Source organism: Rugamonas rivuli, assembly GCF_009380165.1.
GTDB lineage: Bacteria > Pseudomonadota > Gammaproteobacteria > Burkholderiales > Burkholderiaceae_D > Rugamonas > Rugamonas rivuli.
In genome coordinates this window covers 961,929-1,017,469 of record NZ_WHUF01000003.1, presented here as the reverse complement: position 1 = coordinate 1,017,469, position 55,541 = coordinate 961,929, and the positions used below count along the sequence as shown (strand labels likewise).

The window sequence follows — 55,541 nt, the reverse complement described above, 5'->3', positions numbered from 1 at the left end:
ACCGTTCTGGCTGCCCTTGGCCTCGACGTCGAGGGTGGACTGCCTGCCGTCGGTGGCCGCTTTATTGCTGGTGACGGTGGCGCCGATATTGCCGACCAGCGCGGTCTTCATGGCCTCTATCGCCGCCGGACCCTGCGCCGCCTCCGCGACCTGGGCGCTGCCGACCGCGAAGATGACGCCGTTCACTTCGGCCGCCGTCATTGTCATATTAACCGACACGGTATCGAGCTGGATGCTGCGGGTCTGGCTGGCCGGCTTGCCGGGGAAGAGCACGGCGTACGGGGCGTCGTTGCTGCGGTAGTCGCGCCAATCGTATTGCGGGCTGCAGGCCGACAGCGCGGCGGCCAGCAGCAGCGCCAGGGAGATTTTCTTCATCAGGACTTGGCTTTCTTCTTGCGTTGTTCTTCCTGCTGCTTCCATTCATCGATATGGGCTTGCTGGCGCAGCACGCGGGAGTTCGGATCGATAGTGTATAGCGCTTGCGGCGGCAGCGTCAGTTCGCCCCGGCCGTCGGTCATCGCCAGCTTCTCGATGCGGTTGTTGACCCGTACTTCGATCGGCATCGGGAAGGCGCCGCCATCCTTCAGCTTCCAGCTCAGCTTGAGCTGGTTGCCGTGGCGTTCCTCGACCAGCTCCGGCAGCGCCGCGTGGTACAGGTAGGCGTCGAAGAACCAGCCCAGGTCGCGGCCGCCGGCCTCGTTGGCGATGGCGATGAATTCCCTGGTGCTGCTGTAGCGCGGTTCGAAGTTGCCCGGCTTCGGCGTGTCGGTGCCGTAGACCATGCGGCGCGTGGCGCGGAAGAAAGCGTCGTCGCCGATCAGGTTGCGCAGCGTGTGCAGGATCAGCGAGCCCTTGGTGTAGATGTCGTTGCCGGGGCCGCCGCGCGCGTCCTGGTAGACATCTTCGATGCGCTTCGATTTGCCGCTGACGACAGGCACCTTGTTCAACAGCGACTTGCGCTGGGTGAACAGCTCGGCCTGGAACTCGCGCTCGCCGCGCAGTTGCTCCAGGTACAGCGGCTGCATATAGCTGCCGAAGCCCTCGTGCAACCACATGTCGTCCCAGTCGGCGTTGGTCATCTGGTTGCCGAACCATTCGTGCGACAGCTCGTGGTGCAGCAGCCAGTCGTAGCCGAGCGGCGACTTGGCATAGCCGTTGCCGTAGGCGTTGATGGTCTGGTGCTCCATGCCCAGGTGCGGGGTTTCAACCACGCCCATTTTCTCGTCGCCGAACGGGTAGGGGCCGATGCGGGCCTCGAAGAAATCCAGCATCGGCGCGAACTCGGCGAACAGGCCGTTGGCCTGTTTGTCGTGGCCCTTCAGGTACCACATGCGCAGCGGGATCTTGTTGCCGTAGCGGCTGTCGTAGTCGCCGGACAGCATTTCGTAGGGGCCGATGTTCAGGGCCACGCCGTAGGTGCTGGGGTTCTTCGCGCGCCAGTTGTAGGTGCGCCAGCCATCCTTTTCTTCCATGCCGAGGGCGACGCCGTTGCCGGCCACCACCAGCGGCGACGGCACGCTGATGTGCAGGTCGATCAGTTTCGGCTTGCCTTGCGGATGGTCGATGCAGGGCCAGAACAGGTCGCAGCCTTCGCCTTCGACGGTGGTGGTAATCCACGGCTGGCCGTCCGCCGTTTTGCTCCACATGAAGGCGCCGTCCCACGGCGCGTGCGAGGCCACGTGCGGCACGCCGTGGTAGCGGATGCGCACGGTGGTGCGGGCGCCCGCTTGTAGCGGCGTCGGCAAGGTCAGGTAGAGGCGGCCGTCCGGGTTGCTGATCGCCGACGGCGCCAGCTGCACGCCGTCCACGCTGGCGAAATCGACGGGCAGGTTGCGGTCCAGTTCGACGGCGATGCGGGTCAGCGGGGCGCTGGCAAGGAAGGTCAGCGCGGCGTCGCCGCTGATGCTGTGGCTGGCGGGATCGACGCGCAGCGCCAGGTCGGCTTTTTCAAACGTGACCGCCAGTTGTTCCGGCGCGCGTGGGCTGCCGGAGTTGGCGGTGAAGTCGGTCAGCGGAACTTGAGTGGCGGCGCAGCCTGCCAGCAGTGCGCTGGCGGCGAGGTAGAGGGGCAAGCGTGTCATCGATTTCCCGTGGTTGTAAGGGCATCGATCAATATAGCAGCAAGGCTAGCGAAGAGGTGACGCTTAGTGCCGGGATCGGCAGAATTTAGAACGGGCGGCGGCGGACGCTTGCCTGCATCCGCCGCCGCTGGCCCGCGCGATCAAGCCTTGCGGATCAGGCCCAGTTGCTGCAGCGCCGTGACGCCGTCGTCCAGGCCCAGTTCTTCGACGATCTTGCCGTCCTTGAGGCGCAGCACCGTGGTGCCGGTGAAGCGCATTTTCCTGCCGGTTTCAGCCGGCAGTGCGCCGATCAGGAAGTCGTCGAAGGCGGGACCGGTGTGGGTGCCGCCGCCGATCCAGCGGCCGACGACGTAGTCGCCTTCCGCGATCAGATCGGCGGCGCCGGCGAACGACAGGTCGGGGAAGGCGGCGCGGAAGTCGCCCATGAAGGCTTTGATGTCTTCGCGGCCCCGGCGCGGTTCGTGCAGCGAATATTGCAGCAGCATGTCGGGCGATGCCAGGTCGTCGACGACGGCCGGGTTGTAGTTGTCGCCCCAGAATTCGGTGAACCAGCGACCGACGATGGCTTTATTGGTTTCGGCTGTAGACATGATGGATTCCTTAAATGATCGGGTTGGGATGTGGAGTGCTTTCAAGTTCTCCAAGGCCAACGATATCGAAGCGCCATGGAGCGCGAACTCCGTTTCTTGCGCCCGACTGCATCGGCGCGGCATCGGCTTCGCATGAAGGATCGTGGATGCTGCCGAAACATCGCTATGGGTACTGGCCTTGGATGCGGACTCGTGGTTATCATGTGCACCGTCGCAGCCTTCTGCTGCTTTAAAAATTAACGGAACCGCCTTGAAATGTTCTCACTGTGGATCGTCCAATACGATCCGTGCACACTTGATTCCCAGAGTACTGGCTAAAGAAGTCCAGGTTGGCCATGCCCATGCCGTGACCAAGGCTGATGGCGCGATTTCTCAGATCAGCCAGTCCGGCATATTTGACCCGGACATTTTATGCGGTCCTTGCGATGAAAAACTCGGATTGCTGGAGGAAAAGGCCGCACAGCTGTTCACCGCTGTTCGCAACCAGGCACAGGGTCTTCGCGAGGGGGCGATAGTCAAACTCCCACGGCAGGACGATGATTTGTTGCGGTTCTACGCGGCGTTGTTGTGGAAGTATTCGATTACACGCCCGGAATTCGGACGTGTCGAGCTCGGTAAATTTCAGGAGCCGTTGCGGGCTGTCAGTTTCGGCTCCGACGCCATTCCCGAGTTTTTGGATGTTGCACTGTTTCGCCTGCGGCTCGACATCAACGACACTGGCGTATTCGCCTATCGCGCGCCGTCCCCGGACCGTAAACTCGGAATTAATTTATATCGTATTCTGGTCGGCGGCGTGCTTGCTCTTGTCAAGGTCGATCGGCGGCCATGGGGGGATAGGCTCACCAGCGAGTTGGGGGTGCGAGGGCGGGGCGAAGTCCGAGCGGCGGTTGCGGCGGCTAAAGAATTCGAGGAATTCAAGATGGCGCAGAAGCTCGCCCACACCAAGCCTAAAGTCTCCAGCTTCCTCGACAAGCAAGACAACGTGGCTTTGAATACATAGCTGTCTTGGTGTTAGCGCCCCATCAGCGCTTGCGCAGCGCCTGCCGGTACTGAATGGCTTCGCTGACGTGCGCCAGGAGGATGCGCTCGCTGCCTGCCAGGTCGGCGATGGTGCGGGCTACGCGCAGGATGCGGTGGTAGGCGCGGCCGGACCATTGGAAGTGTTGCATGCTCTGTTTCAGCTGCGCCTTGCCGGGGCGGTCGGGCTTGCAATACTGGTCGATCTCGCGCGTGCTCAGGTATTGGTTGCGCTTGCCCTGGCGTTGCAGCTGGATGTCGGTGGCGGCCTGCACGCGGGCGGCGATGGTGCGCGACGATTCGCCGTCGGCATCCGCCGCCAGGATCTCAGGATCGACCGCCGCCACTTCCATCTGGATGTCGATGCGGTCCAGCAGCGGACCGGAGACGCGGCCCTGGTAGCGCTGAATCAAGTCAGGCGAACAGTGGCAGAGGCCGCTGGTGTGGCCCAGGTAGCCGCAAGGGCAGGGGTTCATCGCTGCTATCAATTGGAAATGCGCGGGAAAGTCGGCCTGCCTGGCGGCGCGTGAAATGGTGATGCGCCCCGATTCCATCGGCTCGCGCAGCACGTCCAGCACGCTGCGCGCGAACTCGGGCAGCTCATCCAAAAAAAGCACGCCCCTATGCGCCAGCGAAATCTCTCCCGGCCTCGGCACGCTGCCGCCACCCACCAGCGCCACGCCCGATGAAGTGTGGTGCGGCGAGCGGAAGGGGCGGCGCTTCCAGTGCTCGATGCGGAAGTTGCCCGTCAGCGATTGCACGGCGGCGGCCTCCAATGCTTCCTCGTCGGTCATCTCCGGCAGCAGGCCGGCGAAGCGCGCCGCCAGCATGGTCTTGCCGGCGCCCGGCGGACCGACCAGCAAAATCGAGTGGTTGCCTGCGGCCGCCACCTCCAGTGCCCGCTTGACGAAGACCTGTCCCTTGACGTCGGCAAAGTCGGGATACTCCAGCTGCGCCACCAGCGGCGCCGATTCATGGCGCGACAGCATGGACTCGACCGACTTGGCGGCGAAGTGGCCGCACACCTGCAATAGCGATTGCGCCGGATAGATGGCGGCGTTGCCGACCAGCGCCGCCTCGTCGGCGTTGGCCAGCGGCAGGATGAAGGCCAGCGTGCCGCCGTCGCGGCGCGTGGCCAGCGACATCGCCAGCGCACCGCGTATCGGCCGCAACTCGCCGGACAGCGACAGCTCGCCGGCAAACTCGTATTGATGCAAGCGGGAGGAGGGGATTTGTTTGGACGCAGCCAGGATGCCGAGCGCGATCGGCAAGTCGAACCTGCCCGATTCTTTCGGCAAGTCGGCGGGGGCGAGATTGACGGTGATGCGCTGTGCGGGGAATTCGAAACCGCCGTTCTGGATGGCGGCGCGGACGCGGTCCTTGGCTTCCTTGACCTCGGTGTCGGCGAGCCCGACGATGGTGAAGGCCGGCAGCCCGTTGGCCAGATGCACTTCGACGCTGACTTCCTGCGCCTCCATGCCCGCCAGGGCGCGGCTTTTGAGTACGGCTAGGCTCATGGGATAGCAGACGACCAGTGAATACCAGCCGCCAGCGTAGCCCACGCCCGCCGCCGTGCTTTGCGCTAGCCCAAACGGGCGGGCGCCGGCACGGGTTTATTGACCTGCTTTGGCTTCCAGTTCAGCCAGACGCGCTTCCAGCGCTTCCAGCTTGGCGCGGGTCTTGGCCAGCACTTGCGCCTGCACATCGAATTCCTCGCGCGTCACCAGGTCCAGCTTGGCAAAACCCTGCGTCATCATGGACTTCACGTTCTTCTCGATGTCCTTTGCTGGTGAGTTTTCGATGGCCTGATTGATCTTGCTTTGCAAGTCGTTGAAAAAAGTGTTCATATCCATAATATTCCTTGATCTAACCAGCGATGCACTGCACCATTGCAGTGCACCCCGGCGTTAATGTGGTGCGAAATTCTGAAACATCACCGCCGCACCCATCCCATTCTCACACTCTTTCAAATGCGGTCCCGTTGCCGATGTTGATACGGCAGCTATCACCTCGGCAACATTAGCTGGCACGCATTCTGCTAAAGAAGCCATGAACGCTTTCATTGCTTCGCTTCACACAGGATTTTAAACCGCAACTGCTAAATAAGTTCAACTACACAAGGAAAACAACTATGAAAAGCTTGAGCAAGAACTTCACCCTGGTCGCAGCGTTGACTTTAGCATTCGCCTCCATCAGCGCCGGCATGGCGCACGCCGAGGAAGCGACACCCGCTGCCGAGGCGAAACCCGACAATGAAGTCAGCTTCAACGCGGCCATTGTCAGCGACTACCGTTACCGCGGCATATCGCAAACCCGTCTGAAACCTGCACTGCAGGGCGGCGCGGACTATACCAATAATCCGACCGGCTTGTATGCCGGTACCTGGCTGTCCACCATCAAGTGGACCAAGGACGCGGGCGGCGATGGCGATGTCGAATGGGATCTGTACGCCGGCAAACGCGGCGAGATCGTCAAGGACGTGTCCTATGACGTCGGCGGCCTCTACTACTTCTATCCTTCGAACGGCCTGCACCCGAGCGCCAATACCTTCGAATTGTACGGCCAGGTTTCCTACGGCCCTGTCTCGCTGAAATACTCGCAGTCGACGACCAATCTGTTCGGCTTTGCCGACAGCAAGAACAGCGGCTATGTCGATGCCTCGGGCAACTTCGAGCTGACCGACGGCTATGTGCTGAACGTGCACGCAGGCCACCAGAACGTAAAACATAACGGCGCTTCCAGCTACACCGATTACAAGCTGGGCGTTACCAAAGATTTCGGCGTAGTGACGGTGGCATTGGCGGCGGTCTATGCCGACACGAAAGCCTACGTCGGACCTGATGGAAAGAACCTGGCTAAAACAGGTGCTGTCCTGACCATTTCCAAAACCTTCTAAGCGAGGCCAGTATGAAAATGATTACCGCCATTATCAAGCCGTTCAAGCTCGATGAGGTCCGCGAGGCCCTCTCGGCGATCAACGTGCAAGGCATCACCGTGACCGAGGTGAAAGGCTTCGGCCGTCAGAAAGGTCACACCGAACTGTACCGCGGCGCGGAATACGTCGTGGACTTCCTGCCGAAGACCAAGATCGAAGCGGCGGTGGACGATTCCATCGTCGAGCAGGCGATCGAAGCGATCGAAGGCGCTGCCCGCACCGGCAAGATCGGTGACGGCAAGATCTTCGTGTACAACCTGGAACAAGTCATCCGCATCCGTACCGGCGAAACCGGCAACGAAGCTCTTTAAGGGGAAGATTGATGAAAAAAACTATAACAACGTTGCTGGCTGGGGTATCCATCCTGTTCGCACTCGCCGCGCCGGTGGTTGCCCAGGAGGCCAAGCCGGCAGCCTCGGCGCCGGTTGCTTCGGCGCCCGCACCCGCTGCATCCGCTCCGGCCGCTTCCGCGCCTGACGCCGCACCCGCCGCTCCGGCGGCCGCGCCAGCCGCTGCTCCGGCCGCCGCCGCGCCGGCAGAAGCTGCTCCAGCCGCCGCACCCGCTCCCGTGCCCAACAAAGGCGACACCGCCTGGATGATGGTGTCGACCATCCTGGTCATCATGATGTCGATTCCCGGCCTGGCGCTGTTCTACGGCGGCCTGGTCCGTTCCAAGAACATGCTGTCCATCCTGCTGCAAGTGTTCACCATCTTCGCGCTGATCATCGTGCTGTGGTGCGTGTACGGTTACTCGCTGGCCTTCACCGAAGGCAACGCCTTCATCGGTGGCGGCGACCGCACCTTCCTGCGCGGCATCTGGGATCCGGTCAAAGCCACCTTCTCGACCGCCGCCACCTTCAGCAAGGGCGTGGTGATTCCCGAGTTCGTGTACGTGGTGTTCCAGGCGACCTTCGCCGCCATCACCTGCGGCCTGATCGTCGGCTCCTTCGCCGAGCGCGCGAAGTTCACCGCCGTGCTGGCCTTCGTCGTGCTGTGGTTCACCTTCGCCTACCTGCCTATCGCCCACATGGTCTGGTTCTGGACCGGTCCGGACGCGATCAAGGATGCCGCCACCCTGGCAGCTGAAACCGCCAAAGCCGGCTGGCTGTGGCAAAAAGGCGCGCTGGACTTCGCCGGCGGCACCGTGGTGCACATCAACGCCGCAGTTGCCGGCCTGGTAGGCGCCTACATGATGGGCAAACGCGTCGGCTACGGCCGCGAATCCATGGCGCCGCACTCGCTGACCATGACCATGATCGGCGCTTCGCTGCTGTGGGTGGGCTGGTTCGGTTTCAATGCCGGTTCGGCACTGGAAGCGGGCGACGTCGCCGCACTGGCCTTCGTCAATACGCTGCTGGCTACCGCTTGCGCCACCATGTCCTGGTTGCTGGGCGAGTGGATTGTCAAAGGCAAGCCTTCGATGCTGGGCGCCGCTTCGGGTGCTGTTGCCGGCCTGGTGGCCATCACCCCGGCCTGCGGTTATGTCGGTCCGATGGGCGCGCTGGTCATCGGCCTGCTGGCTGGCGTTATCTGCCTGTGGGGCGTGAACGGCCTGAAACGCCTGTTGGGCGCTGACGACTCGCTGGACGTGTTCGGCGTGCACGGCGTCGGCGGTATCCTGGGCGCGCTGCTGACCGGTGTGTTCGCTTCGCCATCGCTGGGAGGCCAGGGCATCTTCGACTACGTGACCAACAAAATGTCGGCCGATCCTTACTCGATCGTCACCCAGGTAACGACCCAGGCTACCGCCGTCGGCACCACCGTGCTCTGGTCGGCCGTCGTGTCGCTGGTCGCCTACAAGCTGGTCGACATCGTCATCGGTCTGCGCGTGCCGGAAGAAGAAGAGCGCGAAGGCCTGGACATCACCAGCCATGGCGAGTCCGCTTACCACGCTTGATGCTTTATTGGTAACGTAATGCCGCCCGTTGCTACGGGCAAAGAAAGAAGCGCCTCCAAAAGAGGCGCTTTTTTCATTTCCTGCCTTTAAAATACAGTTTTCGCCCTGATTTGGGCTATCTGCACGGTAATAGCTAAGGAAGTAACCATGGTTCCCCATCTCGTCACGGCCCTGACCGGACCGCTGCTCGACCTCGAAGAAAAAATTCTGGCCGCAACGCCGGCCATTGAGCGCTGGTTCCGCCTGGAGTGGCAAGAGCACACGCCGCCGTTCTATTGTTCCGTCGACATGCGCAACGCCGGCTACAAGCTGGCGCCGGTCGATACCAATCTGTTCCCGGGCGGCTTCAACCACCTGGCGACGGAAATGCTGCCGCTGTCGGTGCAGGCGGCCATGGCGGCCATCGACAAATACTGCCCGGACGCACGCAACCTGCTGCTGATCCCGGAAGTGCAACAGCGCCATCCGACCTACTGGCAGAACGTCGCCCGGCTGATGCAGATCTTCCGCCAGACCGGCCTGCATGTACGCCTGGGCTCGCTGTCGCCGGAAATCACCCAGCCGACGCCGCTGGCGCTGCCTGACGGCAATATGCTGGTGGTCGAGCCGCTGGTGCGTTCGGCCAACGGCCGCCGCGTGGGCCTAAAGGATTTCGATCCGTGCACGATTCTGCTGAACAACGACCTGTCGGCCGGCATTCCTGACATTTTGCAGAACATCCACGAGCAAAGCCTGCTGCCGCCGCTGCATGCCGGCTGGGCCGTGCGCCGCAAGGGCAATCACATGAACGCCTACGACGAGGTGGTCAAGAAGTTCGGCAAGCTGATCGGCGTCGATCCGTGGATGCTCAACCCTTTCCACGCCAAGTGCGACGCCGTCAACTTCCGCACCGGCGAGGGCTATGATTGCCTGGCCGCCAATATCGACGCGCTGCTGTCCAAGATCAAGAAGAAATACAAGGAATACGGCATCAAGGACCAGAAGCCGTTCGTGATCGTCAAGCCGGACGCCGGGACCTACGGCACCAGCATCCTGACCATCAAGGATTCCAGCGAAATCAAGGACTTGAGCCAGGCCCAGCGCGACAAGATGATCGTCGTCAAGGATGGCAAGGAAGTGACCGACTTCATCATCCAGGAGGGCGTGCCGACCTTCGAGAGCATCAAGGATGCGGTGGCCGAACCGGTGGTCTACATGATAGACCGCTACGTGGTGGGCGGCTTCTACCGCGTGCACGCGGAAAAGGGCATCGACCAGAACCTCAACGCGCCCGGTTCGCAATACGTGCCGCTGGCCTTCGCCCAGCAGCACGCGGTGCCGGATTTGAAGGCCAAGCCGGGAACGGCGGCGCCGAACCGTTTCTACGTCTACGGCGTGGTGGCGCGGCTGGCCCTGCTGGCGGCGTCGCTGGAAATGGAACGCACCGATCCCAATCCGGAAGTCTACTAAGCCTCACGGGAGCGGCCTGGTCCGCTCACCGGTGCCGCCGGCGAATCTCGGCTAAAATCAGGCATTACCCAGAATGGATGCGCCCATGAAAATAGCTTTCCTCGCCGATCCCTTGTCCAGCTTCAAGACCTACAAGGATTCGACCTACGCCATGATGGTGGAAGCGGCCAAGCGCGGCCACACCGTCTACGCCTTCGAGCAAAAAGACATGGCGCTGGACAGCGGCGTGGTCTACGCCAACGCGGCCGAAATCACCATCACCGGCGACAGCCACGACTGGTACCGCGCGGCGCCGGCGCAGGAAACCAATCTGGGCGAGTTCGACGCCATCATCCAGCGCAAGGATCCGCCGTTCGACATGGAGTACATCTACGGCACCTACCTGCTGGAGCTGGCCGAAAAGCAGGGCGCCAAGGTGTTCAACAAACCGTCCGCGATCCGCGACCACAACGAAAAGCTGTCGATCGCCCAGTTCAGCCAGTTCACCTCGCCGACGCTGGTGACGGCCGACGAAGCGCGCATCCGCGCCTTCCAGAAGCACCATGGCGACATCATCCTCAAGCCGCTGGACGGCATGGGCGGCGCCGGCGTGTTCCGCGTGACGGCCGACGGCATGAACCTGGGCTCCATCATCGAAACGCTGACCTACAACGGCGCCCGCACCATCATGGTGCAGCGCTACATTCCCGAGATCGTCAAGGGCGACAAGCGCATCCTGGTGATCGCCGGCAAGCCGGTGCCGTACTCGCTGGCGCGCATCCCGCAGAATGGCGAAGTGCGCGGCAATCTGGCGGCCGGCGGCGTCGGCGTGGCGCAGCCGCTGACCGAGCGCGACTATGAAATCGCCAATACCCTGGGCCCGATACTGGCCGCCCGCGGCCTGTTGCTGGTAGGATTAGATGTTATTGGCGATTGCTTAACAGAAGTCAACGTCACCAGTCCTACCTGCTTCCAGGAAATCACCCAGCAAACGGGCTTCCAGGTGGCGGCGATGTTCATCGACGCCGTCGAAGCAGCCGTGCAGGCACAATAACGCATCATTAACACGCGCCGGACGCCAAAAAACGTCCGCGCTCACTGGCGGTTTAAGAATATGGTTGGCATACTGCTTATGACGCACGCACCACTGGGACAGGCCTTCATTGCCGCCTGCGCCCATGTGTTCCGTGGTCCCACCGAGCGGCTGGAGGCGATCGACGTGATCGCCGACCAGGACCTCGGCGAAGTCCAGGCTCTGGCGGCGGCGGCGATCCAGCGTCTCGACGAAGGCGACGGTGTGCTGGTCATCACCGACGTCAAAGGCGGCACGCCCGCCAATTGCTGTAACCGTCTGGCGGACGCCGGCCGGGTGGAGGTTATCGCGGGCATCAGTTTGCCGATGCTGCTGCGCGCCATCACCTATCGCCGCGATACGCTGGACGTGGTGGTCGAAATGGCCCTGGCCGGCGCGCAGAGTGGGGCAGTGCGCGTCGATAACCGCATCCGGGTCGGGCAACCCTGACTCCGGACTTTATTTTTTGCAGTGCGCATTTCTGATTGAGACAAAAGAAAAATGATTCAACAAGAACTTGAGATTATCAACAAGCTTGGTTTGCATGCGCGTGCCTCCGCCAAATTCACCCAACTGGCAGCAAAATTTCAAAGCGACGTCTGGCTGACCCGCAACGCGCGCCGCATCAACGCCAAGTCCATCATGGGCGTGATGATGCTGGCCGCCGGCAAGGGCGCCAAAGTCACGCTGGAAGCCGACGGCGCCGATGAAGGCGATTGCATCGCCGCGCTGACGGCACTGGTCAACGACAAGTTCGGCGAAGGCGAGTAATGCCTGCGGAACGCAGCCGCCCACGTACCCCCACAGGTCCGCCTATGGCTTCCTTCACCTTGCATGGCATCCCGGTTTCGCGCGGCATCGCCATCGGCCGCGCCCACAAGCTGGCGCCGGCGGCGCTGGACGTCAAGCACTACCTGGTGGCGGAGGAGCATCTGGAAGCCGAAGTATCGCGCCTGCAGCAGGCGCTGGCCCAGGTGCACAAGGAACTGCAAACGCTGTGGAACGAACTGCCGAAGGATGCGCCGACCGAACTGGGCGCCTTCATCGACGTCCACGCACTGATCCTGTCCGACCCGATGATCTCGGAAGCGCCGCTGGACATCATCCGCGCCCGCCACTACAACGCCGAGTGGGCGCTGCTGACCCAGATCGACGAGCTGTCGGCGCAGTTCGACGAAATCGAAGACCCCTATCTGCGCGAGCGCAAGGCCGACATCCAGCAGGTCGCCGAGCGCGTGCTGAAGGTCTTGATGGGCACCGCCCAGATCCTGCCGGCCACCGCCGGCGAGGACGGCTTCCAGGCGCAGATGATCATCGTCGCCCACGACATCTCGCCGGCCGACATGCTGCAATTCCGCGACCGTTCCTTCATCGGCTTCGTCACCGACGTCGGCGGCCAGAACTCGCACACGGCCATCGTCGCCCGCAGCCTGGACATCCCTGCGGCGGTCGGCATGTCCGGCGCCTCGACCCTGATCGAGCAGGACGACTGGCTGATCATCGACGGCGACGCCGGCGTGGTGATCGCCAACCCGAGCGCGCTGGTGCTGGAGCAGTACCGCGAACGCCAGGGCGCCGCCGCCCGCGCGCGCAAGAAGCTCAATAAACTCAAGAAGACGCCGGCCATCACCAAGGACGGCGTCGAGATCCAGCTGATGGCCAACATCGAACTGCCGGACGATTGCCCGGCCGCGATGGAGGCGGGCGCCAACGGCGTCGGCCTGTTCCGCTCCGAGTTCCTGTTCATGGGCCGTAACAGCAAGATCCCGTCCGAGGACGAGCAGTTCGAACAATACAAGAAGGCCGTGGTGGCGATGAAGGGCCGCCCGGTGACGATACGCACGCTCGACATCGGCGCCGACAAGCCGCTCGACCAGAGCGAGCACACGGCGCTCAATCCGGCGCTGGGCCTGCGGGCGATCCGCTACTGCCTGGCCGAGCCGCAGATCTTCCTGACGCAGCTGCGCGCCATCCTGCGCGCCTCGGTGTTCGGCAAGGTGCGCATCCTGATCCCGATGCTGGCGCATGCCTTCGAGATCGACCAGTCGCTGGCCATGATCGCCCAGGCCAAGGCCGAGCTGCGCGAGCAGAACGTCAAGTTCGACGACGATGTCGACGTCGGCGCCATGATCGAAATCCCGGCCGCCGCGCTGGCGCTGCCGATGTTCGTCAAGCGCATGGACTTCCTGTCCATCGGCACCAATGACCTGATCCAGTACACGCTGGCGATCGACCGGGTTGATTATGAGGTCGCACACCTTTACAATCCGCTGCATCCGGCTGTGCTGCAATTGATCTCGATGACGATTGCGGCCGGGCATAAAGCCGGGATCGACGTGGCCGTGTGCGGCGAAATGGCGGGCGACGTCAAGCTCACCCGCCTGCTGCTCGGCATGGGGTTGCGCGAATTCTCGATGCACCCGGCACAGCTGCTGTCGGTCAAGCAGGAAATCCTGAACAGCGACCTTGCGCGCATCATGCCGCAAACCCGCAAGATCATGCGCTCGATGGAACCCAACGTAATTGCAGACGCGGTCGAACAATTGCAGTTGATGTAGCAAGTGGCGGAACCCATCCTCGCGGTTCCGCCTTGATAGATGGCCCGCGGGGCCGACCCCTATAAAAACCAAACCACAATGCCATCCTTAGGATACGTTACTCCGCAAACCATGCATTTCGCGCAGCCGCTGCCGCTGCAAAGCGGCGCGTCGCTGCGCGACTACATGTTGATGTATGAAACCTACGGCACCCTCAATGCCGACAAATCGAACGCGGTGCTGGTCTGCCACGCGCTCAACGCTTCGCACCATGTGGCCGGCGAATACGAAGGCCAGCCGAAAAGCCAGGGCTGGTGGGACAATATGGTCGGCCCGGGCAAGTCGCTGGACACCGACAAGTTCTTCGTCATCGGCATCAACAATCTCGGCTCCTGTTTCGGCTCGACGGGGCCTATGCACGTCAACCCCGCCAGCGGCAAGCCTTATGGCGCGGCCTTCCCGGTGGTCACGGTGGAGGACTGGGTCAATGCCCAGGCGCGCCTGGCCGATGAACTGGGCATCACGCAGTTCGCCGCCGTCATGGGCGGCTCGCTGGGCGGCATGCAGGCGCTGGCCTGGTCCATCATGTACCCGGACCGCCTGCGCCACTGCGTGGTGATCGCCTCGACCGCCAAGCTGTCGGCGCAGAACATCGCCTTCAACGACGTGGCCCGCCAGGCCATCCTGTCGGACCCCGACTACCACGGCGGCGATTTCTACGAACACGGCGTGGTGCCGAAAAACGGCTTGCGCGTGGCGCGCATGGTCGGCCACATTACCTATCTGTCCGACGACGACATGGCCGAGAAGTTCGGCCGCAAGCTCAGGGACGCGGCAGAGGAGGGCGATTACAAATTCGGCTTCGGCGTCGATTTCGAAATCGAATCCTACCTGCGCTACCAGGGCGACAAGTTCAGCGAATACTTCGACGCCAACACCTACCTGCTGATCACCAAGGCGCTCGACTACTTCGACCCGGCGCGCGCGCACGGCGGCGACCTGGCCAAGACCCTCAGCCACACCAAGGCCAAGTTCTTCCTGGCCTCGTTCACCACCGACTGGCGCTTCTCGCCGGAGCGCAGCCAGGAGATCGTGCAGGCGCTGATCAGCAACCGCCGCCAGGTGACGTACGCGGAGATCGATGCGCCGCACGGCCACGACGCCTTCCTGCTGGAGGATCAGCGCTACATGAACCTGGTGCGCGCCTACTACGAGCAGGTGTGGAACGACATTAACAAGGAAGCGGCAGCATGAACTTCAACGATTTAAGCAGCGCCCGGCCGGACCTGGCCTTCATCGCCCACTGGGTGCCCGAGAACGCGCACGTGCTCGATGTCGGCTGCGGCGACGGCGTCATGATGGACTATCTGCAAAGCGACAAGCAGTGCAGCGGCTACGGCATCGAGATCGCCGACGACAAGGTGCTCGACTCCACCAAGCGCGGCGTGCGCGTGATCCAGCAGGACATGGAGAACGGCCTGGCCCTGTTCGGCGACAACAGCTTCGACACGGTGCTGTGCCTGTCGTCGCTGCAGATGATGAAGCATGTGGAGCCGCTGTTGCGCGACATCGTCCGTGTCGGCAAGGAGGCGATTGTATCGTTCCCCAACTTCGCCTACTGGCCGCACCGTGTGGCCTTGCTGAAGGGCCGCATGCCGGTGTCGGAATCGCTGCCGTACGAATGGTACGACACGCCCAACGTGCGCTGCGCCACCATCAACGACTTCCGCGACCTGGCGGTGGAATGTGGCCTGGAAGTGATCGACTGCGTGGCGCTGGCGGAAGGCCAGCGCGTCTCCTTCCTCCCCAACCTGCGCGGCGACCTCGCCGTGTTCCGACTGCGTAAAAAGGCAAGCCACTGATGACGATCCAGGAACAGCAATCGAGCGCGCGCGGCTGGCGCACCTACCTGAACGGCCGCACCGTCTCCATCCTGTTCCTGGGCTTCAGTTCCGGCCTGCCGCTGTACACGCTGATCTACCTGATGCAGGCGTGGCTGGCCAAGTCCGGGCTGGACGTGAAGGCGCTGGGTCTGTTCGCGCTGGTGACCTTCCCGTACACCTTCAAGTTCCTGTGGGCGCCGTTCATGGACCGCTACGCCATCGGCTCGCTGGGCCGTCGGCGCGGCTGGATGGCGCTGACGCAGCTGGCGCTGTTCCTGGTGATCGGTGGCCTGGGCATGCTGGACCCGAAACTGGAGCTGACGCTGATCGCCGGCGCCGTGTTCCTGATCGCCTTCCTGTCGGCCAGCCAGGACGTGGTGATCGACGCCTACCGTCGCGAGATCCTGAGCGAGAACGAGCAGGGCCTGGGCGCGGCCATCATCGTCAACGCCTACAAGGCCGCCAGCCTGATACCGAGCGCGCTGGGGCTGGTGCTGGCGGACAGCATGCCGTGGCAGGCCGTGTTCTGGATCGTCGCCGCCTTCATGCTGCCGGGCTTCGTCTGCACGCTGCTGTCCAAGGAGCCCGCCGTGTATGGCGCGCCGCCCAAGAACCTGCAGGAAGCAGTGGTGCTGCCGTTCCGCGAATTCGTCCAGCGCGACGGCTGGAACCAGGCCTTGCTGATCATCGGCTTCGTGCTGCTCTACAAAATCGGCGACAGCATGGCGACTGCACTGTCGACCAAGTTCTTCCTCGATATTGGATTCACGACCAAAGACATTGGCCTGGCGGCCAACGCCACCGGCTGGTGGGCGGCGCTGGCCGGCGGCGCTGTCGGCGGCATCTGGATGATCAAGCTGGGCATCAACCGCGCGCTGTGGGTGTTCGGCGTGCTGCAGGCATTGGCGATCCTGGGCTTCGCCTGGCTGGCCAAGACCGGCCCCGATCCGCTGCTGCTGAGCGCCGTCTTCGGCTTCGAAGCCTTCGCCAGCCTGGGGCTGGGCGCGGCGGCGCTGGTGGCCTTCATGTCCCGTGCCACCGATCCGCGCTACACTGCCACCCAATACGCTTTATTTTCCAGCCTGGCCGCGGTGCCGCGCACATTCATCAACTCCTCGGTAGGTTATATTGTGGCGGAAACCGGCTGGTTCTGGTTCTTTATTGTGTGCTTCATCCTGGCGTTTCCTGCCATGATGATGCTGCCTAAAATCGCACCATGGAATACCAGGAATGAAAAAGCTTAAATTAAACGCCGCCTTGCTGGCGCTGGTCTGCTGCGCCGGCGCCATCGCGCCCGTAGCCGCAGGCGGCCAGGACGACGGCATCCCCGTCAGCAGCATGTCGCGCCTGCGCGGCCTCGGCGGCGACGCCCGCCAGTTCGATCAGCAGTCCAAGCTGCAGTACGACCAGATGCTGGCCCAGGCCCACCAGAAGGACGCCGTCGCCACCGAGCGCAACCCGCAGCTGATACGCCTGCGCGCCATCGCCAAGCGCCTGATCCCGTTCACCGCGCGCTGGAACCCGGACTCCGCCAACTGGAAGTGGGAAGTCAACCTGCTCAATTCGCCGACGGTGAACGCCTTCTGCATGCCGGGCGGCCGCATCGCCTTCTATAACGGCATCCTGACCAAGCTCAATCTGACTGACGACGAAGTGGCGATGGTCATGGGCCACGAGATCGCCCACGCGCTGCGCGAGCATGCGCGCGAGCAGGCGGGCAAGAACACCATCACCTCGGTCGGCACGCGCATCCTGGGCGCCGTCGGTTCGGCCTACTTCGGCGTCGACCCGCGCCTGGGCGACGCGGCGGCCGGCATGGTGGCGCAGGGCGCGGCGCTGAGCTTCTCGCGTGGAGACGAGAGCGAGGCCGACCTGGTCGGTCTGGATCTGGCTGCACGCGCAGGCTACGATCCGCGCGCCGGCATCGCGCTGTGGCAGAAGATGGGGGCGGTGAACAAGAGCCAGCCCTTGCCCTTCCTGTCCACCCACCCCAGCGGCAGCAAGCGTATCGACGACATGAACAAGAATATGTACCTGGTGCTGCCGGTGTACGCGCGCGCCAAGGGGCTGGATCCGAACGCGCTGCCGGCCTACCATTCGCGCGCGCTGCCGCGTTCATAATGTCGCGTCCCCCGCTGCCCATGCGCGACGGTGTCGCGCCCAGCTATCTGTGGCTGCCGGAAGGGCAGTGGCCGGACCTGCTGACCTTTCTGGTGGCGCGTTATCCCGACGTGACGGAAGCCGATTGGCGCGCACGCATGACGCGCAACGATGTGGTGGATGGCGACGGCAATCCGCTGTCGCCGCACAGCGCCTATCGGCGCGGCATGCGCATCTTCTACTACCGCGAGCTGGAGGCCGAGACGCCGATTCCGTTCGAGGAAGAAGTGCTGTTCATGGACGAGCATCTGGTGGTGGTCGACAAGCCGCACTTCCTGCCGATGATACCGACCGGCCGCTTCCTGCATGAGACGCTGCTGGTGCGCCTGAAGAAAAAGCTGGGCGAGCAGGATTTGACGCCGATCCACCGGCTGGACCGCGAGACGGCCGGCGTGGTGATCTTCTCGCGCCGCCAGGACAGCCGGGGCGCCTACCAGTCGATGTTCCAGAAGCGCGTGATCGAGAAGGAGTACGAGGCGCTGGCGCCGCGTCTGCACGGCCGCGAATTCCCCTTTACCTACCGCAGCCGCATGGTGGACGGCGACAAGTTCTTCATCATGAAGGAAGAGCCGGGCGAGCCGAATTCGGAAACGCTGATCGACGTCATCGAGCACCGCGCCGACTGCACCTTGTACCGGCTGCATCCGCACACCGGCCGCAAGCACCAGCTGCGGGTGCATCTGGCGTCGCTGGGCATCCCCATCATCAACGACGCGTTTTATCCGGTGGCGCTGCCGTGCAAGCAGGACGATGTCTCGCAGCCCCTGAAGCTGCTGGCTCGCCGCATCGCCTTCACCGATCCGCTGAGCGGCGAACCACGCGAATTCCGCAGCCGCCGCAGCCTGTAATCAGGCGTAGGTGATGGTCAACGGCGCGTGGTCGGAGAACTTCTCTTCCTTGTAGATCGCTACCGTGGTGGCCTTGGCGGCGATGCCCGGGGTGGCGACGTGGTAGTCGATGCGCCAGCCGACGTTCTTCGCGTAGGCCTGGCCGCGGTTGCTCCACCACGTGTATTGCTCTTCGCGCGGATCGAGGCCGCGGTGCACGTCGACGTAGCCGACTTCGTCGAAGATGCGCGTCATCCACTCGCGCTCTTCCGGCAGGAAGCCGGAATTCTTCTTGTTGCCCTTCCAGTTCTTCAGGTCGATCTCTTTATGCGCGATGTTCCAGTCGCCGCAGATGACCACTTCGCGGCCCTCGGCGTGCAAGGCTTGCAGGTGCGGCAGGAACAGGTCCATGAAGCGGAACTTGGCTTCCTGGCGCTCCGGACCCGACGAGCCGGACGGGCAGTACACGGAAATCACCGTCAGATTGCCGAAATCGCAACGCACATAGCGCCCCTCGGCATCGAACTCTGGCGAACCGAAGCCGATCACCACGCGGTCCGGCTCGACCTTGCTGTAGACGCCGGTGCCGGAATAGCCTTTTTTCTCGGCATAATGGAAGTGGCCATGGTAGCCGCCCGGATTGAGGAATTCCGGCGTCATGTCCGGCGCTTGCGCCTTCAGTTCCTGGACGCAGACGAAATCGGCGTCCTGGTTGGCCATCCATTTGAAAAAGCCCTTGCTGGAGGCGGAGCGGATGCCGTTCAGATTGGCGGAGATGATTTTTGGCATGGCGGTATCGGTGCGGAAATTTTGGAATGCGTTAGTGTAGCGTTAAAATACAGGCACTTTACAGAAATGAGGCATTATGAATAACTTACGTCAGGAATTTATCGCGTTTTCGGTCCAGACCGGTGTATTGCGCTTCGGCGAATTCACCACCAAGGCCGGCCGCCAGTCGCCGTACTTCTTCAACGCCGGCCTGTTCCATGACGGCGCGACGCTGGCCCAGCTGGCCCAGTTCTACGCGCAGACGCTGCTGGACTCGGGCGTCGAGTTCGATATGCTGTTCGGCCCCGCCTACAAGGGCATCACGCTGGCGTCGGCCACGGCGGTGGCGCTGGCCGGCAAGGGCCGCAACACCTCGTTCGCCTTCAACCGCAAGGAAGCCAAGGACCACGGCGAAGGCGGCACCATCGTCGGCGCCAAGCTTCAGGGCAAGGTCGTCATCATCGACGACGTCATCTCGGCCGGCACCTCGGTGCGTGAATCGGTGGACATGATACGCGCCGCCGGCGCCGAACCGTGCGCCGTGCTGATCGCGCTGGACCGCATGGAACGCTCGGGCAAGGACGGCCAGCTGTCGCCAAACTCGGCGGTGCAGGAAGTGGCCAAGACCTACAACATCCCGGTGATTTCGATCGGCAACCTGGACGACCTGTTCAGCTACCTGAACGGCGCCGGCGCCGACCCGCAGCTATTGCAATACAAGGACGCGGTGGCCGCCTACCGCACCCAGTACGGTATTGCCTAACCGGCCATATTGCTAGACTTTGAAATTTCTTTGGTGTAACCTTATTCGGTATACCTGAGACGATAAGGGCTGATCCATGAACATCGCAACCATGAAGGTCCACGGCGACGACGACGGCCTGGCCGACATCCGTGACGGCCTGCCGACGGAGCCGGACAGCGACTGGCAAAAGGGCGATGTCAAGCCCGACGGCCGGGTGCGCATCGATTCCGGATTTTATGTGGCGATCGGCGCCGACATGAACCCGGACGAGCTGCTCAAGCAGCTGCGCCACTACCTGGCCGAGTGCCAGGCACGCGGCATCCATTTCGAGCGTTCCGACGTGGCGGCCGAACTGCGCATCTCTTTCACGACCGAGCGCGGCGAAGCCACCCCCAGCCTGGACTTCACGCTGGCGGACCTGAAGCTGTTCGTCGACATGGGCATCAACCTGAGCATCATCGCTTGATGCGCTACGCCGAAGACCGCCTGGCCAGCTTCCGCGCCGGCCCGCAGGCCGAGCGCCGCGTCCACATCTGGGAGCCTGCCGGCGCCGCGCCGCGCGCGGTGATCCTGGCCATCCACGGCGGCATGGCGCACGCCGGCGACTACGTCACGCCGGCGCTGTACTTCCGCCAGCACGGCATCGCCACCGTGGCCTACGACTTGTGCGGCCACCAGGATGCGCGCCGCGTCGACATCCCCGGCTTCCACGTCTTCCTGGACGACAGCGTCGCCTTCCTCCAGTGGGTCAAACAGAATTATCCGGGCGTGCCGGTGTATGTGATGGGCCATTCGATGGGTGCGCTGATCGCCACCCATCTGGGCCTGGGCCACTTTGCCGGCGACGCCGCCATCAAGGGCTTCATCCTGTCTTCGCCGTACTACGTGAACGCGATCAAGGTGTCGCCGGTGCTGCTGGCGCTGGCCGGCGTGCTGGGCGCGCTGGCGCCGCGCATGAAGGTGCCGCTGGCGCCGTTGACCGACATGCTGACCCACGACAGCGCCATCACCGCCCGCCATCACGACGATGAGCGCGACGGCATCCGCGCCACCGAGATCACGGTCCGCTTCGGCAACGCGCTGACCCATGCGCAGCAAGGGCTGGCGCCGCGCATGGCGGCTTGGACGCATCCGCTGTTCGCGGTGGTGGCCGGCGACGACAAGCTGGCCGATGCCGATGCTGCCGAGAAGATGCTGAAATCGGTGCCGCCGGCGCTGTTGACCTACCAGCGGCATCCGCAGAACTACCACGAGAATTTCAATGAGCTCAATCGCGAGCAGATCTTCGCCGACATCCTGGCCTGGATGGCGTTAAGCCCTGCCCACTGAGCTTACTCCAGCACCCAGACGTACTGCATCTGCATCCACGATTCCACCGGCTTGCCGGCTTTGAGGGCGGGCTTGAAGCCGCACTTCTCGATGCCGGCGCGGGCCGCGTCGTCCAGGTCCTGGTGGCCGCTGGATTTCTGCACCTGCGATTTCTTGAACTTGCCGTCGGCGCCGATCAGGAACTTCAGCGTGACGGTGCCGGCTTCCTTGCGCGCGATGGCGCCCTCCGGCCATTTCGGCTTTTCGCAGGTGCTGAAGTCGGCCAGGGCGTGCACCGTCTCCGCGGCGGCCTTGTCGGCGGCCACGGCCTCCGCGTAAATCGACATGCAGGCCAGCGCCAGTCCCAGCATCGGCAAGGCGGCTTTCCAGTTCAGGGCCTGCGGGGCAGGGCGGCACAGACGTTGAATACGATCCATCAAATTTCCTCCATTGGCCGCTTGGGCCAGGTGGTGAGTTGAGAACTGGAGACGCTCCAGCTCCGAAAGTGCAAGGGCCAGACGCCGCGGTTCGCCGAGCTGCCTTGCTGCGAAATCGTCTGCTATCAGTTCGCGTTCGATGCGGATGCGGTGCGAGATCCACCAGACGGCAGGGTGGTAGAACAGCAGCGTTTCGATCACGTTCTGAAGCAGGTTAATCAGGTAATCATGGCGTTTGATGTGCGCCATTTCGTGCGCCAGCAGCGCCTCCAGCAGATCGGGCGGCATGCCCGCCACCAGCGCGGCCGGCAGCAGCACTATCGGCCGCCACAAGCCTGCGGTGATAGGGCTGGACACCGTGTCGACGATGCGCAGCTGCACCTTGCGGTTGATGCCGAAGCGCGCGGCGAGGCGGGACAGGCTGGCCTCCCAGCGCAACTGGTCCTGGCGGTGCTGGCAGTCGCATTGTTTGGCGGCGCGGTCTATCCACAGCAGGCCGAGTATCATCCGCAATGACAGCACGATGGCGCACAAGGCCCACAGGCTGACGATCTCGCGCAGCGAGTCGCGCAGGTCGAACGGTTCGCTGTTGCCGACGATGGATTGCGCGGCCAGCCGCAGCATGCCGGCGCCGAATGCGCCTATCGTGCCGGTCGTATCGCCGCCGCCGCACAGGCGCTGATACAGTTCAAGCGCCGGCCAGCACAGGCAGGCCAGCAGCGCCGAGCAGGCCACCAGATAGCGGTATTCGGCGCGGTTGTTACGCAGCAGCGTCAAGGCGACGGCGGTGGCGCAGCCCAGCAGCAGGCCTTGCCACAGGAAGTGCATCAGCGTCAGGCCAAGGTGGAAGATGAAGGCGCTCATTTCTTTTCATCCTTGAGAATTTTCTCGATCTCTTCACGCTCCTTTTTCGAGATGCCCGAGCGCAGCGCCGCCAGCACCAGCGCCTTGGCCGATCCGGCGAAGGCCTTCTGCATCAAGTCCTTCAGCAGATTGGTTTGCAGCGCGTCCTGCGCCTGCGCCGGTGCATACACGTGCGAGCGCTGGCTCTCGTCGCGGATCAGGATGCCCTTGGTGTGCATGATCTGCATCAGGCGCAGCACGGTGCCGTAGGCCAGGTCCGGTTTCTCTTCCAGCATGGCTTCGTGCACCTGCTTGGCGGTGGCTGAACCGAGCGGCCACAGTGCTTGCAGCAGGTCGAGTTCGGCGGCGGTCGGTTTGGGTATGCTCATGGCGGTTCTCTTGTCGGCTTGCTAAAGTATTTGTAGATTAGTCTGTCTAGACAAAAATGTATACTTTAATTTTTGACGAGTTTTTAAGCCGTTGTATTGCGTAGACAGAGTTGTCTATAAAGTGATGGTGAAGCGCGCGCCGCCGAGCGGGGAGTCGTCGATGGCGATGGCGCCGCCGTGCAGCAGGATGGCCTTGGCGGCGATGGCCAGGCCCAGGCCGTAGCCGCTGGCGGCGTAGTCCTGTTCGCGGGCCAGCCGGTAGAACGGTTCGAACACGCGTTCGCGCGCCTCGTGCGGGATGCCGGGGCCATCGTCTTCCACGACGATGCGCACAGTGCTGCCGCCGCGCATGGCCGACAGCACGATGCGCGACGCCGCGTACTTGGCGGCGTTGCCCAGCAGGTTGTCGACAGCGCGCGCCAGCAGGCGGGCATCGCCTTGCAGCTCGCCCAGGTCGGTGGCGATGCTGGCGCTGAAGTGCGGCTGCGATGACGGCTGCATCGGCGGCGCGCAAGCTTGCAGCACTGGCGCCAGCGCGAACGGCTTGCGCGGCATCGCTTGCGCGTGGTCGAGCTGCGTCAGGTCAAGCAGCTCATTGACCAGCGTTTTCAGCTCGTCGACATCGGTCTCCATGGCGGCGACGCGCTTTTGCAGCGCCGGATCATCGGCCGCATGGCGCTCGCGCAGCAGCTCCAGGCCGAACTCCAGCCGCGCAATCGGCGTGCGCAGTTCATGCGACACCGAATGCAGCAGGTTTTTGCGCGCCTCCATCAGCAGGGCGATGCGCTCTGCCATGTCGTTGATGCGGGCCGCCAGCGGCGCAATGCTCGATGCCGGCCGCACTGCGGCGCGCGCCGCCAGGTCGCCCTGGCCGAAATCGTCGGCCATCCGCGACAGCGCCATCAGGCCGCGCCAGTGCCGGCGCGACCACCAGCCTATCGGCACCAGCAGGAACAGCGCGATCACGCCGAAGCGTATCGCTTCCATGCCCAGCGCCTGGCCGATATCGATGGGCAGGCGCTGGGCGTGGATGACGTCGTCGTCGCTGCCGATGTAGCGCGCACCGGTCATATCGACGCGGCGGTAGAAGGCCTTGCCGCCTACGTCGATGACCACGGCCCCTTGCAGCAGCTGGTCGCGTTTGGAATCGGGCAGCGCCGCCAGCGTTGCCTGCAAGGGCTTGAGTTCCAGCGTGGCTTTGGACACCTCGCGCACCTTGTTCAGGCGCGGCAGCCATTCATCGGCTGGCGCCCGGTCGATGTACTGCTCCAACAGGAAGATCTGTCCGGCGGCCTGGCTGCGCGCGATCTCCTCCAGCGGATCGCCGAACAGGCGGCTGAAGGTGAAATAGATCACGCAGGTGGCCAGCGTGATGGCCAGCATCACCAGTGCAGCGAAGCGCCAGAAAAGACGGTTCATTCCCAGGCCGAGGGGCTGAACAGATAGCCTTCGCCCCAGACGGTCTTGATGCGCTCCGCGCCGCCGTCGTCGAACTTGCGGCGCAGGCGCGAGATGCAGTTGTCGATGCTACGATCGAGGCCGTCGAATTCGATGCCGCGCATCTTGACCAGGATGGCGTTGCGCGACATGACCTTGCCCGAGGCGTCGGCCAGGATGACAAACAGCTTGAACTCGGCGCCGTTCATCGCGACTTCCTCGCCGCGCCAGTAGACGGCGCGGTTCTCGCGCGAGATGCGCAACTGGCCGATGACGATGTCGCTGCTGGCGACGCCGCTGCCGCGCCGTTGCAGCGCGCGCAGGCGGGCCAGCAGCACGCGCGGCTGCACCGGTTTGTTGACGTAGTCGTCGGCGCCCTGTTCGAGGCCGGAGACTTCGTCGAAGCTGTCCTCGCGCGCCGTCAGTATCAGGATGGGCACCGCGCTCAGTTGGCGCAGCTGGCGGCACACCACCAGGCCATCGACGCCGGGCAGCGTCAGGTCGAGTATCACCAGGTCCGGCTGGGTGTCGCGGAAGTGTTCGAGCGCGCGGTCGCCACGTGTCACCACGTCGACCGCGTAATCGTATTCGTCCAGGTATTCCTTGACCAGCGCGGCCAGCCGCGCATCGTCCTCCACCAGCATCACACGCTGCATTGCGCCTCCATTTTCGTGGCTATTGTAGTGGAGCGTGGCGCTGAAGTGGCATTTTCGACAATCGGGTACACATTCGTACATTTTCTATACAAATGGCGCCTACAAATTGCGGACAATTCAAGGACAGACCGAGGCGGATTCCGAGGCGGTGGATGCCTAACATGGAGGCTCTTACTTCAACCCGGAATCCGAACATGAAAAAATTTGTATGCAGCGCCCTGGTCGCCCTTGCCGCAAGCTCGCTGGCGCATGCCGAAGGGCTGTATGCCGGCGCCAACATCAGCCCCCAGACCAACGGGAATATCAAATTTACCGAGAACGGCGTGACGACGGAACGCGGCGCTGTCAAGAAAGCGACGCCGTTGGGCGTGTTTGCGGGATATGAGCTGTCGCCGGTGTGGGCGCTGGAAGCTGGCTATCGCGCCGACACCGGTTCGACCAGCTTCGATCTCTCGCCCGGCTACCAGCTCGAGGCCAGTGTCAGCACGGCCTATCTGGCGGCGCGGGGCACGTGGCAGTTGAGCGACAGCTGGTCTCTGTTCGGCAAGGCCGGTATCGGGCAAGGCCGCATGAAGATGGACATCAGCGGCAAGAACGCTCCGGCGGGCGAGTCGGTACACAAGACCGGCTTGTACCTGAGCGTGGGCGCGTCCTATTTGATCAGCAAGGACGTGGCGCTGCAGCTGGAACTGGAGCACACCGATAAACTCAAACACGAAGGCCTTACCGGCACCACGGATCGTTTCGCCCTTGGCGTGCGCTTCGGTTTCTAAGGAATACATGAGCAAGCTATCCCCATTATTTTTGTTGTTGGCCGCGTGCGGCCCGGTCTTGGCCGAAAACACCACCGAGTTGATGATGCCCGATGGGAGCAAGGACATGTACGTGGGGGGAGCCTTCACAACCAGGACGGCGGCTGCGGAGGGCGAGACGCGCCCGGTCATCCTGCGGCCGCTGCTTCAGGTCCAGTGGAGTAACGGTGTGTTCGTCTCGGCGAACGGGGTGCTGGGCATGAATGTGTCGGAAATGGTGGGCGTCGAATATGGTCCGCAGATCTTCGCCAGCAATACCCGCAATCCCACCGACAGCTGGCGGCTGCGCGGCACGCATGCGGTCAGCGGCACACTGGACCCCGGCGGGTATTTTAACTACTATCTCGGCGATGAGACGCGCCTGACGTCGAACCTCATGTACGACACCAGCGCACATGGCTTCCGCAGCTATGTCGGGTTGCAGAAAACCCTGCACGAATTGGCACCGCATCACACGGTCACACTGTCGGCCGGCGCTTCGCTGGCCAGCAATCCGGTGATGCGCGAACTGTATGAGGTGAGCGCCGCCGCCGGCGGTACGCGCGACTATCGTCCTTCCGCCGGCGTGATGGCGGTCAACGCTGGCGTCAACTGGAACTGGGCCTTGAGCAGCAAATGGCTGATCAACAGCTCGGTGACGGGCACGCGGCTGGGCAGCGGGCCGGCCGGCGCTCCTTTCGTCGAACGCCGCAATTTCATCACCTGGTCCAGCGGCCTGGCGTACCGGTTTTAAACGGCATGTTCAAAATCCTCTTGCTCTGTCTTGCCTTGTTGCCGGCGCTCGCCCATGCGCAGGAGGACTCCGACTGGATCGAGTATCGCGAAGCCTATCGCCAGATGATCTGGTTCGAGAAGTACGGCAAACCCAAGCAGTTCCTGCAGAATCACTTCCGTATCCGTCCGCGCGACAAAAGCGTTGCGGCGGACGGCTTGCGGCTGACGCTACACAGCAAGTCCACGCAGCTGGCGCTGCCGCTCGATGCCTTGGGGCGTGCCGTGTTCCCGTTTTCCAAAGCCGCGTATGACGACAATGCGGAGCTGACACTGAACCGCAAGGCCGGCCAGTACAAGTACGGCGCCTGGGTGTCGATCGTCACGCGGCCGGACGGCGTGTACAGTGCCGCCGATCTCCGTATCGCCTGCGAGCAGCTGCTGGCCTACCTGCGCTACTCGAGTGAAGCCGGCGGCAAGAGCTGCGCCGGCGTGCAGTTCTCTTATCCGAGGAACGATACGGCGCAGGTGCAGTTCCACGCCACCGGTGGCGCAGTCAGCGCGCTGGCGGCGAAGGAGGGGCCGGCCTTCGTGGGCGACGTGGTCGCCAGCTTCCGGGTGTTCGTCTACCGCTTTGCCGCGCTGCCCGAGAACGGACAGGTGGTCACGAGCAGCACGCCGCTGGCGATAGCCGCCTTACTGGAGTGATGCGATAACCAGCAGCGGCCAACGCTGCGCAAAACGCTTCGACGCGACGCGCTGCCGGTAGGTGTCGATGTCGGCGCGGGCCGGGTTGTGGCGCACGCGCAGGGCAAACAAGTCTTCCAGTCCATGCGGCGCGATCACGCGGATGGTGCCGTCGGCATCCAGCGATACGCCGACGCAGGTTGCATACTCCGGCCATGTGGCCACACCGTCTTCCAGCGACAGCAGCGGCGGCACCTCGCGGCCGAACTCGCGCATGAACCATGTGTGGACATACGCCTGGTTCGTCACCTCCCACGCCAGCGACGGCATCGCCGTGCGCAGACAGGCTTCCAGCTGCGCGTCGCGCTGAAGCGGCGCATCCGGGGCGAAGTAGACCAGGTCGACGTCAGCCAGCGGCGTGGGGACGGTGTGGCCATGCAGGTCGTCCCACACCAGCGTGCGCACGGCGCCCGCGCCTATGCACCAGCTGCCCAGCCCCAGGCTGCGCGCCGCCGACAGCGCGGCCATCAGCTCCGCCGAGGAGCGGACCAGGGCGGCCAGGCGTTGTTCAAGTATGGGTGGTTGATACATTACGTGACAAATATGGCAGCGGACATTGTCGTTATGTCACGGCGCCGTAATAAAAAAAACACATCATACCGGCGACGGTTTCAAACATGAAGCGATGCGCTTCTTCCTTTGCTGTTCATACCAGGTAGCCACTATGAAAAAAATCTGCTCCGCAGCCATCCTGCTGGCGGCGTTTGCCTCCGCGCACGCTGAAAACTTCACCTTCGCCTATACCTTCGGCGACAACCAGGCCATCACCGGCTCGCTGTCCGGCCACCTGAACGGCGATCTGGTGGAGAACGTCTCCAATGTGCACATCAACTTCAACGGCACCGATTTTACCGGTGCGCTGACCGGCGCATCGTGGGACGCTTCCACGCACAACTGGAACAGCGCAGCGGGCGCCGTCGTGTCGACTGTCGCGGGCAAGAACAACTTCATCTTCGCCGATGCGAATCCACAGACGAACTACAACGACATCAACAACTACTTCTTCTTCGTCACCAGCAGCGATGCGCAGATTGGTAACCAGGCCTACGCGCTCAATTGCAACGGCAACTGCACCGACCTGGCGTTCGACCAGCCGACCAACAACGCCAGCTGGTCGCTGGTGGCCGCGCCGGTACCGGAACCCGGCAGCGCCGCGATGCTGATCGCCGGCCTGGGCGTGGCCGGCGTCGCCGCCCGCCGTCGCCGCCAGGCTTGATTCCGCCATTCCGCCATTGACTAGAGAATACCCATGCTAAAAACTACCCTGATTTCGAGCGCCGTCGCAGGCGCCGTGCTGGCGCTGTCGGTGCCGGCCCATGCCGCCACCGCACCTGTCACCGTGCGCGGCGTCGTCTCCGGCACCTGGTTTACGCCGCCGGTCATCGCCAACTCGCCGGCCGCCAGCGCCGCGTCGAGCACTGTGGCCTCGGTGTTCCAGTCGGTGAAGGTCTGCATCGACGCCAACGACAACGGCGTCTGCGACACCGGCGAAGCCAGCACCCTGACCAAGGCCGACGGCAGCTTCCTGCTGGCCACGCGCACCCCGGGCGCACTGGTGGCAGAAGTTTCGGCCACCTCGCTCAACGGCGGCCATCCCGCAGGCCAGCGCATGGTGCTGCGCGCCGCAGCCGACCAGGTATCGGCTGCGCTGATCAATCCACTGGTGCCGGCCAAGGTCGCGATCTCGCCGCTGACCACCGAAGTGGTGCGCATGATGGAAGAAGACCGCATCAGTTTTGAATCGGCCAAGAACAACCTGGCCATCCGCCTGAACGTTTCGTCCGACACCGTGCTGGCCGACATGACCGCCGCCGGCGCCGACCTGCTGAAGGAATCCGTCATTCTCAGCAACCGCTTCGCCTTCGCCGCCAAGATGGTGGACCGCCGCGACGTATCGCCCGCTGCGCTGGCCGCGGATCCAGGCGCCACCGGCCCTGCGATCACGATGAAGGAAGCGCACCAGGCCGCGATGAACCTGGAAGGCATTCCGCGCTACGACCACGTGTTCATGATCGTCCTGGAAAACAAGGCCACGTCGTCGATCAAGAACTCGGTCTACGCGCCGCGCATCAACGCCTATCTGAATGCGGGCAACCAGTTCACCAGCTACTACGCCACCGGTAATCCGAGTGAGCCCAATCGCCTGGCCATCGCCGCCGGCGACGACTTCGGCATCACCGACGACAGCGCCTTCAACTGCTACCCGAGCGGCACCGCTGCCGCCAACGCGATTGAAGACCTGCCGCTGCCGCCTGGCGTCAACGCCTGCAACAACAACACCAACCACAATATCAAGAGCCGTCCCAACCTGTTCAATGCCTTGACCAGCAAGGGCATGAGCTGGCGCGTCTACAGCGAGTCCAAGAACCCGGGCGGCGACTGGCGCAAGGACGGCACTGCCGACGCCACCATCACCGCGCCGGACTATCTGTACACGGCGAACGATCCGGTTGGCGCCATCGGCACGCCGGGCCTGAATGTGCGCCTGGCCGGCGCGCTGTACGCGGCCAAGCACAATGGCAGCGTGTTCTTCCAGAACGTGCGCAGCTCGCCGGAATTCCTGAAGAATAACCGCACCCTGGGCGGCGGGCAGTGGGATGCCGCGCTGGCGGCAGTGGCGCCGGCCGGCTGGAACGTCGACCAGTTCGGCGACGATCTGCAAAGCGGCGACGTCGGCCAGATCAATATCCTGGAACCGGACCAGTGCGACGACATGCACGGCGTGACGCTGGTCGGCACGCTGCCTGGCAGCGCCACCACCAAGCCAGCCAGCGACTGCTCCGGCAGCCCGTTGATCTATCGCGGCGATAAATACACGGACTATCTGATCAAGAAGATCCAGGCTTCGCCGCTGTGGAACAACCCCCAAAAACGCGTCGCCATCGTCATGATGTTCGACGAAGGTACGGCCACCAGCGGCTTCAATTCGTGCTGCGGCTGGAATACCAGCGGCACCCCGGTGGCACTGGGCCCGCTGGTGCGCAACGCCGACGGTAGCGTGTCGGTGGAATCCATCACCAACTACAAGCAGGGCAACAAGGGCCACGGCACCAGCATCTTCGGCGTGTTGAACAACCAGCCTGGCGCACCTAAGGGCGTGGTCGACAGCGACGCCTACAGCCACATCTCGCTGGTGCGCACCTTGCAGGACATGTTCCAGCTGGCCGACCCTGCGGACGACTGGTCGTACATGAACCGTTCGAAGTACAGCCAGAAGTTCATCGCGGCGAACATCCTGAACCTGCCCGAGTATGCAGGCAGCGCCGACGCCCACTTCGATGCGGTGCGTCCGATGAATCACACCTATGTGATCCCGGCCGGCTACGTCCAGAAGAACGGCTACCCAACCATCAAGCAGGTCGGCCCGGACGCCGATCAGCGCAACGGCTGGGCGCTCAAGTAAATGAGACTGGCCTTGATGTTGGTGTTGAGTGTGGCGGTGGCGCAAGCCGTGGCCGCGCCGGCGGTGGCGCCGTTGAGCGCCGCCGCCGAAATCGGCAAGCAGATGTTTTTCGATCAATCGCTGTCGGGTTCCGGCAGGATGTCCTGCGCCACCTGCCACGATCCGGCCCACGCCCATGCACCGCCGAACAAGCTGGCGGTGCAGCTGGGCGGCGCCAGGCTGGCCACGGCAGGCGTGCGCGCGGTGCCGTCGCTGCGCTATCAGGAGTACACGCCGCCGTATGAGGACATGCTGGACAACCCGGACGGCATCAGCACGCCCGGCCCCGGCGGCGGCCACACGCAGGACGGCCGCGCCGCCACGCTGGCCGAGCAGGCGCGCATACCGCTGCTGGCGAAGCACGAGATGGCGAACAATAGCGTGGCCGATGTGGTGCGCAAGCTGCGCGCCTCGGCCTACGCGGAGCAGTTCCGCCAGGCGTTCGGGCCGGAGGTGTTCAAGAACGATCAAAAGGCCTTCAGGCACGCGCTGGACGCGCTGCAGGCCTATCAGCTGGAGGACAGCAGCTTCCACCCTTACAGCAGCAAGTACGACCTCTACTCCAGCAACAAGATCGGCGGAGAGTTGACGGCGGCCGAGATGCGCGGTTTTGCCGTCTACAGCGATGCCAACAAGGGCAACTGCTTCGCATGCCACTACAACGGCGCGGGCCTGAACGGCAGCGTCAAGCTGTTCACCGACTTTACCTATGCGGCGATAGGCGCCCCGCGCAACAAGGACATTCCTGCCAACGCGAAGGCCGGCTATTTTGACCTGGGCATCTGCGACCGTCCCGATCATCCACGTCCCGCCAGCAGCCAGTACTGCGGTATGTTCAAGACGCCGACGCTGCGCAACGTCGCGACGCGTTCGGCCTTCTTCCATAACGGCGCGTTGAAGTCGCTGAAGGATGTGATCCGCTTCTACAACACGCGCGACACCCATCCGGAGCGCTGGTATCCGACCGTCAAAGGCGTGGTGCAAAAGTATAACGACCTGCCGGCGCGCTACCGCGCCAACCTCGATAAGCAGATGCCACTCGACGGCCGCAAACGCGGTAGCGAACCGCCGATGACCGAGCAGGAGATGCAAGACCTGGAGGCGTTCCTCAACACGCTGACCGATAACGATCTGGTGGTGAAAAAATGAAGATGATTTCGATGGTGGCGATGCTGGCGGCAGTTTCGGCTTCGGCCTACGCTGCACCGCAACCCAGCCACAAGGCGCTGGCCGCCGGCTTGAGCAAATACCTTGCGCAGCAAGGCGACGTTTGCGTCGGCAAGTTCGACTGGCCTATCGACGTGGCCCCGGGCGACGCGGAAGCGGGCAGCCGCGATGCGGTACAGCTGCCGGTGCTGGCGCAACTGGGGCTGGCGGAATCGGCCGGCGGCATGGTGGTGCGCCGTAACGCCGAAGGTGTCGAGCAGGAGGTGCCGGTGCAGCGCTACAGCCTGACCGAGGCCGGAAAAAAATTCTATCTGAAGCGCGACACAAGCACCGTCGCACCGACCGGTGAGAAGATCGCGCGCACCGGCGATTTCTGTGTCGGCAAACTTAGTCTGGTCAAGGTGGTGGCCTGGGATGCTGCGACCGGAACGGCCAGCTACACCTACAAGTTCGCCGCCGCGCCGTGGATGCACGAACCGGCTGCGCAGCAGGTGTTCCCGATGATCGCCTACATCATGAAAAGCGAAGGGCAGATGCAGATGAAGCAGCGCCTGCGTCTGGAGAAGGGGCGCTGGGTCGGCGTGCGAGACTAGTCCTGTTTCGATATACCCGGTATCGGCGCTGTCGGCTGTCGTGTCACGTCGCGGTAACAAGGCATCACTACACTTCTGCGTTCTTATACATTCGACAGGAAGTGCCATGCCATCTTCACGCTTCAACAGCGCAATCGCCTTGTGCGGCGCCCTTGCCTTGACTGCTGCGGCGCCAGCGTCCGCGCTGAACATCCTGCTCTGCAACGATGACGGCATCACCGCCGCCAACCTGCGCGCGTTGAAATCGAAGCTGTCGGCAGCTGGGCATAGCGTGGCGGTGGCTGCACCTATCGACAATCAATCCGGCCGTGGCGGCTACATCGCCTTCCTCACACCGGTCAGCGCGCTGACCGGCAAGGAGCGCGGCGCGGTGGCCTTGGGGCTGGCCGCCGGCGCCCCAGGCGTAGGTGTGGACACCGGCGACGCCGATGTCTCCTACGTCAACGGCACGCCGGTGACGGCATGCCTGTATGGCGTGGACGTGCTGGCCAAGAAGAAGTGGGGCGCCGCGCCCGACCTGGTGATCTCCGGTCCCAACGAGGGCAACAACACCGGCGCGATCAACGCCAGCAGCGGCACCTTCAATAACCTGATCTACATGATCAACCGCGGCTTGCCGGCAATGGCCGTCAGCGATGCCGCCACGGCGCAGGTCAACTGGAGCGGCGCGCTGCCGGCGTCGCATCGTGCGTATGAAGTAGCGGGCATCGTCGTCAAGCTGGTCGACACGCTGATCGCCAACAAGGCCAAGGCCGGCGGCCTGCTGATGCCGGATGGCGTGGGTCTGAACGTCAACGTACCGGACTTCAGCGCCGGTGCCGGCGCGGCGCTGCCGTACCGCTTCACCCGCATCGGCAAGGCCAGCAGCTATGTGCCGGCGTTCTATGAAAAGCTGTCGGACAGTCCGCTGGCGGTGGCCTCGGGCGTCAACTTCCCCGTACCCGGCATCAGCCTGGCCACTGGCGGCACCACGCTGCCGAGCGGCGTGGTACTGCCCAAGGATACAGCCGCCACGTCGGAAGACAATGTGATCGCCGCGAAGACGGCGGTGACGATTTCTCCGGTCGAAGGCGTACCGCAAGCGCGCCGCGCGTTTGAAGATGCGATGAAGATCAAATTGAACGGGATCGCGCAATGAACAACACGATGAAGGCGGCCTTGCTGGCCGTGGTTGTCGGCCTCGCGGGATGCAATGGCTCGTCCAGCAACGAGCCGGCGCCGACCAGCAGCGTGCCGGTAATGGGCGAGGGCGCTTTGCAAGGCTATGCCAATGGCGATACAGTGTCCGGCGCCAGCATCTACACCAACAAGGACGGCAAGGGCTATGTGCTGCTGTCGGCCGACGGCGACAGCGCCGCCACCGTGATGCACGTGGTGGATGGCAGCAAGGGACGCCGCGTGCCGGTGTCCAGTGGCGGCATGGTGACGCTGGCCTACGACCGCACGCAGGCGCTGGTGCTGAATGCGCTGTCGCCCGCCAACGCGGCCGGTAACTACCAGGCACTCATCGGCGGCAAGCCTGCTCTGTTCACGGTGGCTGCCGACGGCGCCATCAGCGCGGGCGGCAGCGATTGCAAACTGTCCGGCAAGGTGGACTTCAGCGCCACCTACGGCGGCGCGGCCGCGTTGACCTTAACTGCCAGCGGTTGCGGCAGCGCCGCCGAAGGCAGCTACAAAGGCCTGGCGCTGGCATCCGCCGACACCGCACCCGCCGCGTTGCAGCTGGTTGGCGAGAACGGAAACGCGGTACTGGACGTGCTGGCCTATCGCTGACTTGGGGCTCAGTAAGCCGTTCTTCCCGGTACCGTCGCAGTGAGTTCCGTGCCCACGCCCGGCTTGCTTTCGATTGCGAGGCTGGCGCCGATGTTGTAGGCGCGCTCGCGCATGCCCACCATGCCCCAATGGCCGGGCCGGTGGCCTGCTGCGGCGACGGCGTCGTCCAGGCCCTTCCCGTTGTCGCGAATGCGCACGACGAAGGCGTTGGCGCTGTAGTCCAGTTCCAGCTCGATGCGGCTGGCGTCCGCGTAGCGCGAGGCGTTGAACAGCGCTTCGCGTGCGATGGCGTAGACCTCGTCGTGCACATGCGGGCGCAGTTGTCGCGGCACGCCGCTGACCTTCATGGCAAAGGCGTGCGAGCGGTGTTCAGCCAGCCCTTTTCCGAACTGCTCCAACGTGAGCTCCAGCGCATCCGGTGAGGCGGATGCGCGCAGGTCCATGATCTGGTCCCTTCCCTCCACCAGCAATTGCTCGGCGAGATTGAGCGTCTGGTCCAGGCGCGTGCGCTCCGTTGTGCCTTCCTTCAGATTCTGGCTATGCGCGTCGAACGACATCAGCAAAGCCTGCATGCTTTGCAGGAGCGTATCGTGCAGGGCGCGCGCGATGCGTGAACGCTCGGCAAGGCGAGCTTGCAAGCTTTCCTGCATGCGCTGCGTCAGGTAGCGTATCCGCAATGCGTAGGCGCTGTACAGCAGCAGTATCCCCAACGCCGCCAACAGCAGCTTGAACCAGCCGCTTTGGACGAAGGTCGGAGGAATGCCTATCTCCAGTGCGGCGCCTTTGGTATTCCAAAGATTGTCCTCGTTCGATGCGATGACTTCGAAGCGATAATTTCCCGGCGCCAGATTGGTGTAATACGCTTGCCGGCGGCCTGTCGCTTCCTGCCACGTGCGATCGAGGCCGACCAGCCGGTAGCGCACGCGCACCCGCTCGGGTATCGACAGGCTCAGTGCCGTGAAGTCGATCTGCAGATTCTGCGTTCCCGCAGGCAGGGCGAGTTCACGGTTCAATGGAGTAGGGTAGCGCATGCTATCGGAAGTCACGCTGATGATTTCCACCGGGGGTGCCAGCGGATTGCGCAGGATGTGGGCCGGATCGATGGTGCCGATGGTCGTCGATGTCGCGTACCACAGAACGCCGTCGCTTGAACGCATCAGCGAGGGGACGGGCCGCAGTTGCGGCGCGTGGCCCATCATGCCATCCTGCGCATCGAAGCGTTCGAATGCCACGGCGGTCTGCTCGTTGTTCAGCCACGCGTTGATATCGGCGGCGGCGATGTGATACAGGCCATCGGCGCCGTGCAGCCACAGGTCGCCGTTCGGCAGCCTGACGATGCCGGATACGCCTCGGAAGATTTCGTTGCGCTCACCGCGCAAGGTGGCGAAGCGGCCGTCGCGATAGAGCACGACGCCATTTTCTCCGCCTGCCCACATGGCCTGGCCGTCGCGGTACACCTGCATGATCGTGCCCAGTTGCAGACCGTCCTTCGGCCCCAGTGTGCGTGCCGTGGCGCCGTCGATGATGGTGATCTGGCTGCGCAGATGTGCCATCCACAAGTTCCCCTTGGCGTCGCGGGCCATGGAGGTGGTCAGCAGGTCGGTGAGCCCCTGCAATCCGCCGGATTTGGTCCACTGGCCATCAACGAGTTTGTACACGCCTTTGCCGGAGGAGAAGGAGGCCCACAAGGCGCCATCTCTATCCTGCTGCAGGGCGTGGACGCGCAGGCTTTTCAGTTCGGGTGGATAAGGGATCGACGTCACGGCGCCATCGCGGTCGCGCCGCTGAAGGGCTTCCGTCCCGCCCAGCCACAGGACGCCGTCCGGCGCGGTGTAGCTGGCCGTGATCGGCCCCAGGGCCTCGCGGCTGACGCGTCCTGCAAGGTTGTACTTCCAGACATCGCGTGCATAGTCGCCCACCCAGATATCGCCGGACGGCCCTGCCACCAGTGCGGGATATTCCAGTTGCGTCTCCACGGGCATGGTTCTCAGGCGATTCGGGCGCAGCCGGTCTATCCCGCCCGCCGTGCCTATCCAAAGATTGCCTTCCCTGTCCTGGAACCGCGTGCTGAGTATCGGGCCGCTGATGCCGTTTTCTTTCGACAGCCGTTGCTCTGGAAGGCTGGCCCCTGCGGGCGCCACTCTGCGTTCCATGCCATCGGTATGCATCATCCACATCGTTCCCTGGCGGTCGAAGAGCATGCCGTAGCCATCGAGTTCGGGCTTGAGGGACTCGCCTGCTGAAGGCTGCGTTGAACGCACCCTGTAGTAGCCATTTTTGAAATCGTTGCCCCATATCGTGCCGTCCGGCGCTTCGCACAGCCAGACCAGCGCGACATGCGGCCAGGCCTGGGTGAAGCGGGTTTCGCCTGGCTTGCGGAAGAAGGCGCCCGTGTTCGTCCCTACCCATGTGGTGCCGTCGCGGGCGAACAAGATCTGGAATACGCCCAGAGCCGGCAGCCCGGCTTCGGGGCCGAGGTATTGGAAGCGGCTGCCGCCGCGTGGCAGCACGGCCACGCCATCGCGCATCGCGACCCAGATCGCGCCATCGGGAGCGGCTTCGATATGCAGGGAGCCGACCGGATGCAGGCCGTCCTGCTCCGCATAAGTGTGAGCGCCATCCTTCCTGAACACGGACACGCCGCCGACGCGGTAGCCTACCCAGACCGCACCATCGGGCGCGGTGGTCAGACCCATGATGTTGCTGGACTCCAGAGGATAGCCGTGGATTTTGTCGGTGCGTTCGAAGCGCACGCCGTCGAACCGGTACATGCCGGTTGGCGTGGCGATCCATAGCCAGCCGTCGGGGCCTTGCGCGAACTTGGTGGCGCCAGTCGGCGCACCATCCCTTTCGGACCAGGCGGTATGGCTGTAGTCGATGAGCAGCGGGCTTGGTTCTGACGCGTGGGCGAATTGCGGCCCGGCGATCAGAAACAGAAGAAGCAATGCGTTGAGACAGCGTAAAATCAAGCGATGACCGCCGCAGTGACAGGCGAAACCAGTGTCCACCCTATCGCCTGATAGAGGGCGCGGCCCTGCTCAGTGGCGACCAGCACGCCCACGTTTGCCTTGTGGGCGATGGATGCGTTGGCGAGCGTCGCCATGATGACGCGGCCTAGCCCTTTTCGTTGATGCGCAGGTTCGGTGATGATCTGGTCGAACGTGGCAACGCCGTCGCTGTGGGCCACTCGCCCCCGCGCCGCCAGTTCGCCATCTGCATCCCTGAGCTCTGCGTCGGAGACAGCGTCGGATGTGGACATGGACAGCTGGTAGCCATCAGGCGCCACCGCTGCTGCGTTATCCAACGCCACCGCCATCAGGTACTCGGGCGCCTGGACTTGCCAGCTTTCGTGCAAAAGCGGCGCGACCTGCTCCGGGTGCGCGCACACTTTGAGCCAGGTTCCCGGCGTGTGCAGGCTGTCGGTCAGCGCACGCAGGACGTCTGCGTCGTAGTCGACCATGACATGTCGCTCCAGGCGCTCAGGAACGCCCAGGTCGATCTTGTAGCCGTAGGGTTGGCTGACGGGGGAGGCCTTGTCGCGCGTCAGCGTCCATCCCTTGGTCCATGCTGCCGCAGTTGGAGCCACATCGAATGTCTTGTTCAACGTCGTACTCTCCATGCTTAGCGGCCGGGTATCCAGTTCATCAGCCGGTCGTTCTGGGCCTGGTACTGCTTGCCCAGGCAGGCGTTGATGTCCGCAGCGGGGGCGCAGGTGGTGTCGCGCTCCTTCAGCCATTTGCGCTGGAAGTCGCGCAGCTCGTTTCGGGAGGCTATGCTGTCGTGGCCCTGGCGGATTTCCTTCAGCAGCTTGGCCAGCGCCAGATCCTGTTTGGCCAAAGCCGCATCGGCGCAGATGGTTTTTTCAACGCGCGTGACTGCCGCCTTGCAGTCATAGGATGGACCTTCGGCCGAAGGCTCGAAGTGCGCCGCCGGCTTGAATTGCGCGGCGTCGATGCTGGTGCTGGCGCCGCGGTTGTCGATGAATTCCACGCTGACCGGTGTGACGTCGTTGGCGCTCATCCAGTCGATCAATGCGCGGCGCGCAGGCGCCGGGATCTGTTTTGCGGACAGGCTGTTGGAGCCGAGGCGCAGCGCGCCGTCGAAGATGTCCGCGCCCAGGCCCTGGCCGGTCTGGGTGTCCATCCAGAAGAAGCCCTTTTCCGGGCAGGCGTGCGGCACGCAGGCCGATGCGCTGACGTAGCGCTTGTCGACCACAAACACCGGCTCCGGCGGGCCGCCCAGTCCCGCCAGCACGTCCCTGGCCAGCTTGCTGGGGACGCGCGTCTGGATCAGCTCTTTGGCGCGCTTGTCCCAGATGAAGGCGTTCGTCGATTTGCCCTCGTAGCTCAAAGGCCAGTCTATCGTGGCGGCGTGGGCCAGCGTGGATGCGCTCAAGGCCAGCAGGGCAATCAGTTTTTTCATTGGGCTTCCGTAAAGAGGCGTTTGAGTTTGCGGCCACCGGTGATCTCGAAGCCATGACGCTCATAGAACGCCAGGCTGCGGTCGTACTCGGGCAACGGCGGTGTGCAGACTTCCAGGCGGTTCCAGCGACGCTTGCGCGCCAGTTCGGCGGCGGCGTTCAGCAGTTGGCCGCCGACGCCGTTGGTGCGGAAGGGCGGGGCGACGAAGAACTCCTGCATGGTCGCCAGCGCGCCTTCCGCATACAGTGCGCGGCCTTCGGAGATGCCGACGAAGCCGATAGCCTCGCCTTCGGCAATCGCGATCAGCGCCAGGTACTTTTCCTCGCGCAGCAGGGCGTGGCACAAGCTGGCGGTTTTTTGCTGATCCAGGTTGAAGGTCTTTACACCAAGGCGCTGGGATATTTCTTCGGTCAGCGCAACGGCCATTGCGGCGATCGAGGCTGCATCTTCAGGCACGGCCAGGCGTATTCTCGTATCGGTCATTGCGTTGGTTCTTTAGTCGTAGGGTTGAACAGGATAGCAGTTTGCGATCCTTGAATACTCGCGCATTCTCACGGAGCGGGCCAAAAAAAAGGACGCCGTGGCGTCCCTTTCAAGGTCTGCCATATTTAGCCGGCCAGCTTGGCCTTCAGCAGCTCGGTCAGCTGCGCCGGGTTGGCTTTGCCGCGCGACGCTTTCATCGCCTGGCCGATCAGCGAGTTGAGCGCCGCTTCCTTGCCTGCGCGGTACTGCTCCACCGATTTCTCGTTGGCGGCGATGACGTCGTTGACGATCGCTTCCAGCGCGCCGGTGTCGGAGATCTGCTTCAGGCCCTTGGCGTCGATGATGGTGTCAACCAGGTTCTCGTCCGTGGATTTGGCTTCCCACATGCCGGCGAATACTTCTTTCGCGGCCTTGTTGGAGATGGTGCCGTCGGCGATGCGCTTCAGCATGGCGGCCAGCTGCACTGCCGATACCGGCGATTGATCCAGGTCCACGCCTTCGCGGTTCAGCGTCGACGACACGTCGCCCATCAGCCAGTTGGCTGCGGCCTTGGCGTTTTCCTTGCCGGCTTTTTCCACCACGGCGACGAAGTAGGTCGCCATTGCCTTGGATGCGGTCAGCACCAGCGAGTCATATTCCGGCAGTGCGTATTCGCTGACGAAGCGGGCGCGCATGGCGGCCGGCAGTTCCGGCATCGATGCCTTGACCTTCGAAATCCACTCTTCGGAAATCATCAGCGGCGGCAGGTCCGGGTCCGGGAAGTAGCGGTAGTCCTGCGCGTCTTCCTTGCTGCGCATTTCACGCGTCTCTTTGCGATCCGGGTCGTACAGGCGGGTAGCCTGAACAACCTTGCCGCCGTCTTCGATCAACTCGATCTGGCGGCGCACTTCGACGTGCACTGCCTCTTCGATGAAGCGGAACGAGTTCAAGTTCTTGATCTCGCAGCGGGTGCCGAATTCCTTCTGGCCTTTCGGACGCACGGAGACGTTGACGTCGCAGCGGAACGAGCCTTCCTGCATATTGCCGTCGCAGACGCCCAGCCACATCACCAGCGAGTGCAGGGCCTTGGCGTAGGCCACGGCTTCGGCGGCGCTGCGGATTTCCGGCTCGGAGACGATTTCCAGCAGCGGCGTGCCGGCGCGGTTCAAGTCGATGCCGCTCATGCCTGCGTAGTCTTCGTGCAGCGATTTGCCGGCGTCTTCTTCCAGGTGGGCGCGGGTCAGGTTGACGGTCTTGGTGACGAATTCGCCATCCTTCTCGTAGCCGAAGGTCAGCGCGCCGCCGATGACGACAGGGTCTTCGAACTGGCTGATCTGGTAGCCCTTGGGCAGGTCGGGATAGAAGTAGTTCTTGCGGGCGAAGATGGACGCCGGCGCGATCTTCGCGCCAACCGCCAGGCCGAAGCGGATCGCGCGGTCTACCGCCTGCTTGTTCATCACCGGCAGCACGCCTGGCAGCGCCAGGTCCACAGGGCTGGCTTGCGTGTTGGCGTCGGCGCCGAACTTGATCGGCGATCCGCTGAAAATTTTAGATTCGGTCGTGAGCTGCACGTGGTTCTCAAGACCGATGACGACTTCCCATTCCATATGATTCTCGCTGTATTTTTTAAGTTAGATGCCGGCGGGTGCGCGGGTGTGCCAGTCGGTCGCCAGCTGGTACTGGTGGGCGACGTTCAGCAGTTTCGCTTCGCCGAAATGCTTGCCGATGATCTGCAGGCCCACAGGGCGGTTCTTGGCGCCGAAGCCGACCGGGATCGACATGCCAGGCAAGCCGGCCAGGCTGGTGGACAGCGTGTAGATGTCGGCCAGGTAGGCGGCAACCGGGTCGTCGGACTTGTCGCCCAGGTCCCATGCCACGGTCGGCGCGACCGGTCCCATGATGACGTCGCAGACGGCGTTAGGGCCGTTCAGCACCGCTTCGAAATCCTGCGCGATCAGGCGGCGGATTTTTTGCGCCTTCAGGTAGTAGGCGTCGTAGTAGCCGTGGCACAGCACATAGGTGCCGACCATGATGCGGCGTTTTACTTCGGCGCCGAAGCCTTCGGCGCGGGTCTTGCGGTACATGTCGGACAGGTCTTTGTATTCCGAAGCGCGGTGGCCGTAGCGCACGCCGTCGAAACGCGACAGGTTGGACGATGCTTCGGCCGGCGCGATCATGTAGTAGGCCGGGATCGACAGCGCGGTGTTCGGCAGCGAGATGTCCACCAGCGTCGCGCCCATTTCGACGTACTTGGCCAGCGCTGCGCGCACGGCGTCTTCCACGTCCTTGGCCAGGCCTTCGCCGAAGTATTCCTTCGGCACGCCGATGCGCAGGCCTGCCAGCGGCTGGCCCAGTTCGCGGGTGTAGTCTTCGTCGATGCCGCCCATTTCAGGCGTCAGCGAGGTCGAATCGCGTTCGTCGAAGCCGGCCATGGCGTTGAGCAGCAGCGCGCAGTCTTCGGCGGTTTGCGCCATCGGGCCGCCCTGGTCCAGCGACGAGGCGAAGGCGATCATGCCGAAACGCGATACGCGGCCGTAGGTCGGCTTGATGCCGGTGATGCCGCAGAACGCTGCCGGCTGGCGGATCGAGCCGCCGGTGTCGGTGCCGGTGACGGCCGGCGCCAGGCGCGCGGCCACGGCGGCGGCGGAACCGCCGGAGGAGCCGCCAGGTACGGCGTTTTTATCCCACGGGTTTTTCACCGCGCCGAAGGCCGAGTTTTCATTGGCCGAGCCCATGGCGAATTCGTCGCAGTTCAATTTGCCCAGCGTGACCATGCCGGCCGCGCGGAATTTTTCCACCACGGTGGCGTCGAACGGGCTGACGTAGTTGGCCAGCATTTTCGAGCCGGCGGTCGAGCGCCAGTCGCGGGTGACGAAGATGTCCTTGTGGGCGATCGGCACGCCGGTCAGCGGGGTGGCGGTGCCGGCGGCGATGCGGGCGTCCGCTTCGGCCGCTTGCGCCAGGGTCAGCGCGCGGTCCACGTGCAGGAAGGCGTTCAGGTCGCTTTTTTCGATACGGTCGAGGAAATGCGTCGCCAGTTCGGTGGCGGTGATGGCTTTGCTTTGCAGCAGCGCGGACAGCTCTTTAATGGTTTTGGTGTGCATGGCGTTTCAATTCAGATTCGGAGTGGCCCGTCATTCCCGCGTAGGCGGGAATCCATGGAACGCTGGCCAGGTCGGCTCAGTATGGATTCCCGCTTGCGCGGGAATGACGGCTCGGCGGGCGCGTCGCTCTTATTCGATCACTTTCGGCACCAGGTACAGACCGTCCTGGGTCTTGGGCGCGACGGCCTGGTAGTCTTCGCGGCGATTGGCCTCGGTGGCCACGTCTTCGCGCAGGCGCAGGGCGATGTTATTCATGTGCGCCGCCAGCGGGTGGCTCAGCGGGGCGACGCCGTCGGTGTCGACCGCCTGCATCTGTTCGGCCAGCGCAAAAATGCCGTTCAACTGGTCCAGCGCGGTAGCGGTCTGCTGCTCGCTCATCTCAAGTTGTGCCAGTTTTGCAATGCGTGTTACGTCGGATATGGTCAGGGACATGGCGAATGGCGCGGGCGGGCCGCGCTAGGTTTAATTGTAATATTGATAAAAAACTGGAAATTCTGCCTTTTCGCTGGCAAAAGAGAACGAATACCGCTTAACTCGCGGACTCAGCCGATACACTTTTGGCGGGATTTTCGGCAAATCGCATTCAAATTATAAGGTAGAATGGCGGGTTGATGCGTTGCCGGCGCTGAATCATTGCAGCCGCCGCGTCACCACAGGATTTCTTTCTAACGGCTTACGCGCACACCAGTAGCGCCACAGGACACACATGTTTGGTTTTTTACGCAGGTATATTTCCACCGATCTGGCCATCGACTTGGGCACGGCCAACACTTTGATCTACGTTCGCGGCCAGGGCATCGTCCTGGATGAACCGTCGGTCGTCGCGATCCGCCAAGAGGGCGGCCCTAACGGCAAGAAGACGATCCAGGCAGTTGGTAAGGAAGCAAAACAGATGCTGGGCAAAGTGCCTGGCAACATCGAGGCGATCCGCCCGATGAAAGACGGCGTGATCGCCGACTTCACCGTCACCGAACAAATGCTGAAGCAGTTCATCCGCATGGTGCACGACTCCAAATTCTTCCGTCCTTCGCCGCGCATCATCATCTGCGTACCGTGCGGCTCGACCCAGGTTGAGCGCCGCGCGATCCGCGAATCGGCGCTGGGCGCCGGCGCTTCGCAGGTCTACCTGATCGAAGAGCCGATGGCTGCGGCGATCGGCGCCGGCCTGCCGGTGTCGGATGCAACCGGCTCGATGGTGGTCGACATCGGCGGCGGCACCACCGAGGTGGGCATCATCTCGCTGGGCGGCATGGTCTACAAAGGTTCGGTGCGCGTGGGCGGCGACAAGTTCGATGAAGCCATCGTCAACTACATCCGCCGCAACTACGGCATGCTGATCGGCGAACAGACCGCTGAAGCGATCAAGAAGGCCATCGGTTCGGCCTTCCCGGGTTCGGAAGTGAAGGAAATGGAAGTCAAGGGCCGCAACCTGTCCGAAGGCATCCCGCGCTCGTTCACGATTTCGTCCAACGAGATCCTGGAAGCGCTGACCGACCCACTGAACAACATCGTTTCGGCCGTGAAGAACGCGCTGGAACAGACGCCGCCGGAACTGGGCGCCGACATTGCGGAAAAAGGCATGATGCTGACGGGCGGCGGCGCGCTGCTGCGCGATCTGGATCGTCTGCTGATGGAAGAAACCGGCCTGCCGGTGCTGGTGGCGGAAGATCCGCTGACCTGCGTGGTGCGCGGCTCGGGCATGGCGCTGGAGCGGATGGACCAGCTGGGCTCGATCTTCTCCTACGAATGATCTGACAAGACGGGGCCGCGAAACAGCGGCCCCGATGCATTGGGATGAGTTGACAGTCTCGTTGGCGCGCGAGCGCCGGATTATTGGAAGTCATGGAATACAGTCCTCCGCCACTTTTCAAGCAAGGCGCCTCCGCCCGCGTCAAGATGACGGTGTTTGCGTGCATTTCGATTGCACTGCTGCTGGTCGATGCGCGCATGCGTACCTTGACCACCGTGCGCAAGGCGGCAGCCACGGTGCTGTATCCGCTGCAAATGGCAGCCTTGCTGCCTCGCGACGCCATCTACGGCGTCGGCGATTATTTCTCCACTCTGTCGTCGCTGGAAAAGCAGGTGCGCGAGCTCAAACGCCAGCAGATCGCCGGCGCGCTGGTGCTGCAACAGGCCCAGCTCCAGACGGCTGAAAACAACCAACTGCGCCGCCTGATGGCAGCGCGCGAGCATCTGCCGGTGAAGTCCATGCTGGCCGAGATTCTGTACGACGCGCGCGATGTCAACAGCCGCAAGGTGATCCTCGACCGCGGCACCCAGCAGGGTGTGGCGCTCGGCCTGCCGGTGATCGACAACCAGGGCGTGGTCGGCCAGGTCACGCGCGTGTTCCCCTTTACCTCCGAAGTGACGCTGCTGACCGATAAGGAGCAGGCCATTCCCGTGCAGCTGCTGCGCAACGGCTTGCGCAGCGTGGCCTATGGACGCGGCAAGTCCGGCGCGCTGGAGCTGCGCTTCACGGCGCCGAATGCGGATATCCAGGTCGGCGACATCGTCGTCACCTCGGGCCTGGACGGCGTCTACCCGGCCGGCCTGGCGGTGGCGCGCGTGAGCCAGGTGGAAAACAGCGCGGCCGGATCGTTCGGCGGCGTGGTGTGCCAGCCGCTGGCCGGCATCTCCAACAATACGCAGCTGCTGATTCTGATGTCGACGCCGGAGATGCCTCCGCGTCCGCCGGATGAAGAGGCGCGCGCGCTCAAGAAGCACAACAACAAGATGGCGCCGATCAAGGAGGCGCCGAAAGAGGGCGTCGAACCTGCTGCGCCTGCGGCCGCCGCGCCGGCCAACAACGCGCCGCCCGGTTTGATGCCGGTGATGCCTCCGCCTGCGCCAAAACCGGCGCCTGCCGCTGGCGCGCCTGCCGCAGCCGCGCCAGGTGCAGCACCTGCTGTGGCGCCGGCCGCCGCACCCGCTACAACCGCCGCAGCACCTGCCGCCGCAGCCGCGAACGGCCAGCCCGCACCCGCTGCCACCAAACCGAAGGAGCCGGCACGATGAATCGTCCACACTATATCCTGCTGCCGGTCAGCCCGCTGTTCATCGCCTTCAGCCTGTTCTGCGCTTTCCTACTGAACCTGCTCCCCTGGGGGAACTTCATCGGCGTGCCGGACTTCGTGGCGCTGGTGCTGGTGTTCTGGGGTGTGCACCAGCCGCGCAAGGTCGGCATCGGCACCGCCTTCTTCCTCGGCCTGCTGATGGACGTGCATGACTCCACGCTGCTGGGCGAGAATGCGCTGGCCTACACGCTGCTGTCCTACTTCGCCATCATGTTGCATCGCCGGGTGCTGTGGTTCCCGCTGCTGACGCAGGCGATGCACGTGTTCCCGCTGCTGCTGATGGCGCAGTCGGTGCAGCTGATCGTGCGCTTCTTCGTCTCCGGTAAATTCCCCGGCTGGTTCTACTTCGTCGAAAGCATCGTCGCCGTGGCCCTGTGGCCGCTGGCGACCTGGCTGCTGCTGGCGCCGCAGCGCCGCGCGGTGGACCGCGACCACACCCGCCCGATCTGACGCCCCGGCCGAGAAGTGACTGAGCACCGTGACTGAGCACCATGACTGAACTCAAGGACAATCAACGCGAGCTGCACCAGTTCCGCCTGCGCCTGACGGTGCTGGGCGCGCTGGTGTTCTTCTGCTTTGCCTCGCTGCTGGCGCGCTTCATCTGGCTGCAGGTCTACAAGCATAGCGACTACGTCGCGCAGGCCGAAGAGAACCGCATCGCCATCGTCCCCATCGAACCGAATCGCGGCCTGATTTTGGACCGCAACGGCGTGGTCCTGGCGCGCAACTACTCGGCCTTCACGCTGGAGATCACGCCGTCCAAACTGAGCACCACGCTGGACGAAACCATCGACGAGCTGTCCAAGCTGATTACGGTGGAGACCAAGGACCGCAAGCGCTTCAAGAAGCTGCTGGAGGAATCCAAGGGCTTCGAGAGCGTGCCGCTGCGCACCCGCCTGACGGATGAGGAGGTGGCGCGCTTTTCCGCGCAGCGCTTCCGCTTCCCCGGCGTGGAAGTGCAGGCGCGCCTGTTCCGCCAGTACCCGCTGGGCGAGATCGCCTCCCACGTGATCGGCTACATCGGCCGCATCAACACCAGCGAGGCCAAGGCCATCGCCGACACCGAGGACGCCGCCAACTACAACGGCACCGACCATATCGGTAAGGAAGGCCTGGAGAAAAGCTACGAGAAGCAGCTGCACGGCATCACCGGCTACGAGGAAGTGGAGAAGTCGGCCGGCGGCCGCGCCATCCGCACGCTGTCACGCACGCCCGCCACGCCGGGCAGCAACCTGATACTGTCGATCGACATCGAACTGCAAAAGGTGATCGAGGAAGCCTTCGGCGAATGGCGCGGCGCGCTGGTGGCCATCGAGCCGGAGACGGGCGACATCCTGGCCTACGTATCGCGGCCCGGCTACGATCCCAACCTGTTCGTCGACGGCATCGACTCGCAGAGCTGGAACGAACTCAATACCTCGCTGGACAAGCCGATGGTGAACCGTCCGCTGTCCGGCACCTATCCGCCCGGTTCCACCTTCAAGCCCTTCATGGCGCTGGCCGCGCTGGAACTGGGCAAGCGCACGCCGGGCCAGACCATCTTCGATCCGGGCTCGTTCACGCTGGGCGGCCACAAGTTCCGCGACGATAAACCGGGCGGCCACGGCACGGTGGACATGTACAAGTCCATTGTCGAATCCTGCGACACCTACTACTACATCCTCGGCAACGAGTTGGGCATCGACGCCATCAGCGATTTCATGAAGCCGTTCGGCTTCGGCCAGCTGACCGGCATCGACCTGGAACACGAGAAGCAGGGCGTGCTGCCGTCGAAGGAATGGAAGCGCAACCGCTTCAAGAAGAACGTGGCGGCGCAGAAGTGGGTGGGCGGCGACACCATCTCCATCGCCATCGGCAACGGCTTTAACAACTACACGCCGCTGCAAATGGCGCACGCGGTATCGAACCTGGCCAACAACGGCATCGTCATGAAGCCGCACCTGGTGAAGATCGTCGAAGACGGCGTCTCGCGCGCCCGCAAGCTGACGGTGCCCAAGGAAAGCTACCGCATCCCGCTCAAGCAGGAAAATATCGACGTCATCAAGAACGCCATGGTCGGAGTTACCATCGGCGGCACGGCGGCGCGCGCCTTTGCCGGCGCCGGCTACACCTCGGGCGGCAAGACCGGTACCGCGCAGCTGGTGGCGATCAAGAAGAACGAGAAGTACAACGCCAACCTGATCGCCGAACGCCTGCGCGACAACGCGCTCTACACCGCCTTCGCCCCGGCCGACAAGCCGCGCATCGCCATCGCGGTGGTGGTGGAGAACGGCGGCTTCGGCGCCGGCGTGGCCGCGCCCATCGTGCGCAAGGCGCTCGACTACTACCTGCTGGGCAAGCGCCCGAACGAAAAAGAAACCACCCGCGTGCCGAAGGAGGACGCCGAGCTGCGCTCCGTACAGGACGTCCAGGCCGAACAGGGCGTCAGCGACGACAAGAAGCCCGGCGCTGAAACACCCGGCAACAAGGAATAAAGGACCAGCATGCGCATCAACGAAAGGCGTTCCCTGTGGCGCCGCCTTCGCCCGTACTTCACCGTTTTCGACATTCCGCTGGCGCTGATCATCTGCGCGCTGCTGTCGGTCGGCCTGGTCACGCTGTACTCGGCCGGCATCGGCATTCCCGGCAAGGTGGAAGACCAGCTGCGCAACATCTTCCTGGCCTTCATCGTGATGTGGTTCGTGGCCAATGTGTCGCCGCAGATGATGATGCGGATCGCCGTGCCGGCCTATGTGGTCGCGGTGGCGCTGCTGATCGGCGTGGCGCTGTTCGGCACCATCAAGCTGGGCGCGCGGCGCTGGCTGCACCTGGGCGTCGATATCCAGCCGTCCGAATTCATGAAGATCGCCATGCCGCTGATGCTGGCGTGGTTCTTCCAGCAGCGCGCCGGCCATCTGCGCTGGCAGGATTACGGCATCGCCGCCGTGCTGCTGGCGATACCCGTTGGGCTGATCGTCAAGCAGCCGGACCTGGGCACCGCCTTGCTGGTGGTGGCTGCGGGCTTCTGCGTGATCTTCCTGGCCGGTCTGGCGTGGAAGGCGCTGATCGCATTGTTCGTGGCCGGCGCGGCCAGCCTGCCGGTGATCTGGTCGGTGCTGCACGACTACCAGCGCGAACGCGTGATGACGCTGATCGACCCGACTTCCGACCCGCTGGGCAAGGGCTTCCACATCATTCAGTCGACCATCGCGGTGGGCTCGGGCGGCATCACCGGCAAGGGCTGGACCCACGGCACGCAGGCCCACCTTGAGTTCATCCCGGAGCGCACCACCGACTTTATCTTCGCCGTGTTCTCCGAGGAGTTCGGCCTGACCGGTAATTTGGTGCTGATGTTCCTGTACCTGCTGCTGATCGGCCGTGGCCTGATGATCGCCGGGAATGCGCCCAACTTCTTCACCCGCCTGCTGGCCGGCGCGGTAACGATGATTTACTTCACCTACGCCTTCGTCAACATGGGCATGGTCAGCGGCATCCTGCCGGTGGTCGGCGTGCCGCTGCCGTTCATGAGCTACGGCGGCACGGCGCTGCTGACGCTGGGCCTGGGCGCGGGCATCCTGATGAGCATCCAGCGCCACCGCAAACTGGTGCAGACCTGATGCGCGTGCATGACGGTCGCCCGCTGTGGCAGCGGGTACGGCCCTACTTTGCGGTGTTCGACCCGCAGCTGGCCGTCATCATGCTGATGCTGCTGTCGGTGGGACTGGTCACTCTGTACTCGGCGGGCATCGCGATTCCCGGCCAGATGACGGGCCAGGCGCGCAATATCTGCATGGCTTTCCTGGTCACGTGGATCGCGGCGAACACGCCGCCGCAGGTGATGATGCGTATCGCCGTGCCGGCCTACGCGCTGGGTGTGGCGCTGCTGGTGGCGGTGGCGCTGTTCGGCACCATCAAGGGCGGCTCACGCCGCTGGCTGACTTTCGGCATACAGGTGCAGCCTTCCGAATACATGAAGATCGCCATGCCGTTGATGATGGCGTGGTTCTTTCAGCGGCAGCAGGGGCAGTTGCGCTGGCATTCCTATCTGATCGCGGCGCTGCTGCTGGCGATACCCGTCGGCCTGATCGCGCGCCAGCCCGATTTGGGCACGGCGATGCTGGTGGTGGCGGCCGGTGCGTATGTGATCTTCCTCGGCGGGTTGTCGTGGAAGGCTGTGGCGGCGATGGGGGCGGCGGCCTGCGCGGCCTTGCCTGTGCTGTGGTCCGTGATGCACGATTATCAGCGCGACCGCGTGCTGACGCTGATCGACCCGTATCACGACCCGCTGGGCAAAGGCTTCCACATCATCCAGTCGATGATCGCCATCGGCTCGGGGGGCTTCGGCGGCAAGGGCTGGACCCACGGCACGCAGGCCCACCTGGAATTCATCCCCGAGCGCACCACCGACTTTATCTTCGCCGTGTTCTCCGAGGAGTTCGGCCTGACCGGCAATATGGTGCTGCTGGTGTTGTATCTGTTGCTGATCGTGCGCGGCCTGAATATCGCCGTCAATGCGTCCACCTTCTTTACCCGCCTGCTGGCGGGTTCCATCACGATGATTTACTTCACCTACGCTTTCGTCAACATGGGCATGGTCAGCGGCATCGTGCCGGTGGTCGGCGTGCCGCTGCCGTTCATGAGCTATGGCGGCACCGCCCTGATGACGCTGGGCCTGGGCGGCGGCATCCTGATGAGCATCCAGCACCACAGCCGCGGCGTGCGCGGCGGCGCCGCCGCCCGGGCGTGGGGAGCGACGGCATGATGGAGGTTAAGGACACGGAGCGCGAGCTCCAGCAGTTCCGCACCCGCATCACGGTGCTGGGCGCGATGGCGTTCATCTGTTTCGGCCTGCTGCTGGCGCGCTTCATCTGGCTGCAGGTGGTCAAGTACAAGGACTTCGCCGTCAAGGCGGAAGAGAACCGCATCGCCATCGTGCCCATCGTGCCCAATCGCGGCCTGATTTTGGACCGCAACGGCGTGGTCCTGGCGCGTAACTACTCGGCCTTCACGCTGGAGATCACACCGTCGAAGCTGAGCATGACGCTGGACGAAACCATCGACGAGCTATCCAAGCTGGTGGAGATCGAAGTCAAGGACCGCAAGCGCTTCAAGAAGCTGCTGGAGGAATCCAAGGGCTTCGAGAGCGTGCCGCTGCGCACCCGTTTGAGCGATGAAGAGGTTGCGCGCTTTTCGGCGCAGCGCTTCCGTTTCCCCGGCGTGGAAGTGCAGGCGCGCTTGTTCCGCCAGTATCCGTTGGGCGAGACGGCGTCGCACGTGATCGGCTACATCGGCCGCGTCAGCCGCGCCGAGGCCAAGGCCATCGAGGACACCGACGATGCGGCCAACTACAAGGGCTCCGACCATATCGGCAAGGAAGGCTTGGAGAAGAGCTACGAGAAGCAGCTGCACGGCACCACCGGCTACGAGGAAGTGGAAGTGTCGGCCGGCGGCCGCGCCATCCGCACTTTGTCGCGCACGCCGGCGGTTGCGGGCAGCAATCTGATACTGTCGATCGACATCGAGCTGCAAAAAGTGGTCGAGGAAGCCTTCGGCGAACGGCGCGGCGCGCTGGTGGCCATCGAGCCGTCGACCGGCGACATCCTGGCCTATGTGTCGCGGCCCGGCTACGATCCCAACCTGTTCGTCGATGGCATCGATGCGCAGAGCTGGAACGAACTCAATACCTCGCTGGACCGGCCGATGGTTAACCGTCCGCTGTCCGGCACCTATGCGCCGGGATCCACCTTCAAGCCCTTCATGGCGCTGGCTGCGCTGGAGCTGGGCAAGCGCCGGCCCGCCGATACGACCTATGATCCGGGCTTCTACTACCTCGGCGGCCACAAATTCAACGACGACGTCGTGGGCGGCCACGGCACGGTCGATATGCACAAGTCCATCGTCGTCTCCTGCAATACCTACTACTACGCGCTGGGCCACGACATGGGCATCGACGCCATCTCCGGTTTCATGAAGCCCTTCGGCTTCGGCCAGCAGACCGGCATCGACCTGGAAAACGAAAAGACCGGCGTGCTGCCGTCGCAGGAGTGGAAGCGCAAGCGTTTCAAGGGTGCGGCGGGGCGATGGGTGGGTGGTGATACCATCTCGGTCAGCAATGGCTCGGGCTACAACGCCTACACGCCTTTGCAAATCGCGCACGCGGTGGCCAACCTGGCCAACAACGGCGTGGTGATGAAGCCGCACCTGGTCAAGATCGTGGAAGACGGCGCTACCCGCGCCCGCAAGCTGACGGTGCCCAAGGAGAGTTACCGGATTCCGCTCAAGCAGGAGAATATCGACACCATCAAGAGCGCCATGGTCGGCGTGACCACCGAGGCGGGCGGCACGGGCGTGCGCGCGTTCGCCGGCGCAGGCTACACGGTGGGCGGCAAGACCGGCACCGCGCAGGTGATCACCATCCGCTCTGGCGAAAAATACAACGCCGCGCGGCTGGCCGAACGCTTGCGCGACAATGCGCTGTTCACGGCCTTCGCGCCGGCGGACAAGCCGCGCATCGTGCTGGCGCTGGTGGTGGAGAACGCGGGCAAGGGCGGCGCGGAAGCGGCGCCTATCGCCCGCAAGGCCTTGGACTACTACCTGCTGGGCAAGCGCCCGGCCGAGAAGGACAGCACCAAGGTGCCGAAGGAGGATGCGGAGATGGTGGTGCCGGTGGAAGGGCAGACGCTGGAAGAGCAGGCCGCGCTGGCCGAATTCGAACGGCGCGCGCCGTCGCAACCACCGCAGCAACCGCTGCCGCAGCAGCCGGCGGGAGCCGCCCCTGCCGCCCCGGTGCCGCCGGTGCGAAAGAAACCGTAAGGAAGATGTTATGCGTATAAACCGTGGTCGTATTTTGAATGTCTGTACCGGGCTGGCCTTGCTGGCGCTGGTCGGCTGCGGTACTGCGCCGACAGTGAGCGATACCGCGACGACGCCCCGGCCGCCCCGTACTTCGGGGCCGGTGATCAAGGCGCCGTCCACCGGCAAGCCGGATGCAGGCCTGCCGGTGCTGCCGCCGGCGAATTCGGGCCGCGGCGGCTACTACCAGGACGATGGCCCCGGCGACGCGCCGCCCGCCAACCTGGCCGACGTGCCGGACGCCGACGTGCGCAACGATCCGCTGCTGCCGTACTCGAACCGTCCCTACGTCGTCTTCGGCAAGACCTACACGCCGATCACCAACAACCAGCCTTACTCGCAGATCGGCGTCGGCAGCTGGTACGGCAAGAAGTTCCACGGACAGCGCACCTCGTCCGGCGAGATCTACGACATGTACAAGATGACGGCCGCGCATCCGACGCTGCCGATTCCATCCTATGCGCGCCTGACCAATCTGGTGAGCGGCGCGGTGGTCATCGTGCGCATCAACGACCGTGGGCCGTTCCACGCCAACCGCGCGATCGACGTGTCGTACACGGCGGCGCTGAAACTGGGCTTGCTGGGCAAGGGCAGCCACGAACTGCAGATCGAACGCATCCTGCCCGATGAAGTGGACCGCATGCTGGCGGTGCGCGGCGGCGTGTCGAACTCGGTGTCGCCGCGCTTGCAGTCGCAGTCGTCGCCACGGAAGACGTCTTCGGGCGGCCTGGGGGGCGGCCCGCTGCTGTTGACGCCATCGGCAACGCTGAGCGAGCCGCTGGTGCTGGCGCCCAAGGCCATGCCGGGTGCGTCATCCTCCGATGCGGAAGCGCTGATGCTGACCGACCGCGCGCCGGCCAGCGCCGAAACGCTGGCCGCCAGCACCGCCAAGGGCGGCTTCTATTTGCAACTGGGCGCCTACTCGCGCGCCGAAAATGCGGAAGTGGTGCGCAACAAGCTGTCCGGCAAAGGCCTGAACGGATTGGAAGTGGTGCAGGGCGGCTCCGTACATCGGCTGTTCACCGGCCCGTTCGCCACCCGCCAGGAAGCGCTCCAGGCGGCGCAAGGCCTGCCGTCATCGTTGCACCTCAAACCCATCGTCGTCCAGCGCTAATCCATGCGCTACATCAACCGTTCGCAAGGGTTCGCTGGCTAGACTGAACCTCCACTATCAATGGAGGTAATCATGGAAATCCAGGACGATACCGAGGTGCTGCGCAAGCTGTTTTCAGACATGAACCCGGATTCGGGCGAGGTCGAATCGGTCCACAGGGCCGAGCTGGACCCGGACATGGCGCTGTCGCTGATGGCCAATCCCAAGGCAGCACTGAAGGCGATGAACATCCCCGTCAGCGCCGAATCGCGCGTGGACCTGACGATGAAGAACCGCGCCGACCGCGCCCCCATGGACCTGGGCGTTGCTTCTGCCGCACGGCTGCGGCGCATCATCGTCATCGTCATCCACTACCGTAACTGCGACGCCGACATCATCATCATCGCCACCCGCTAAGCCGCTCGTCGTCCTGCGCTAAACCGCCGACAGCACCTGCGCCAGCCGCTCCGCGCGGAAGCGCTCGACGACAAATTCCACGAAGGCCCGCGTTTTCGCCGGCAGCAGCTTCTGCGCCGGATAGTAGATCGATACGGTGCCGCCATCCACATGCCAGCCTGGCAGCACCCGCACCAGCGTGCCGCCTTCCAGATGCTCCAGTGCTTCCGAGCAGTTGATCAAGGCGATGCCCAGGCCTAGGGCCGCCGCGTCGCAGGCGGCGCCGGGATCGCTCATCGTCATGCGCACGCGCAGCGTGATGGGCGCCTGCTGCTTGCTGCGGTTGACCAGCGCCCACGGACGTATCCTGCCCGTCTGCGGCGAACGTATCAGGATGCCGTCATGCTCGTGCAGGTCGGCGGGCGACTTCGGCGCGGGATGTTCGGACAGATACGCCGGCGACGCCACCAGTATCCGGTGCGCAGGCGCCAGGCGGCGTGCCACCACGCCGGGAGACAGGTCGATGCCGCCGCCCACGGCGGCGTCGTAGCTCTGCGCGATCAGGTCCACCGGGCGGTTGTCGAAAGCCCAGTCGGGCGAGATGGCGGGATAACGCTGCAAAAAATCGCCCAGCATCGGCACGATGTACTTGCGGCCGAAATTGGTCGGCATGCTGACCCGCAGTGTGCCGGCCGGTTGACCGCCGGCGCTGGCCAGGTTGGCGACCGCGTTCTGTATGGTCGACAGGCTGCCGCCCACTTCATCGAGGAACTGCTGCCCGGCCTCCGTCAGCGACAGGCTGCGGGTGCTGCGCTGGAACAGGCGCACGCCCAGCCGCGCCTCCAGCCGCGCGATGTTCTTGCCGACGGCGGCCGGCGTCAATCCCAGCCGGCGGGCCGCCTCCGAAAAGCTGCCCGCTTCGGCGCTGCGCACGAAGCATTCGATGCTGATCATGGTTTCCATAGTTTTCATTTTAAACCAATGGGATCAACTAAAGATAATAACTATGGTCTAGTCGCGACATAATTACAGGCGGATACTGAAGGCTCCAAATCACTCACCAGGAGCTTCAAATGATCGACGGTAAAATCGCATTCGTACAGGGCGGCTCGCGCGGCATCGGCGCGGCTATCGCAAAACGGCTGGCAGCGGACGGCGCCACCGTCGTGCTGACGTATTCCAGCTCGGCCGACAAGGCCGCGCAACTGGTGGCGGAGATCGAAGCCGCAGGCGGCAAGGCGCAAGCCGTCAAGGCCGACAGCGCCGACGCATCGGCGTTGAAAGCAGCCATCCGCAACGCCGCCGAAGCCCACGGTCGTATCGACATCCTGGTCAACAACGCCGGCGTGCTGGCGATCGCGCCGCTGGAAGACTTTACGCTGGAAGACTTCGACCGCACGCTGGCCATCAATGTGCGCAGCGTGTTCGTGGCGACGCAGGAAGCGGCGCGCCATATGGGACAGGGCGGCCGCGTGATCACCATCGGCAGCACCAATGCGGAGCGCATGCCGTTCGGCGGCGGCGCCGCTTACGCGATGAGCAAATCGGCGCTGGTTGGCCTGACCAAGGGCATGGCGCGCGACCTGGGCGCGCGCGGCATCACCGTCAACAACGTGCAGCCCGGCCCTGTCGATACCGACATGAATCCGGACAGCGGCGATTTCGCCGGCGCGCTGAAAGCCATGATGGCATTGCCGCGCTACGGCAAGGTGGAGGAGATCGCCGGTTTCGTGTCGTATCTGGCGGGGCCGGAAGCGGGCTACATCACCGGTGCCAGCCTGACGATAGACGGCGGCTTCAGCGCCTAAGCCTGGGTTATTTGCAGGCGTGGCTTTCCGCGTCTGGATAACCGGCGCGGAACTGTTCCAGCTTGGCCTTCAGCTCCGCATCCACATCGCGGAACTG

The 55,541-nt window shown here is 63.8% G+C and carries 56 protein-coding genes (2 of these 56 cut by a window edge); 36 read left to right on the top strand and 20 right to left on the bottom strand.

The features are described 5' to 3' along the window. From GEV01_RS15015 to GEV01_RS15005, 3 genes are all read right to left on the bottom strand, one after another. Window positions 1–375, bottom strand: the 5' portion of a protein-coding gene (locus GEV01_RS15015; protein ID WP_152805573.1) for a hypothetical protein. It extends 132 nt beyond the left edge of the window; only the first 375 of its 507 coding nucleotides appear in the window; it begins with the start codon at window positions 373–375; its stop codon lies beyond the left edge, outside the window. Beyond that, window positions 375–2,081, bottom strand: a complete 1,707-nt coding sequence (locus tag GEV01_RS15010) for a M1 family metallopeptidase (RefSeq protein WP_152805569.1) — start codon at window positions 2,079–2,081, stop codon at window positions 375–377. Before GEV01_RS15010 ends, GEV01_RS15015 begins: the two co-directional genes overlap by 1 nt. Window positions 2,082–2,221: 140 nt before the next feature. Beyond that, a complete protein-coding gene (locus GEV01_RS15005; protein ID WP_152805566.1) occupies window positions 2,222–2,671 on the bottom strand; it encodes an ester cyclase in 450 nt (149 codons plus the stop codon). 142 nt (window positions 2,672–2,813) lie between these two features. Between GEV01_RS15005 and GEV01_RS15000 the strand changes: the two genes are divergently transcribed. Continuing rightward, a complete protein-coding gene (locus GEV01_RS15000; RefSeq protein WP_152805563.1) occupies window positions 2,814–3,671 on the top strand; it encodes a hypothetical protein in 858 nt (285 codons plus the stop codon). A gap of 22 nt (window positions 3,672–3,693) precedes the next feature. Here the strand turns inward: GEV01_RS15000 and GEV01_RS14995 are convergent, their stop codons facing one another. Next, window positions 3,694–5,205: a YifB family Mg chelatase-like AAA ATPase gene (locus GEV01_RS14995; protein WP_152805560.1), complete on the bottom strand. Its 1,512-nt coding sequence runs from the start codon at window positions 5,203–5,205 to the stop codon at window positions 3,694–3,696. 96 nt (window positions 5,206–5,301) lie between these two features. After that, complete coding sequence (locus tag GEV01_RS14990; protein ID WP_008444917.1) at window positions 5,302–5,541, bottom strand: accessory factor UbiK family protein; 240 nt, start codon at window positions 5,539–5,541, stop codon at window positions 5,302–5,304. A gap of 278 nt (window positions 5,542–5,819) precedes the next feature. Here GEV01_RS14990 and GEV01_RS14985 point away from each other — a divergent pair, with 278 nt between their 5' ends. The 13 genes from GEV01_RS14985 (at window position 5,820) to GEV01_RS14925 (ending at window position 18,448) form a co-directional block, all read left to right on the top strand. After that, window positions 5,820–6,584 carry a TorF family putative porin gene (locus GEV01_RS14985; RefSeq protein ID WP_152805557.1) on the top strand — a complete coding sequence of 255 codons (765 nt, stop codon included), beginning with the start codon at window positions 5,820–5,822 and terminating at the stop codon, window positions 6,582–6,584. An 11-nt stretch (window positions 6,585–6,595) separates the two neighbouring features. Next, window positions 6,596–6,934, top strand: a complete 339-nt coding sequence (locus GEV01_RS14980; protein WP_008444920.1) for a P-II family nitrogen regulator — start codon at window positions 6,596–6,598, stop codon at window positions 6,932–6,934. Window positions 6,935–6,945: 11 nt separating this feature from the next. Then, window positions 6,946–8,520, top strand: a complete 1,575-nt coding sequence (locus tag GEV01_RS14975; protein WP_152805554.1) for an ammonium transporter — start codon at window positions 6,946–6,948, stop codon at window positions 8,518–8,520. Between the two features lie 147 nt (window positions 8,521–8,667). Further along, entirely contained in the window at window positions 8,668–9,969 is a 1,302-nt protein-coding gene (gene gshA / locus GEV01_RS14970; protein ID WP_152805551.1) for a glutamate--cysteine ligase, read from the top strand. A gap of 85 nt (window positions 9,970–10,054) precedes the next feature. Further along, a complete protein-coding gene (gene gshB, locus GEV01_RS14965) occupies window positions 10,055–11,002 on the top strand; it encodes a glutathione synthase (protein WP_152805548.1) in 948 nt (315 codons plus the stop codon). A gap of 60 nt (window positions 11,003–11,062) precedes the next feature. Beyond that, on the top strand, window positions 11,063–11,470 hold the full coding sequence (locus tag GEV01_RS14960) for a PTS sugar transporter subunit IIA (protein WP_008444928.1): 408 nt from the start codon (window positions 11,063–11,065) through the stop codon (window positions 11,468–11,470). 51 nt (window positions 11,471–11,521) lie between these two features. Further along, window positions 11,522–11,791 carry an HPr family phosphocarrier protein gene (locus GEV01_RS14955; RefSeq protein WP_008444930.1) on the top strand — a complete coding sequence of 90 codons (270 nt, stop codon included), beginning with the start codon at window positions 11,522–11,524 and terminating at the stop codon, window positions 11,789–11,791. A 44-nt stretch (window positions 11,792–11,835) separates the two neighbouring features. Continuing rightward, window positions 11,836–13,578, top strand: a complete 1,743-nt coding sequence (ptsP, locus tag GEV01_RS14950; protein WP_152805545.1) for a phosphoenolpyruvate--protein phosphotransferase — start codon at window positions 11,836–11,838, stop codon at window positions 13,576–13,578. A gap of 39 nt (window positions 13,579–13,617) precedes the next feature. Further along, on the top strand, window positions 13,618–14,811 hold the full coding sequence (gene metX / locus GEV01_RS14945) for a homoserine O-succinyltransferase MetX (RefSeq protein ID WP_456239006.1): 1,194 nt from the start codon (window positions 13,618–13,620) through the stop codon (window positions 14,809–14,811). Further along, on the top strand, window positions 14,808–15,419 hold the full coding sequence (gene metW / locus GEV01_RS14940) for a methionine biosynthesis protein MetW (protein WP_070358160.1): 612 nt from the start codon (window positions 14,808–14,810) through the stop codon (window positions 15,417–15,419). Before metX ends, metW begins: the two co-directional genes overlap by 4 nt. After that, window positions 15,419–16,684, top strand: coding sequence for an AmpG family muropeptide MFS transporter (locus tag GEV01_RS14935; protein ID WP_152805542.1), 1,266 nt, complete (start codon window positions 15,419–15,421; stop codon window positions 16,682–16,684). The genes metW and GEV01_RS14935 overlap by 1 nt, the downstream gene beginning before the upstream one ends. Further along, window positions 16,671–17,561 (top strand): M48 family metallopeptidase, encoded by an 891-nt coding sequence (locus tag GEV01_RS14930; protein ID WP_152805539.1) that lies wholly within the window; start codon window positions 16,671–16,673, stop codon window positions 17,559–17,561. Before GEV01_RS14935 ends, GEV01_RS14930 begins: the two co-directional genes overlap by 14 nt. Continuing rightward, window positions 17,561–18,448 (top strand): pseudouridine synthase, encoded by an 888-nt coding sequence (locus tag GEV01_RS14925; RefSeq protein ID WP_152805537.1) that lies wholly within the window; start codon window positions 17,561–17,563, stop codon window positions 18,446–18,448. Before GEV01_RS14930 ends, GEV01_RS14925 begins: the two co-directional genes overlap by 1 nt. Here the strand turns inward: GEV01_RS14925 and GEV01_RS14920 are convergent, their stop codons facing one another. After that, window positions 18,449–19,216 (bottom strand): exodeoxyribonuclease III, encoded by a 768-nt coding sequence (locus GEV01_RS14920; protein ID WP_152805534.1) that lies wholly within the window; start codon window positions 19,214–19,216, stop codon window positions 18,449–18,451. 76 nt (window positions 19,217–19,292) lie between these two features. Between GEV01_RS14920 and pyrE the strand changes: the two genes are divergently transcribed. The 3 genes from pyrE to GEV01_RS14905 all read left to right on the top strand — a co-directional run bounded on the left by pyrE (window position 19,293) and on the right by GEV01_RS14905 (window position 21,269). Then, entirely contained in the window at window positions 19,293–19,958 is a 666-nt protein-coding gene (gene pyrE, locus GEV01_RS14915; RefSeq protein ID WP_152805531.1) for an orotate phosphoribosyltransferase, read from the top strand. Between the two features lie 76 nt (window positions 19,959–20,034). Next, a complete protein-coding gene (locus tag GEV01_RS14910; protein ID WP_152805528.1) occupies window positions 20,035–20,406 on the top strand; it encodes a hypothetical protein in 372 nt (123 codons plus the stop codon). Beyond that, window positions 20,406–21,269 (top strand): alpha/beta fold hydrolase, encoded by an 864-nt coding sequence (locus GEV01_RS14905; protein WP_152805771.1) that lies wholly within the window; start codon window positions 20,406–20,408, stop codon window positions 21,267–21,269. The genes GEV01_RS14910 and GEV01_RS14905 overlap by 1 nt, the downstream gene beginning before the upstream one ends. Window positions 21,270–21,271: 2 nt before the next feature. Here GEV01_RS14905 and GEV01_RS14900 read toward each other — a convergent pair whose 3' ends face one another. The 4 genes from GEV01_RS14900 to GEV01_RS14885 all read right to left on the bottom strand — a co-directional run bounded on the left by GEV01_RS14900 (window position 21,272) and on the right by GEV01_RS14885 (window position 25,010). Continuing rightward, a complete protein-coding gene (locus tag GEV01_RS14900; RefSeq protein ID WP_152805526.1) occupies window positions 21,272–22,549 on the bottom strand; it encodes a M56 family metallopeptidase in 1,278 nt (425 codons plus the stop codon). After that, the gene (locus GEV01_RS14895; RefSeq protein WP_117012818.1) at window positions 22,546–22,917 is read right to left on the bottom strand and encodes a BlaI/MecI/CopY family transcriptional regulator; all 372 of its coding nucleotides are present in this window, start codon (window positions 22,915–22,917) and stop codon (window positions 22,546–22,548) included. The genes GEV01_RS14900 and GEV01_RS14895 overlap by 4 nt, the downstream gene beginning before the upstream one ends. Before the next feature lie 114 nt (window positions 22,918–23,031). Continuing rightward, window positions 23,032–24,336 carry an ATP-binding protein gene (locus tag GEV01_RS14890; protein WP_152805523.1) on the bottom strand — a complete coding sequence of 435 codons (1,305 nt, stop codon included), beginning with the start codon at window positions 24,334–24,336 and terminating at the stop codon, window positions 23,032–23,034. Continuing rightward, entirely contained in the window at window positions 24,333–25,010 is a 678-nt protein-coding gene (locus tag GEV01_RS14885; protein ID WP_152805520.1) for a response regulator transcription factor, read from the bottom strand. Before GEV01_RS14885 ends, GEV01_RS14890 begins: the two co-directional genes overlap by 4 nt. 194 nt (window positions 25,011–25,204) lie before the next feature. Here GEV01_RS14885 and GEV01_RS14880 point away from each other — a divergent pair, with 194 nt between their 5' ends. Genes GEV01_RS14880 through GEV01_RS14870 form a run of 3 tightly spaced genes read left to right on the top strand, consistent with a single transcriptional unit; the run spans window position 25,205 to window position 27,241 of the window. Further along, window positions 25,205–25,783: a porin family protein gene (locus GEV01_RS14880; RefSeq protein WP_152805517.1), complete on the top strand. Its 579-nt coding sequence runs from the start codon at window positions 25,205–25,207 to the stop codon at window positions 25,781–25,783. A 7-nt stretch (window positions 25,784–25,790) separates the two neighbouring features. Further along, window positions 25,791–26,555, top strand: a complete 765-nt coding sequence (locus GEV01_RS14875) for a MipA/OmpV family protein (protein WP_152805514.1) — start codon at window positions 25,791–25,793, stop codon at window positions 26,553–26,555. A gap of 5 nt (window positions 26,556–26,560) precedes the next feature. Beyond that, on the top strand, window positions 26,561–27,241 hold the full coding sequence (locus tag GEV01_RS14870; RefSeq protein ID WP_152805511.1) for a hypothetical protein: 681 nt from the start codon (window positions 26,561–26,563) through the stop codon (window positions 27,239–27,241). On the opposite strand, the gene GEV01_RS14865 is transcribed toward GEV01_RS14870, so the two are convergent. Further along, entirely contained in the window at window positions 27,230–27,811 is a 582-nt protein-coding gene (locus tag GEV01_RS14865; protein ID WP_175023056.1) for a nucleotidyltransferase family protein, read from the bottom strand. The genes GEV01_RS14870 and GEV01_RS14865 overlap by 12 nt on opposite strands. Before the next feature lie 133 nt (window positions 27,812–27,944). Here GEV01_RS14865 and GEV01_RS14860 point away from each other — a divergent pair, with 133 nt between their 5' ends. From GEV01_RS14860 to GEV01_RS14835, 6 genes are all read left to right on the top strand, one after another. Next, a complete protein-coding gene (locus GEV01_RS14860; protein ID WP_175023054.1) occupies window positions 27,945–28,496 on the top strand; it encodes a PEP-CTERM sorting domain-containing protein in 552 nt (183 codons plus the stop codon). A gap of 33 nt (window positions 28,497–28,529) precedes the next feature. Continuing rightward, window positions 28,530–30,683 carry an alkaline phosphatase family protein gene (locus tag GEV01_RS14855; RefSeq protein WP_152805506.1) on the top strand — a complete coding sequence of 718 codons (2,154 nt, stop codon included), beginning with the start codon at window positions 28,530–28,532 and terminating at the stop codon, window positions 30,681–30,683. A gap of 15 nt (window positions 30,684–30,698) precedes the next feature. Further along, entirely contained in the window at window positions 30,699–31,871 is a 1,173-nt protein-coding gene (locus tag GEV01_RS14850) for a cytochrome-c peroxidase (protein WP_235914358.1), read from the top strand. Then, window positions 31,868–32,482, top strand: coding sequence for a hypothetical protein (locus GEV01_RS14845; protein WP_152805502.1), 615 nt, complete (start codon window positions 31,868–31,870; stop codon window positions 32,480–32,482). The genes GEV01_RS14850 and GEV01_RS14845 overlap by 4 nt, the downstream gene beginning before the upstream one ends. A 106-nt stretch (window positions 32,483–32,588) precedes the next feature. Beyond that, a complete protein-coding gene (locus GEV01_RS14840) occupies window positions 32,589–33,620 on the top strand; it encodes a 5'/3'-nucleotidase SurE (RefSeq protein ID WP_152805499.1) in 1,032 nt (343 codons plus the stop codon). Further along, the gene (locus tag GEV01_RS14835; protein WP_152805496.1) at window positions 33,617–34,255 is read left to right on the top strand and encodes a hypothetical protein; all 639 of its coding nucleotides are present in this window, start codon (window positions 33,617–33,619) and stop codon (window positions 34,253–34,255) included. Before GEV01_RS14840 ends, GEV01_RS14835 begins: the two co-directional genes overlap by 4 nt. 8 nt (window positions 34,256–34,263) lie before the next feature. On the opposite strand, the gene GEV01_RS14830 is transcribed toward GEV01_RS14835, so the two are convergent. From GEV01_RS14830 to gatC, 7 genes are all read right to left on the bottom strand, one after another. Continuing rightward, complete coding sequence (locus GEV01_RS14830; protein WP_235914357.1) at window positions 34,264–37,200, bottom strand: sensor histidine kinase; 2,937 nt, start codon at window positions 37,198–37,200, stop codon at window positions 34,264–34,266. Window positions 37,201–37,220: 20 nt separating this feature from the next. After that, on the bottom strand, window positions 37,221–37,859 hold the full coding sequence (locus GEV01_RS14825) for a GNAT family N-acetyltransferase (RefSeq protein WP_152805490.1): 639 nt from the start codon (window positions 37,857–37,859) through the stop codon (window positions 37,221–37,223). A gap of 17 nt (window positions 37,860–37,876) precedes the next feature. Beyond that, window positions 37,877–38,677, bottom strand: a complete 801-nt coding sequence (locus tag GEV01_RS14820) for a lysozyme inhibitor LprI family protein (protein WP_152805487.1) — start codon at window positions 38,675–38,677, stop codon at window positions 37,877–37,879. After that, window positions 38,674–39,159 carry a GNAT family N-acetyltransferase gene (locus tag GEV01_RS14815; RefSeq protein WP_152805483.1) on the bottom strand — a complete coding sequence of 162 codons (486 nt, stop codon included), beginning with the start codon at window positions 39,157–39,159 and terminating at the stop codon, window positions 38,674–38,676. The genes GEV01_RS14820 and GEV01_RS14815 overlap by 4 nt, the downstream gene beginning before the upstream one ends. Before the next feature lie 125 nt (window positions 39,160–39,284). Continuing rightward, window positions 39,285–40,745, bottom strand: coding sequence for an Asp-tRNA(Asn)/Glu-tRNA(Gln) amidotransferase subunit GatB (gene gatB, locus GEV01_RS14810; RefSeq protein ID WP_070271194.1), 1,461 nt, complete (start codon window positions 40,743–40,745; stop codon window positions 39,285–39,287). A 24-nt stretch (window positions 40,746–40,769) separates the two neighbouring features. After that, window positions 40,770–42,242, bottom strand: a complete 1,473-nt coding sequence (gatA, locus tag GEV01_RS14805) for an Asp-tRNA(Asn)/Glu-tRNA(Gln) amidotransferase subunit GatA (protein ID WP_152805480.1) — start codon at window positions 42,240–42,242, stop codon at window positions 40,770–40,772. A 129-nt stretch (window positions 42,243–42,371) separates the two neighbouring features. Next, the gene (gene gatC, locus GEV01_RS14800) at window positions 42,372–42,674 is read right to left on the bottom strand and encodes an Asp-tRNA(Asn)/Glu-tRNA(Gln) amidotransferase subunit GatC (protein WP_070358145.1); all 303 of its coding nucleotides are present in this window, start codon (window positions 42,672–42,674) and stop codon (window positions 42,372–42,374) included. 274 nt (window positions 42,675–42,948) lie between these two features. Between gatC and GEV01_RS14795 the strand changes: the two genes are divergently transcribed. From GEV01_RS14795 to GEV01_RS14755, 9 genes are all read left to right on the top strand, one after another. Further along, window positions 42,949–43,992, top strand: coding sequence for a rod shape-determining protein (locus GEV01_RS14795; protein ID WP_008445008.1), 1,044 nt, complete (start codon window positions 42,949–42,951; stop codon window positions 43,990–43,992). Between the two features lie 92 nt (window positions 43,993–44,084). Beyond that, a complete protein-coding gene (gene mreC / locus GEV01_RS14790) occupies window positions 44,085–45,257 on the top strand; it encodes a rod shape-determining protein MreC (RefSeq protein ID WP_152805476.1) in 1,173 nt (390 codons plus the stop codon). Continuing rightward, window positions 45,254–45,766, top strand: coding sequence for a rod shape-determining protein MreD (mreD, locus tag GEV01_RS14785; RefSeq protein WP_152805472.1), 513 nt, complete (start codon window positions 45,254–45,256; stop codon window positions 45,764–45,766). Before mreC ends, mreD begins: the two co-directional genes overlap by 4 nt. Window positions 45,767–45,807: 41 nt before the next feature. Further along, window positions 45,808–47,790 carry a penicillin-binding protein 2 gene (gene mrdA, locus GEV01_RS14780; protein ID WP_152805469.1) on the top strand — a complete coding sequence of 661 codons (1,983 nt, stop codon included), beginning with the start codon at window positions 45,808–45,810 and terminating at the stop codon, window positions 47,788–47,790. A gap of 9 nt (window positions 47,791–47,799) precedes the next feature. Further along, the gene (rodA, locus tag GEV01_RS14775) at window positions 47,800–48,912 is read left to right on the top strand and encodes a rod shape-determining protein RodA (protein ID WP_152805466.1); all 1,113 of its coding nucleotides are present in this window, start codon (window positions 47,800–47,802) and stop codon (window positions 48,910–48,912) included. Next, window positions 48,912–50,057, top strand: coding sequence for a rod shape-determining protein RodA (gene rodA / locus GEV01_RS14770; RefSeq protein WP_152805464.1), 1,146 nt, complete (start codon window positions 48,912–48,914; stop codon window positions 50,055–50,057). The genes rodA (GEV01_RS14775) and rodA (GEV01_RS14770) overlap by 1 nt, the downstream gene beginning before the upstream one ends. Next, a complete protein-coding gene (mrdA, locus tag GEV01_RS14765) occupies window positions 50,054–52,108 on the top strand; it encodes a penicillin-binding protein 2 (RefSeq protein ID WP_152805461.1) in 2,055 nt (684 codons plus the stop codon). The genes rodA (GEV01_RS14770) and mrdA (GEV01_RS14765) overlap by 4 nt, the downstream gene beginning before the upstream one ends. 10 nt (window positions 52,109–52,118) lie before the next feature. Further along, complete coding sequence (locus tag GEV01_RS14760) at window positions 52,119–53,261, top strand: septal ring lytic transglycosylase RlpA family protein (RefSeq protein WP_152805459.1); 1,143 nt, start codon at window positions 52,119–52,121, stop codon at window positions 53,259–53,261. 72 nt (window positions 53,262–53,333) lie between these two features. Further along, complete coding sequence (locus GEV01_RS14755; protein ID WP_152805456.1) at window positions 53,334–53,657, top strand: hypothetical protein; 324 nt, start codon at window positions 53,334–53,336, stop codon at window positions 53,655–53,657. Window positions 53,658–53,675: 18 nt separating this feature from the next. On the opposite strand, the gene GEV01_RS14750 is transcribed toward GEV01_RS14755, so the two are convergent. Then, window positions 53,676–54,599 (bottom strand): LysR family transcriptional regulator, encoded by a 924-nt coding sequence (locus tag GEV01_RS14750; RefSeq protein ID WP_152805454.1) that lies wholly within the window; start codon window positions 54,597–54,599, stop codon window positions 53,676–53,678. 110 nt (window positions 54,600–54,709) lie between these two features. Between GEV01_RS14750 and GEV01_RS14745 the strand changes: the two genes are divergently transcribed. Beyond that, window positions 54,710–55,444, top strand: a complete 735-nt coding sequence (locus GEV01_RS14745) for a 3-oxoacyl-ACP reductase family protein (RefSeq protein WP_008445023.1) — start codon at window positions 54,710–54,712, stop codon at window positions 55,442–55,444. Window positions 55,445–55,451: 7 nt separating this feature from the next. Here the strand turns inward: GEV01_RS14745 and GEV01_RS14740 are convergent, their stop codons facing one another. Further along, on the bottom strand, window positions 55,452–55,541 hold the final stretch of the coding sequence (locus tag GEV01_RS14740; RefSeq protein ID WP_328595525.1) for an SPOR domain-containing protein. Its footprint extends 603 nt past the window's final position; only the last 90 of its 693 coding nucleotides appear in the window; its start codon lies off the right edge, out of view — the gene reads right to left on this strand; the stop codon is at window positions 55,452–55,454.

Excerpts from the sequence above, each read along its gene's own strand:
- GEV01_RS14750 (WP_152805454.1), bottom strand. The coding sequence starts at position 54,599 with ATGGAAACCATGATCAGCATCGAATGCTTCGTGCGCAGCGCCGAAGCG.
- gshB (WP_152805548.1), top strand. The coding sequence starts at position 10,055 with ATGAAAATAGCTTTCCTCGCCGATCCCTTGTCCAGCTTCAAGACCTAC.
- GEV01_RS14990 (WP_008444917.1), bottom strand. The coding sequence starts at position 5,541 with ATGGATATGAACACTTTTTTCAACGACTTGCAAAGCAAGATCAATCAG.
- mrdA (WP_152805461.1), top strand. The coding sequence starts at position 50,054 with ATGATGGAGGTTAAGGACACGGAGCGCGAGCTCCAGCAGTTCCGCACC.
- gatB (WP_070271194.1), bottom strand. The coding sequence starts at position 40,745 with ATGGAATGGGAAGTCGTCATCGGTCTTGAGAACCACGTGCAGCTCACG.
- GEV01_RS14890 (WP_152805523.1), bottom strand. The coding sequence starts at position 24,336 with ATGAACCGTCTTTTCTGGCGCTTCGCTGCACTGGTGATGCTGGCCATC.
- GEV01_RS14815 (WP_152805483.1), bottom strand. The coding sequence starts at position 39,159 with ATGACCGATACGAGAATACGCCTGGCCGTGCCTGAAGATGCAGCCTCG.
- GEV01_RS15005 (WP_152805566.1), bottom strand. The coding sequence starts at position 2,671 with ATGTCTACAGCCGAAACCAATAAAGCCATCGTCGGTCGCTGGTTCACC.
- GEV01_RS14955 (WP_008444930.1), top strand. The coding sequence starts at position 11,522 with ATGATTCAACAAGAACTTGAGATTATCAACAAGCTTGGTTTGCATGCG.
- GEV01_RS15010 (WP_152805569.1), bottom strand. The coding sequence starts at position 2,081 with ATGACACGCTTGCCCCTCTACCTCGCCGCCAGCGCACTGCTGGCAGGC.
- GEV01_RS14835 (WP_152805496.1), top strand. The coding sequence starts at position 33,617 with ATGAACAACACGATGAAGGCGGCCTTGCTGGCCGTGGTTGTCGGCCTC.
- GEV01_RS14840 (WP_152805499.1), top strand. The coding sequence starts at position 32,589 with ATGCCATCTTCACGCTTCAACAGCGCAATCGCCTTGTGCGGCGCCCTT.
- metX (WP_456239006.1), top strand. The coding sequence starts at position 13,618 with ATGGCCCGCGGGGCCGACCCCTATAAAAACCAAACCACAATGCCATCC.
- GEV01_RS14850 (WP_235914358.1), top strand. The coding sequence starts at position 30,699 with ATGTTGGTGTTGAGTGTGGCGGTGGCGCAAGCCGTGGCCGCGCCGGCG.
- mreD (WP_152805472.1), top strand. The coding sequence starts at position 45,254 with ATGAATCGTCCACACTATATCCTGCTGCCGGTCAGCCCGCTGTTCATC.
- mreC (WP_152805476.1), top strand. The coding sequence starts at position 44,085 with ATGGAATACAGTCCTCCGCCACTTTTCAAGCAAGGCGCCTCCGCCCGC.
- rodA (WP_152805466.1), top strand. The coding sequence starts at position 47,800 with ATGCGCATCAACGAAAGGCGTTCCCTGTGGCGCCGCCTTCGCCCGTAC.
- GEV01_RS14885 (WP_152805520.1), bottom strand. The coding sequence starts at position 25,010 with ATGCAGCGTGTGATGCTGGTGGAGGACGATGCGCGGCTGGCCGCGCTG.
- GEV01_RS14920 (WP_152805534.1), bottom strand. The coding sequence starts at position 19,216 with ATGCCAAAAATCATCTCCGCCAATCTGAACGGCATCCGCTCCGCCTCC.
- ptsP (WP_152805545.1), top strand. The coding sequence starts at position 11,836 with ATGGCTTCCTTCACCTTGCATGGCATCCCGGTTTCGCGCGGCATCGCC.
- rodA (WP_152805464.1), top strand. The coding sequence starts at position 48,912 with ATGCGCGTGCATGACGGTCGCCCGCTGTGGCAGCGGGTACGGCCCTAC.
- GEV01_RS14860 (WP_175023054.1), top strand. The coding sequence starts at position 27,945 with ATGAAAAAAATCTGCTCCGCAGCCATCCTGCTGGCGGCGTTTGCCTCC.
- GEV01_RS14895 (WP_117012818.1), bottom strand. The coding sequence starts at position 22,917 with ATGAGCATACCCAAACCGACCGCCGCCGAACTCGACCTGCTGCAAGCA.
- GEV01_RS14755 (WP_152805456.1), top strand. The coding sequence starts at position 53,334 with ATGGAAATCCAGGACGATACCGAGGTGCTGCGCAAGCTGTTTTCAGAC.
- mrdA (WP_152805469.1), top strand. The coding sequence starts at position 45,808 with ATGACTGAACTCAAGGACAATCAACGCGAGCTGCACCAGTTCCGCCTG.
- GEV01_RS14930 (WP_152805539.1), top strand. The coding sequence starts at position 16,671 with ATGAAAAAGCTTAAATTAAACGCCGCCTTGCTGGCGCTGGTCTGCTGC.
- gatC (WP_070358145.1), bottom strand. The coding sequence starts at position 42,674 with ATGTCCCTGACCATATCCGACGTAACACGCATTGCAAAACTGGCACAA.
- GEV01_RS14925 (WP_152805537.1), top strand. The coding sequence starts at position 17,561 with ATGTCGCGTCCCCCGCTGCCCATGCGCGACGGTGTCGCGCCCAGCTAT.
- GEV01_RS14845 (WP_152805502.1), top strand. The coding sequence starts at position 31,868 with ATGAAGATGATTTCGATGGTGGCGATGCTGGCGGCAGTTTCGGCTTCG.
- GEV01_RS14855 (WP_152805506.1), top strand. The coding sequence starts at position 28,530 with ATGCTAAAAACTACCCTGATTTCGAGCGCCGTCGCAGGCGCCGTGCTG.
- GEV01_RS14985 (WP_152805557.1), top strand. The coding sequence starts at position 5,820 with ATGAAAAGCTTGAGCAAGAACTTCACCCTGGTCGCAGCGTTGACTTTA.
- GEV01_RS14995 (WP_152805560.1), bottom strand. The coding sequence starts at position 5,205 with ATGAGCCTAGCCGTACTCAAAAGCCGCGCCCTGGCGGGCATGGAGGCG.
- GEV01_RS14760 (WP_152805459.1), top strand. The coding sequence starts at position 52,119 with ATGCGTATAAACCGTGGTCGTATTTTGAATGTCTGTACCGGGCTGGCC.
- GEV01_RS14975 (WP_152805554.1), top strand. The coding sequence starts at position 6,946 with ATGAAAAAAACTATAACAACGTTGCTGGCTGGGGTATCCATCCTGTTC.
- gatA (WP_152805480.1), bottom strand. The coding sequence starts at position 42,242 with ATGCACACCAAAACCATTAAAGAGCTGTCCGCGCTGCTGCAAAGCAAA.
- GEV01_RS14795 (WP_008445008.1), top strand. The coding sequence starts at position 42,949 with ATGTTTGGTTTTTTACGCAGGTATATTTCCACCGATCTGGCCATCGAC.
- GEV01_RS14870 (WP_152805511.1), top strand. The coding sequence starts at position 26,561 with ATGTTCAAAATCCTCTTGCTCTGTCTTGCCTTGTTGCCGGCGCTCGCC.
- GEV01_RS14980 (WP_008444920.1), top strand. The coding sequence starts at position 6,596 with ATGAAAATGATTACCGCCATTATCAAGCCGTTCAAGCTCGATGAGGTC.
- GEV01_RS14745 (WP_008445023.1), top strand. The coding sequence starts at position 54,710 with ATGATCGACGGTAAAATCGCATTCGTACAGGGCGGCTCGCGCGGCATC.
- GEV01_RS14820 (WP_152805487.1), bottom strand. The coding sequence starts at position 38,677 with ATGAAAAAACTGATTGCCCTGCTGGCCTTGAGCGCATCCACGCTGGCC.
- GEV01_RS14880 (WP_152805517.1), top strand. The coding sequence starts at position 25,205 with ATGAAAAAATTTGTATGCAGCGCCCTGGTCGCCCTTGCCGCAAGCTCG.
- GEV01_RS14905 (WP_152805771.1), top strand. The coding sequence starts at position 20,406 with ATGCGCTACGCCGAAGACCGCCTGGCCAGCTTCCGCGCCGGCCCGCAG.
- metW (WP_070358160.1), top strand. The coding sequence starts at position 14,808 with ATGAACTTCAACGATTTAAGCAGCGCCCGGCCGGACCTGGCCTTCATC.
- GEV01_RS14910 (WP_152805528.1), top strand. The coding sequence starts at position 20,035 with ATGAACATCGCAACCATGAAGGTCCACGGCGACGACGACGGCCTGGCC.
- GEV01_RS14960 (WP_008444928.1), top strand. The coding sequence starts at position 11,063 with ATGGTTGGCATACTGCTTATGACGCACGCACCACTGGGACAGGCCTTC.
- GEV01_RS14865 (WP_175023056.1), bottom strand. The coding sequence starts at position 27,811 with ATGTATCAACCACCCATACTTGAACAACGCCTGGCCGCCCTGGTCCGC.
- GEV01_RS14900 (WP_152805526.1), bottom strand. The coding sequence starts at position 22,549 with ATGAGCGCCTTCATCTTCCACCTTGGCCTGACGCTGATGCACTTCCTG.
- GEV01_RS14875 (WP_152805514.1), top strand. The coding sequence starts at position 25,791 with ATGAGCAAGCTATCCCCATTATTTTTGTTGTTGGCCGCGTGCGGCCCG.
- gshA (WP_152805551.1), top strand. The coding sequence starts at position 8,668 with ATGGTTCCCCATCTCGTCACGGCCCTGACCGGACCGCTGCTCGACCTC.
- pyrE (WP_152805531.1), top strand. The coding sequence starts at position 19,293 with ATGAATAACTTACGTCAGGAATTTATCGCGTTTTCGGTCCAGACCGGT.
- GEV01_RS14935 (WP_152805542.1), top strand. The coding sequence starts at position 15,419 with ATGACGATCCAGGAACAGCAATCGAGCGCGCGCGGCTGGCGCACCTAC.